The sequence below is a fragment of the Roseateles oligotrophus genome, from assembly GCF_025717515.1.
Lineage (GTDB): Bacteria > Pseudomonadota > Gammaproteobacteria > Burkholderiales > Burkholderiaceae_C > Paucibacter_A > Paucibacter_A oligotrophus.
The window spans coordinates 114234-171255 of the sequence record NZ_JAJIRN010000011.1 but is presented as its reverse complement, the minus strand read 5'-3'; the positions used below and the strand labels follow the sequence as shown (position 1 = coordinate 171255).

The window sequence follows — 57022 nt, the reverse complement described above, 5'->3', positions numbered from 1 at the left end:
TCATGTCGACAAAGCGCTCGCTGCCCTGCTCGCCCACCAGCGGCGAGCGCTGCGGCGCGTTGATGTGATCGCTGATCAGCATCAGGCTGCCGGGGCCCATATTGGCCCGCAAGGAGCCCGAGGCATTGGTTTGCAAGAGCACTTGCACACCCCAGCGCTTCAGGCTGCGGAGGGCGCCGGCCATGCCAGTGCATTCGCCGCTCTCGTAGGTGTGGGCGCGGCCGCGCAGCATCACGACGCGCTGCGCGCCAATCGTGCCGACGACGATTTCGTTGACATGGCCCTCGACCTTGGGCTGAGGAAAGGCCGCCAGTTCGGCGTACGAGAGATGCTTGGCGTCTTGCACCAGGCTGACCGCACCGGCCCAGCCGGAGCCCAAAACCACGGCCACGGCGGGTGACGCTCCGAACAGATCGTTGAGCTTGCTGACGGTCGCGTCGATGGCGATATTGAGTGTCTTGTTATCAATCATTTCTCTTACTCCACGGAAATCGAATGGGCAGCCACTTAGGCTTTTGAGCTCAGGTGCTCGGGCCCAAAACTGAAGGGCAGCAGCTCGCCCAAGGTCCACTGCTGTTTAATGCCGGATGGGTCGCCGGCAATGATGAGCAGATCCTGGCCGGCGAACTCGCGCAGCTTTTGCCGGCAACCGCCGCAAGGCGTGATGACATCGGGGCCGGGGCCCGTCACCAACACGGCGACAGCCTGCTTGCCGCCGGCCATCACCATCGCGGTCAGGGCCGAGGCTTCGGCGCACCAACCTTGCGGATAGGCGGCGTTTTCGATATTCGTGCCGACATGGATGCGGCCCTGCTCGTCCAGCAAGGCGGCGCCGACCGCGTAGCCCGAATAGGGCGAATGGGAATGCTGACGAGCGCCCAAGGACGCCTGCAACATCTTCGCCTGAACTTCCTCGCTGAGGTCCATCTCAACGCTCCTTCACATAGGGCCGGCCCAGCGCCTTGGGCGCCAAGGCCTGGCCGATAAAGCCGGCCAGCAAAACGACGGTCAGCAGATAAGGCAAGGCTTGGATCAGCTGCACCGGAATCTCGCCGCCGCCCAAACCCGCCGGCATCACGGCGCCCTGCATGCGGATCGCGACCGCGTCCAAAAAGCCGAACAGCAAGCAGGCGAATAGGGTCGGCAATGGCTTCCACTTGCCGAAAATCATCGCCGCCAAGGCGATATAACCGCGCCCCGCCGTCATATTGGGCGAGAAGGCCGCGTTCTGCGCCAGCACCAGATAGCTGCCAGCCAAACCGCACAGCAAGCCATTGATTAGCAAGGCTGCATAACGCAATTTAGGCACGGATACGCCGGCGGCATCCACCATCGCCGGGTTCTCGCCGACCGCGCGCAGGCGCAGGCCCGGCTTGGTGCGCTCAAGAAAGAACCAGACGCCCGCCACCAAGGCAAAGGCCAGATAGACAAGGCTGTTGTGGCTCAGCAGGCCATGGCCTATCACCGCACCCAGCCAGGGGCCCAGATCGGCTACCGCCGCGTCCAACTCGCTCCAGGCCGGGATCAAGCCGGTCAGGCGCACGTCGGCGGCCACCGGCGGCGTCTGCCCGCCCTGTTGAAACCAGGCAATGCCCAACACGACCGTCAAGCCGGCCGCCACCATATTGATTGCCACCCCGGACACCACCTGATCACCGCGGTTGCTGACGCAGGCGAAACCATGGATCAAGGACAGCAGGCAGGCCACGCCAATCGCGGCCAACATGCCCCAAGCGGTCGAATGGCTGATGCTGGCGGCGGCCGCTGCGGCGAAGGCGGCAAACAGCATCTTGCCCTCCAGGCCAATGTCCACCACGCCCGAGCGCTCAGCGACCAGGCCGGCCAGCGCGCAGAGCAATAACGGCGTGCTGACGCGCAGCGTCGAGGCCAGCACCGAACCGATCAAGATCTCATCCATGAATCGCCCCCTTGGGCTTGAAGGCCGCATAGATGCGCGCAAACATCGGCGCGCTGACGGTCGCCATCGCGCCGGCAAACAAGACGATCAGGCCCTGCGCCGTCACCACCATCTCGCGGCTGAAGCCGGGCAACTCGAAGGAGACCTCGACCCCGCCCTGATACAGCACGCCGAAGAGCAGCGAGGCCAGGATGATGCCGACCGGGTGGTTGCGCCCCATCAAGGCGACCGCGATGCCGGTGAAGCCGGCACCGGCGACGAAGTCCAGCGTCAACTTGCCCTGCACGCCGGAGATTTCATTGACGGCCACCAAGCCCGCCAAAGCGCCCGACAAACCCATCGCGATCATGATCTGCCAGCGCGGCTTGATGCCGGCGTAATGGGCGGCACGGGGCGAGCTACCGACGGCACGCAGCGCGTAGCCGGCCGCACTTTTCCATAAAAACCAATGCACAAAGACGCAGGCCAGCAGCGCCAGCAGAACGCTCAGGTTCAGCGGTGACGAGGGCAGCTCAAGGCCGAACTTGGCGGCAATCTCGTGCAGCGCAGGCATGCGGGCCGAATCGGCAAAGGCCACGCTCTCCACCGACATGCTGCCCTTGGGCCGCAACCAGTTGACGAGCAAATACACATTCAGGCTGCTGGCCAGAAAATTGAACATGATGGTCGTGATCACCACATGGCTGCCGCGCCAGGCCTGCAAGGCTGCCGGCACCAAGGCCCAGGCCATGCCGAACAAGGCGGCGGCCAAGACCAGCAGCGGCAGCAACAAGGCCGCCGGCAACAGCGGCCCCAGGGCCAGCGCCAGCAGGCCCAGGCCCACGCCGCCCAGCGTCGCCTGACCCTCACCGCCGATATTGAACAGCCCGCCATGAAAAGCCACCGCCACGGCCAGGCCGGTGAAGATGAAGGTGGTCGTGTAATACAGCGTGTAGCCGATGCCGCGCGCATTGCCCAGCGCCCCTTGCAAGAGCACCGTCAAGGCCTGCAGCGGGCTCTGCCCGATCGCCAGCACAACCAGGCCTGCGGCGGCCATCGCAATGGCCAGATTCCACAGCGGCAACAGGCCAACGTCGATCCAGCGCGGCAGCGCGGCGCTTTGGTGGGCACTCATGTCGCCACCTTCCTGTCGCTATCGGATGCGGTCTCGACTTGCGCCGCCATCAGCAGACCCAAGGTTTTTTCGTCACAAGCGTCGATGTCCAACTCTCCGGTGATACGGCCGGCATTCATCACGATCACGCGGTCCGCCAGGGCCAAAATTTCATCCAACTCGCTGCTGACCAGCAGCACGGCACAACCGGCATCGCGCATCGCTCGAAGCTGGTTGTGAATGAACTCGATCGCGCCGATGTCAACGCCACGAGTGGGCTGCCCGACCAGCAGGACACGAGGCGCCTGGCCGATTTCACGCGCCAGCACCAGCTTTTGCTGGTTGCCGCCGGAGAATTTGGACGAGCCCAGATTGACATCGCGCGGCCGCACGTCAAAACGCTCTTGCATCTGCGACGTCTGCTCGCGCATCAGCGCCTCGTTCATGCTCAGCCCGGCCGGCCCGCTGCGATAGCCGGGCAGATTCTGATAGCCCAGCACGGCGGTTTCCCAGGCCGGAAAGTTCATCACCATCGCGCAGGCATGGCGGTCTTCGGGCACATGGGCCAGTTTCAACTCACGCGCCAGCGCCGGCGTCAACCAGGCGCCGCCGGCCGCATCAAAATCGGCGCCGCCGATCTGCAACTGCCCGGCCTCGGGCGCCAGCATGCCGGACAAGACCTCCAGCAATTCGCTTTGCCCATTGCCCGACACCCCGGCCACGCCGACGATTTCACCGGCGCACAGCTTCAGGCTGACGCCGGCCAGCGCCGGCACCCCATTGGCCGAACGCAGGCGCAGCTCACTGGCCTGCAGCCGGACTTGCGTCCGATCGGCCGAAGCCAGCGCGGCCTTGCGGCCCAAGTTGACCTTGCGTCCGACCATCGCCTGCGCCAGATCTTCGGCACTGGTGTCGGCAATTGCGCTGGTCTGCACGATCTGGCCGGCCCGCATCACGGTGACGGTGTCGCACAGCGCCATCACCTCTTTGAGCTTGTGCGTGATCAGCAGAATGGTCACCCCGCCGGCCCGCAAGCGACGCAGCGTCTCGAACAACTGCAGGGTTTCCTGCGGCGTCAGCACCGCCGTCGGCTCATCCAGAATCAGCACCCGCGCGCCGCGGTAAAGCGCCTTCAAAATCTCCAGGCGCTGCAACTCTCCGACCGGCAAATCACCGACCAGCGCGTCCAGCCGCACATGCAGGCCGGTCTCATCCATCAGGGTTTGCAGCTTGGCGCGAACCTTGCGTGCGCCGCTCTGCAAAAAGAAGCCCGGCTCGGCGCCCAGCATCACGTTGTCCAGGCAGCTCAAGGTATCGACCAGCATGAAGTGCTGATGCACCATGCCGATGCCGAGCGCTATCGCTTGCTGCGAATTGCCGATCGCGACACGCTGGCCGGCCACCTCGATATAACCCGAATCGGCCTGGTAATAGCCATAAAGAATCGCCATCAAGGTGCTTTTGCCGGCGCCGTTCTCGCCCACCAGGCCATGCACGGTGCCGGGCGCCACGGTCAGACTGACCTCACGGTTAGCCTGCACCGCGCCGAAGCGCTTGGAGATTTCGCACAGGCGAACGGCGGGCTGCACCGGCTCGCCCCTTGCTTCAATTTTCATTGGCGGATTTCACTGACGAATGCTGTGTCTATTCAATCAATACTTGCAAGCACCGTCCGCCATATAGTCGGCAATCTTGATCTTGCCGGCGACGATGTCGGCCTTGATCGCCTCGACCTTGGCCTTCAACGCGGGTGTCACCAACTTGGCATTGTGCTGATCCATTGCGTATTCGACCCCGCCTTCCTTCAGCCCCAGCATGCTGGTGCCGGGCTTCCAGCCCTTGAGCACGTTATAGACCGCCACATCGACGTTTTTGACCATCGAGGTCAGCATGGTGCCGGGCTGCAAATGATTCTGATTGCTGTCAACGCCAATCGCCAGCCGACCGGCATCCTTGGCGGCTTGATAGACGCCCGAGCCGGTTCCGCCGGCGGCGGCGAAGACCACATCGGAGCCCTTGGCGAATTGCGCCTTGGCGAGTTCGCCGCCACGGGTCGGGTCATTCCAGGCGCTCGAGGTCGTGCCGGTCATATTGGAGAACACCTCGGCCTTGGGATTGGTCGCCTTGGCACCCTGCTCGTAGCCGCATTGGAATTTGCGGATCAAGGGGATGTCCATGCCGCCGACAAAGCCGACCTTGCCGGACTTGCTGGCCAACACGGCCATCGCGCCGACCAGATAGCTGCCTTCATGCTCCTTGAACAGCAGCGACTGCACATTGGGCAACTTGACCTCGGCATCGATGATGGCGAACTGCGTCTTGGGGAATTCCTTGGCGACCTGCTCCAAGGCCGAGGCCTGGGCGAAGCCTACGCTGATGATGGGGCTGGCACCGCGCTCGGCCATGCGGCGGATCGCCTGCACGCGCTGGGTATCGTTACTGATCTCGAACTCGAGATAGGGCTTACCGGCTTCCTGTTTCCAGCGCTCGATGCCTCGGTAGGCCGACTCATTGAAAGACTTGTCGAACTTGCCGCCCATGTCAAAGATCACGGCGGGTTTGGCCTGCGCCTGAACGGCGACCGCGACGCAGGACAAAGCCAGCGCCAAGGCGCCACGAGCGAACTGGGAAGAAGCAAACATCGGGAAAGCAATCATGGCTTTGGAGCTTGGGCTAAAAAACATCTGCACAATAAGCATGCTCGGGCGGACCCGGGCAAGGACGCTGCATTGTAGGAAATTTGCGTGCATCGGCGACTAAAGGTAAACGCTAAACGTTTGCGCGTCCGTTTTTTTGCAAATAATCGCCTTTTTTGACACATCCAGCCGGATAAGGAACCTCGCAGCAAGGAGGCTTGGGGCGTCCTGCCCGGCCGGCTCCGGGCTCATGCGCCAAGTCATCGCAAGGGATTTGCATAGGCTAAAAAGTCATTGCACTCAAGTAAAGTGACGATCATCTGGCGAGGCTAGCTTCCTGCGAGCCCAGTTTGCCAGCTCAAGTACCCAAGCGACCGACATTCCGCCGACCTCATTGCTCGTCCTTTCATGCCTTTCAAGCCCTCGAAAATGACTCACAGCATGCGATCCACTACGGTCCTGTGCATGGCACTCGCCTGCATCGGACATGTCTACGCACAAGAAAACCCGCTAGACCTGACCTCGCTGCCCTTTGAGAAGCTGACCCAGACGGATGTCATCACGGCATCCAAACTGGCCAAGCAAGTCAGCGACTCGCCCTCGGCAGTGTCCATCGTAACCGCCGCCGATATTCGGACCTTTGGTTATCGAACCTTGGCCGACGTCATCAATAGCATGCGCGGCCTTTACACCACCTTTGACCGTCGCTACGAATATTTAGGCGGGCGCGGCTTTGGCGCGCCGGGCGATTACGTTGGTCGCATCATGGTTTTGATTGACGGCAACGCCACTCAAGACAACCTTTACAACCAGGCCTATATCGACAATTCTGGCTTGATCGATCTCGAGTTGATTGACCGGGTCGAATATGTACCCGGCACCGGCTCGGTTACCTATGGCAATAACGCCCTGCTGGGCATCATCAACGTCATCACCAAAAAAGGCAGCGACTTCAATTCCGCGCAACTCGCCGGTGATGTCTTCAGCCATGGCGGCCACAAGCAGCGCATCAGTATCGGCAAGAAGCTCGACAACGGAGTCGACGTCTTGTTCTCGGCCTCTTGGCTCAAAAGTGACGGGCAAGACCTCTACTTCCCCTATTTTGATACGCCGGCACAAAACAATGGCAGGGCCGTCAATCAGGATTTCGAAGAAAACCGCCGACTCTTCGGCAAGCTTGAACTCAATGGTCTGAGCCTGCAGGCCGCCAGCGTGACAAGAACCAAAGCCTCCCCTTTGCCAAAACGGGAAAACGCCTTCAACCGAATTTACCAATTGGTTGATGAAACCAACCATGCAAGCGCCAAGTACGATTTCAATATAAACAAAGATCTGAAGTCGGTCTCGCGTCTTTACTACGGCCACTACGAAGACAAGACATTGCGGGAATATGGTGAAATAAACCCCGCCGAGCAGTTTCGAAAAAATATGAACGTGGGCAAATGGTGGGGCTTGGATCAAAAATTCGCCCTGACTCGGTTTGATGGCCATCTGATTGTGTTTGGCGCCGAGTACCGGGATGACTTCAAGCAAGAATTCTCCCCGGCCGCTTTAAACTCGAAATTCGAAGAACAATCCAGATACCACAAATACCCCTATACCAACAAGACTTACAGCCTTTACGGCACCGATGAATTCATCGTCAGCGACAAAGTCACCGCCAACGTCGGCATTCGTTTCGACAAACCCAATGCGATAGATTGCTCGGTAGAACCCTGCATTCGCTATGCCCGTAAAGCCGCGATCAGCCCACGATTGGCTTTGACCTACCAAGCCGAACCCGAAACAACCGTCAAGGTCGCCTATAGCCAGGCTTTCCGCCTGCCCAATCCTTACGACATCAGCTCCTCCCAGCAGTCCGATACCTTCAAACCGGAACAGGTCACCGCCACGGAGTTGATCTTGCTGCATGACGTCAGCCCGACATTGCGTCTGACCGGCTCGATCTATCGCAATATCTTGGCCGATCAGCATTACTTGTCCTCCTCGACCGGTGCGGACGTCTTCACCGGCAGCAGCAAGACCCATGGTATTGAGCTTCAAATCGACCAAACCTGGCCCGGCGACATGCAATTGCGGGCCAGCGCCGCCTGGCAGAACGCAAACGATTCCGAAGGGCGGCGCCTGGTCAATTCACCGCGCTCATTGGCCAAGGTCAACTTCAGTTTGCCGGCCTTGGATAGCGCAATTCGCGTCGGCGTGGAGGCGCAGTATCAGGGTTCACGCATCACCAAAGAGTTGCGCAATGACGCCGATGTCGTGATTCGCCCGGGTCGACCTTTGGGCGGAATCACCCTCTTCAATCTGACGCTGACATCGGCGCAACGCTGGAACGGTATTGGCGCTTCGTTCAGCATCAAAAATGCCTTGAACCGACAGTTCGAGCTGCCGACTTCCATCACGCGACATGAGCTCGATGGCTTGGTGCTTGACGCCATGCAGATGGACGGACGCACCTACTGGTTGCAATTGAGTTGGGACTTCTGGAGATAAGGATGAAGCGTCCTTATTTTCTGACACCCCTGCTGCTGGCAACATGCTTGAGCGTGTCGGCGCTCGTGCCTGTGTACGCGCAGACACAGGCTCAGGCGGTGCCCGAATACACGATGAAGGCGAGCTATTTGTACAACTTCATGATCTTTGCCGACTGGCCCAATCTTGACCCGCAGAGCCCGCAGGACGGACTGATGCTTTGCGTGCTGGGGCAGGATAATTTCGGTGAGGCCTTGAATAATCTGGAAGGCAAAAGTGTCAACGGCCGTCGTTTGGCCGTGAGTCGCTTGAATGGACTGGCAAGCATCAAGAAATGCCAGTTGCTGTTCATCACCGAACAAGAGGCACCGAATATGCAATCGATACTCAAGGTCTTGGCCGACGCCCCGGTGCTGACCGTGGCCGATACACCGGTGGCTGCGGGCGCAGCGATTCTGTTGTCCCTGGATGGCAAGCGGCTGGTGTTTGATGTCAATATGCAGCGCACTAAAAAGGTCGGGATCACCCTCTCATCCAAGGTATTGCAATTGGCCAGAAGTACAAACTAGTGCCGCGTCGTGGAACCCGCCCCCCATCAGTGAGCAATCTAATCTCAGCCAACGAAGTGAAACAGCCGCGTCAAAACTCCTTGGTAACCCGGCTGGAGCATATCCTTGCCGCCGCGCTGGCCGCTGCCTTGTTGATCGCCTTGCTGTTGATCACCGCCCAAGAGGCGGTGATGCAAAGAGCCGCCGTGATTGAAGGCAGCCAGGCCTGGTTGAACACCTTGGCCGTGCAGGCCGCATCGCCGCTTGTCTTCGATGACGCAAAGGCGGCCGGTGAGATTCTGCGTGCGGCCAGCATCTACCCCGGCTTGCAGTCGGTCTACATCTTGCGTGCCAACGACAGCACGATCGCCAGCCATTTGACCGCTCCGCAAATGGGCTTGAACGCCGCCGAATTGCATTTGCAGCCCAAATCTCGACTGTTTGAAAACCATCTTCTGCTGGCCACGGCTGTGATGCTGTCCGACGCCCGGGTTGGCACCATCGTTGCCAGGGTCGACCTGGCACGCATGTGGCACTCGATTGCTAAATTCGGCCTAGCCTTGGTGCTGACCTTGGGACTGTCAGGTGCAGCCGCCTTGCTGATAGCGCGCCGCTTCTTGCACCGCGCGCTTGAGCCCATTACCGGCCTCAAGCAGGTCATGGACGAGGTATCACAGCGCGACAAGTTCACCGTACGCGCGCGGGTGGTGGCGAATGACGAGGTCGGCGCGCTGAGCACCGTGTTCAACCGCATGCTCGATCAAATCGTCAAGCGCGACAGCCAGCTCGAAGAAAGCAATGCCCGTCTGCTGGCCTTGAAGGATGCGGCCGAGCAGGCCTCGACGCTGAAGAGCTCCTTTCTGGCCATGATGAGCCACGAGTTGCGCACGCCAATGGCCGGCATCCTGGGCATGCTCAAGCTGGGTCTGCGCGGGCAGATGGAGCCACTGGTCCGGGAACGTGTCGAGTTGGCCAGCAAGAATGCTTCTGCGCTGCTGCAGATCGTCAATGACCTGCTTGATGTCTCCAAGATCGAGGCCGGCAAACTCAAGCTGGAGACGGTTGATTTCGCCTTGCGCCCCTTGCTGGACGACGCCATGCAGTTGCTGGTGGAGCGGGCGGGCCAAAAGAGCATTCAGCTTGAGCTGCACCTTGACCCGCAAATCCCGACCTACCTTCAAGGCGACCCGACCCGACTCAGACAGGTGCTGCTGAACTTGGTCGGCAATGCCATCAAGTTCACCGAGCGCGGCGGCGTGACCGTGGCGGCCAGTTTGGGCAGCGCCAATTCAGCCCCCGGCTTGGTCTCGATTTACTTCGCGGTGCAAGACTCCGGGCTCGGCATCAGTGAAGAAGCCCAAACCCGGTTGTTTCAGAAGTTCGAGCAGGCCGATATGTCGACCACACGCAATTTCGGCGGCACCGGCTTGGGGTTGTCGATCTGCAAGCAACTGGTTGAGATGATGGGCGGCCGGATCGGCCTGCAAAGCAGCCTGGGCATCGGCAGCACCTTCTACTTTGAAGTCCCCCTTGCTGTAGGCCAACAACCGCAGCAAGAATTACTCGAAGCCCTGCCGCCGCACGAGCATCAATTGCATGTGCTGGTGGCCGAAGATGCCGAGACCAATCAGCTGATCGTCAAAGCCCTGCTGAGCGATATGGGCCACACCATGAGCCTGGTCAAAAACGGCGAACAGGCGCTGCTGGCCCTGACGCAAGAGCGCTTTGACTTGATCTTGATGGATGGCCGCATGCCGGTGATGGATGGACTGGAAGCGACCGGCCATATTCGTGCCGGCCGCTGGCGTGACCATGTCTTTTCAGAGCCCAATATTCCCATCATTGCCTTGACGGCCAATGCCTCGGAACAAGACCGGGCGCGCTTCTTGAGCAGCGGCATGGTGGCTTTTTTGAGCAAGCCCATAGATGAGCATGCGCTGCATCAGGTGCTAGGCCAAGTCATCAAGGAGCGCCAGCGTTTGGGCCAGATGCTCAAGCCGCAGGACGCTCATCAACAGACGATTCCGCAAACCGAGTCGAACGATGCGATGGCCGAATCGGGCGCTGACCAGGCATCACCCCGACCCATCAGCAAGCAGGAGATTCGCGCGCAGCGCGTGCTCGAGCTCAAGAGTCAGATGTTGAGCGCATTTCGAGAGCAACTGCCGATGCGGCTGCAAGAAATTGATGCGGCCATTCAGGACGAGGACTGGCATGTGGCGGCCGTTACCGTGCATGGCATCAAGGGCTGCCTGGCCTTTATCGAGCCCAACGGCAGCAGCTATGAGTGGTGCGACGCGGTCGAGCGTTACGCCGACCTATGCCAAGCCGAACCCTTCATCGAGGGTTTTGAGCAACTCAAACTCGCGCTTGCGCAAACCTTAGATCAACAATAAGTGAGCAAATTTGGGTGTTTTGTTGGCTACAATGCGAATAATTCTTAATTGCGTCGCAGCCGAGCCCCCAATACCCATGACAAGCGCTTCTCCAGACAGTCTGGCCATGGCCGCCATCGGCGCGCCGATGAATGTCGTCGGCGTGAGTTCGCCCAATTACGCGCCCGAGTGGGCCGAATGGCTGGAAGAACTTGGTTTTTTGCCCGGCGAGGCGGTGCGCGTGATGGCCCGCGGCCAACCGGGTGCGGACCCCTTGGTGGTGCGGATTGGCCAGTCGACGTTTGCACTGCGCCGCGCCGAAGCGGCCTGCATTTGCGTCAAAGCCGCCGCGCCCGATCAAGGTGCGATCGATGCGTGAAGCCATCATCCATCTGCACCCGGCCGGGCCACTTTTGGCGCTGGTGGGCAACCCGAACTGCGGCAAAACCGCGCTGTTCAACCGTCTGACCGGCAGCCAGCAAAAGGTCGCCAACTACGCCGGTGTGACGGTCGAGCGCAAAGAGGGGCGCCTCAGCAGCGCTGCCGGGAAAAACCTGCGTCTGCTTGACCTGCCCGGCACCTACAGCCTGCACCCACGCTCTCCCGACGAGCGGGTGACCTGCGATGTGCTGGCCGGACGAGCGCGCGGCGAGAAGCGGCCCGATCTGGTAATTTGCGTGCTCGACGCCACCAATCTGCGGCGGACATTGAGGCTGGTGCTGGCGGTCAAACGAATGGGGCTGCCCTGCGTGGTGGCACTCAATATGACCGACCTAGCAGACCGCCGCGGCATCCATATTGATGCCGACAAGCTGTCTGCGGCGATCGGCGTGCCTGTGATTCGCACCGTCGCCACGCAAGGGGTCGGTGTCGATGAATTGAAGTTGCTGCTCGATCAACGTGAAGTCTGGTCGGCTGCTGTCGACGCACTGCCCGAGTTGAGCTCGCCCAGCAAACAAGAAACCGACCACGCCGCAGTGCGGCAGATTTTGCAGGCGCTGGATCTGGACCAACAACTGCCCCATTTGCCCAGCGACCGGATCGACCGGGTCTTGCTGCATCCGGTGCTGGGCCCGCTGATTCTGCTGGTCGTTCTATTTTTGTTGTTCCAGGCCGTATTCAGCTGGGCGGAAGGCCCCAAAGACTTGATCGAATCGGCGATCGGCTGGCTCGGTCAACAGGCCGGATCCCTGTTGGCGGAGGGTTGGCTGCACAGCCTGATCGTCGACGGCTTGATCGCAGGCGTCGGCGGCGTGCTGGTTTTTTTGCCGCAAATCTTGATTCTTTTTTTCTTCATTTTGGTGCTGGAGGAATCGGGCTATCTGCCCCGCGCCGCCTTTTTGCTTGACCGCCTGATGGGCAGCGTCGGCCTATCGGGGCGCAGCTTCATTCCCTTGTTGTCCAGCTTTGCCTGCGCCATTCCCGGCATCATGGCGACACGCAGCATCGCCAACCCACGTGATCGCCTGGTCACCATCATGATTGCCCCGCTGATGACCTGCTCGGCCCGTCTGCCGGTCTACGCCTTGCTGATCGGCGCCTTCATCCCGCAACGAGTCGTTTGGGGCGGTTTCGAGTTGCAGGGGCTGGTCTTGCTCGGCCTCTATATCGCCGGAATTTTGGGCGCCTTGGCCGTCGCCTGGGTGCTCAAGCGCTTCGGCAGCGGCGCCCAAGTGCGGCCGCTGATGATGGAGTTGCCCAATTACCATTGGCCGAACCCACGCAATGTGCTGATCGGCTTGCGCCAGCGGGCGGCAATCTTCATCAAGCGGGTGGGCGGCATCATCCTGTGCTTGACCTTGTTGCTATGGGCCTTGTCCAGCTTTCCCGGCAAGCCCGAAGGTGCCTCCGGGGCGCCGATCGAGTACAGCGTCGCCGGCATGCTGGGGCGCGGTCTCGCGCAGGTATTCGAGCCCATCGGCTTCAACTGGCAAATCAGCCTGGCCTTGGTGCCGGGACTGGCCGCACGCGAAATCGCCATCAGTGCGCTGGGCACCGTCTATGCCTTGTCGGCCAGAGCAGAAGACGCGGCTCAAGCCCTGACGCCGCTGATCGCTCAAAGCTGGAGCCTGCCGACCGCGCTGTCCTTGCTGGCCTGGTTTGTGTTCGCCCCGCAATGCCTGGCGACCTTGGCGGCGGTGCGGCGTGAAACCGGCGGCCTGCGCATGCCGCTGATCATGACCGGCTACTTGTTCGGCTTGGCCTATCTGGCGTCCTTCATCACCTTCAGGATCAGCACCTGGCTGCTGGCTTAGGCGTGCAGCGGCGCCATCAAAGCATCATCGAACGGATCGAGCCGCAGACGCTCAGCAAAGCGGGCCGCTCCATGCGTCCGATGATGTTGCGAATCACCCCGCCCATCAACTGCTGCACCCCCACCATACCCAGATTGGCCGACTGCTGAATCACGAAGCCGGCCTTGGCTTGTTTAAGCGGGGCAAGAAAATAGAAATCCATGCCGGCGGACATCAAGGTTACGACGATATCCGCCAAATCTGCCCGGTGCTCGTCGGGCGCATCGGATTGCTCCAAGGCAAGCAGCACCTTCAGCGTCTGCTTGCGTAGCGCCTGGCTATGCGTGAAGCGCAAAAAAGGTTGATCACTCGGCTGATCGCCCGGCTGCTCTTTTGGCTGTGCTTTCGGTTGCTTGCTCGGCTTTTCTGCCGCTGCCGCCGTCACTCGCCGCTTGACGGTTGGAGCCTCGACCGAGGCAACAGATTTACGTTTGATTGAACTTACCATGCTGCCGATGATAGCCAGCAGCCTCGCTAAACAGCGGCCATGGGCGGCAAAGCGACAAGAATAGCCATCAAGCTTGATTTGGCCCCGAAGCGCGGGTTTACGCCTATAGCCGCCTGCATCAGAAAACAATTTCTCCCTGAAAACACTCCCTACAATCCGCGCAGTCGGCCGCAAACCGGTCGAGTTCATCTGCACACTGACAATTCGAAAGAAGCCCATGAAAATCTCCAAGCTCCTAGCCGCCCTGTTGCTGCCTTGCGCCTCGCTGTCCTTCGCTGCGCCTGTCAAGTACATCATCATCGATCACTCGACGGCCCCTTGGATGGATCAAGCCCAAGCCGAAACCATTTGGCTGAAAACTCAATCGGCCAAACTCATCAAACTCTATCCGGCCAACAAATGGGGTTTTCTGAGCCAGGTTGAAGGCGGCATTGATGCGTCCAAAACCTGCGTTATCACCGCTCGCACCTTGATGCTGCCGGTCAAGGGCAAAGACCTGCTGTTCAAGCCAGCCAAGAGCGCCACCACTTTTGGCTCACAAGCCAATTCGACAATCGAGCAGTGCAAGGCGCTGGCAACAGCCAAGCTGGACGAGGCCGTGCAGGCCCTCGGCTCGGCCCTGGTGCCCAACTAAATTCTTCGCCAACCTCAAGGTTGGCAAGACCTGACCCGCATGCGCCGCCCGGCGCTTTGCCAGCACCCGCTGTTTCTACCGAGACAGTGGGTGAGTTTGTTTTTGGGCCTCGTTTTTTAGGCGCCCTTGTTCGACGCCTCAAGCTAGACTGCAGCCATGGAGCCCTCCCCTAGCAGCCATGCCCGCGTGATCGACGTCTTGCGGTCGAGTTCGGTATTCGGTTCGCTGAGCAAAGATATTCTCACGGCGCTGGCAGACGCGATGACGCTGAGCAGCGCACACGGCGGTGAGACCATCATCCACGAGGGCCAGGAATCCGACAGCATTGTGTTCGTCATCAGTGGCGGACTGCGGGTTTCGCGCCGGGCCTCCGACGGGCAACTGCTGCTTTACAACCAAATTCAACCCGGCCAAAGCATCGGTGAGTTGGGGATGATTCTTGGGCAAAAGCGCGCCCAGGATGTCACTGCGGTGCGCGACTCACGCTTGGCCATATTGAGCCGCAAGGCTTACGAGAGCTTGTTGCGGGTCTTCCCGCTCGACTTGTCGCAGGTCTTCTTGAAGGCCGTCTATGACCGCATGCGCAATGCGCCCGACCCGGCCGATCAAGGCATGGCGCAGACCTTTGCCTTGCTGCCCTTGCAGCCCCTGGGTGGCGAGACGCTTGGGCAAGACCTGCGGCCGGCCTTCGCCAAGCATGGCCGGGTCGCGCACCTGATGCCATCGGCACAAGACACGCACCTTCTTTTGAATGGCGAGTCCGTGCCGCGTGATGCCTTGGCGCAGATCGAAGACGAGCACGAATTCATCATCTACGAGACCTCGGGCCAGGACTGTGCCTGGACCCGTTTTGCCTTTCGCCAAGCCGATCAAGTCATCCTCGTCGCCGAGGCCGGTGCCGACCCTCGCCTCAAGGAGATTGAACTGATGCTGGGCCAAGAACCCGGTTATCAACTGAAACGCCGCCACTTGGTGCTGAGACATGCGCAGGACTGCGTGACACCGGTGCTGCCCGCACCATGGATGCAGGGCCGCGATCTTGAACGCATCTACCCGCTGCGCCAAGGTCGGCCGGATGATGCCGCGCGCCTGGCTCGCTTTCTGACCGGCAGCGCCGTCGGTGTGGTGCTGGGCGGGGGAGGTGCTCGCGGCTTCGCTCATCTCGGGGTCTTGCGGGCGCTGGAGGAATCCGCCATCCCGGTCGATCTGATAGGCGGCAACAGCATGGGTGCCCTGATCGGTGCGCAATACGCCTTGGGCCATGATTTAGCCGAAATCCTCGTACAAACTCAACGCTTTGCTGCCGGCGGTGAACGACCGACCCTGCCACTGGTGTCGCTGGTCGGAGGGCGGCGAGTCGAGCGGGACTTGAAGCGCATGTTTGGCGAACGCCTGATCGAGCAACTCTGGCGCCCCTACTTTGCCGCCGCCTGCAACTTGAGCACAGGCAACACGCAGGTTCTGGACAGCGGCCCATTGTGGAAAGCCGTGCTCGCCAGCAACTCCCCGGCCGGTTTGTTCCCGCCGGTCTTGCACGAGGGCGCGCTATTGGTGGACGGCGCGATTCTTGAAAACGTGCCGGTTCAGCCTATGCGTATGCGTCTGGGCACCAAGCTGGAGCGCCGGCGCGGTAACGGCCTGATCATTGCGATCGATGTGGATGTGCGGGCCAATCTGCGCGCCGACCCGGCCCTGCTTCGTCTTAGCGCTCGGAGCACGCTCAAGTCCATGCTGGTCAAGCACGCGCCGGTCTCGCCTGGTATCGCTGACATTCTCTACAGTGCCGGCCATGTCGGCGGCATGAATCAACGTCTTCGCGCCATTTCACAGGCCGATCACTACCTCGAGCCGCCGGTGGGTGAATTTGCCCTCATGGCCTATGGGCGTGGTGCCGATATTGCCGAAGTCGGCTATCAACATGCGATGGAGAAAATTGGCGAATGGGATTTCCACAAGCGACAGGCGATGAAACAGCCTTGAAGCTCGATCTGTCTCTCAGCCAACGAGAGGTCTGGTTGGACCAGCGCGCCTGGCCCGGCAGTGCGCATTTGAATATCGGCGGCATTGGTTTTTTTGTGGGCGCTATCGACCTGGGCCGACTCAAGTTGGCGCTGAATATCCTGGTCGAACGCTCGGAGGCCTTGCGCCTAGTGCCCAGCGCCGACGGTACGCAACAATTGCTCAATCATTTCGAGCCGCAGTTGGAGGTGGTGGAATTGGGGGCAACACCTGACCCTCGGCAAGCCATGTGCGATTGGTGGCAGCAACGCATCCGAAGGAAATTTGAGCTCGGCGGCGGCCCGCCATGGCGCTTCGCACTCCTGCGTGCCAGCGATCAATTGCACGGGCTGGCGCTTCAATTCCACCATCTAGTGATGGATGGTTGGGGCACAACTCAGGTGATGCGTGCCTGGAGCGAGATCTACAAGGAGCTTGCAGAGCCCCAAGGAAGCCAAGCGGGGGCAGCGCCTAGCTACCAAGACTTCATCGCCGAATCTTTGGTCTACCGCAACTCACCTGCGTTCGAGCGGGACGGTGAATATTGGAAGCGCCAATTGCAGCAACTCGGAAGCCCCCTGATCGAGTCGCGCCGGGGCTATATTGCATCGAATGAATTGCCTGAGGCAGAGGTCTTCAAACTAGCCTTACCGAGGCCCGCGTACGAAGCTTTGGCCTCCTCCGCCGAGGCCTTGGGCAATAGCGTCTTTGCTTGCTTCCTGGCCGCGCTGGCCTTGTATTTTTCACGTCTGAAGGGACGATCATCGGTGTTGATCGGGGTCCCCAGCCTGAACCGCTCGGGCCGGCGTTTTCGCGCCACTCCAGGCATGTTTGTTGGGGTCCTGTCGGTACGAATTCAGCTTGTACCAGGCGCTACCGCAGCCGACTTGCTGCAGCACATAGGGCAACAGATGCAAGGCGCGCTGCGCCATCCACGTTATCCGCTGAGTGAGCTGAGCCAGTCCCTGCATTTGCTGCGCGAGGGGCGCGACAGCCTGCTCGATGTACTGCTGTCTTTCGAGCGCCAGGATTACGCCTTGAACTTCGGTGACGCTCAGTTTATGGATTCGCGCCAGTTGTTTTCCGGCGTGGCTCGCTACCCGCTGGCCGTGACGGTTTGTGAATTCGATGCACAGGCCAATCCCGAGATGATCCTGGAGGCCAGCCGGGCCTGCTTTGGGTCGGGTGAGCCTGAACTTCTGGCCAGGCGGCTTTGGCATCTGGCGCAGGCCTTGGCCGAGCAGCCAGCGTTTCCTCTGGAGCAATTTGACATCGTGCCGATCGAGGAGCGCTGGGCCTTGCTGGAGGGCCTGCACAAAGATGTCGCCCAACTGGATGCGCCGCAACCCTATATCGATCTGTTCGAGCATCAAGCGGCGCTTTGGCCGCAGCGCTGCGCCTTGATTTGGGACACGGGCAGCCTCAACTACGGCGAGTTGGCAAGGCGGGTCGAACTGCTGGCGCGGCGCTTACGGCCATTGGGGGCCGGGCGCAACAAGGTGGTCGCGATGGCCATCGAGCGCTCGGCCGATATGATCATCGCCTTGCTGGCGATTGCTCGTTCCGGCGCCGCGTTTGTGCCACTCGACCCGCAAGCCCCCATTGCACGTTTGGCCGGAATTTTGGCCGACAGCGGTGCGGTTGCCTTATTGCTCGACAAGTCCACCGCGCCAGATTTGGCGGCGCTGCACAGCCGCTGCCTGCATATGGACGAGCTTGCAGATCATGCAAGGCCCCAAGCGCAAGAGCTTTGGTCCTGGGCAAGGGCATCGGCCGATGATTTGGCCTATGTGTTGTTCACCTCCGGCTCGAGCGGCCGGCCCAAAGGCGTGATGGTCCAACATTGCGCCTTGTCTCGGCGTTTGGCCTGGGCTTCGCGTGTCTGGGCTATCGATGCAAACGACCGTTCTGCCCAGGGCACCCAACTCGGTTTCGACCCTTCTTTGATCGAAATTATGCTGCCCTTGACCCAGGGCGCCAGCATTGCGCTGCCGCCGCCCGGCCGCCTGCATCCGCAGCGCTTGGCCGAGTTCATCCTCAAACATGGCGCCACCTTCAGCGCCTTTGTACCGTCCACCCTGCCCGGCCTGCTGGCAGGATGGCGCGGCAAGCAGGGCCTGAAGCTGCGCGTGGCTTGCTGCGGCGGCGAAGTCCTGACACCGGCATTGGCGGCCCGCTTTATGCGCGAAACCGGCGCGCAGTTGTACAACGTCTATGGCCCGACCGAGGCGACCATTTTCGCCACCGCCTGGGACTGCTCGGCCGATGTTCAAGACAGCAAGCAATCGCAATCCAGTCAGGATCAATGTCAAGATTTGCCCCTCGGTCGCCCCATCGACGACTGCCGTATCTATGTGCTGGGGCCGGACCTGCAAGTACTGCCTTTTGGTGTTACTGGGGACATCCATATCGGCGGAGGCGCGCTCGCGCGTGGCTATCTGGGACGCCCCGATCTCGATCAACTGGCCTTCTTTTCCGACCCATTTTTGCCCGGCCAGCGCATTTATCGCACGGGGGACAGTGGTTGGCTGGATGGCCTCGGGCGCTTGCATTTCAAGGGCCGCATAGACCGCCAAATCAAGCTGCGCGGCTACCGGATCGAACCCGGTGATGTCGAGGCGGCTTGTCGCTCCTTACCAGGCGTCGTGCAAGCGGTCGTGCAAAAAATTGAACTCGGCGGCCAAGCGCTGCTGCATGCCTGGTTGCTTGGCAGCCCCATAGATTCACTCGAGCTGCAAGCAGGGCTGCGTCTGTGTTTGCCCGACTATATGAGGCCCAGCGGCTTCACCTGGTTGGCCGAGCTGCCTTTGACGCGCAGCGGCAAAATCGATCTGGCCGCCTTGCCCTTGCCGTCGAGTCAACCGGCCCGAAGCAACAGCCGCCGCCCACCGGCAACGGCGATGGAGCAGGCCCTGTTGACACTCTGGCAGCAGGCACTGGGCCCACGCGCTGCCAGCATCGGCATAGACGATGACTTTTTCGAGTTGGGTGGTGACTCACTGGCTGCGCTGAGCATCCTGGGCGCGATGGAAGACCAATTGGGTCGGCCGCTGCCGCTGCAACTGATCAGCGAGCATCCCAATATCGCTGACTTGGCCCGCGCCTTGAGCCTTCCTTTGGCCCGACCCGGCATTCTCCGAGCGCTCAGCGACCCGACCTGTGGCGTGGCCAGCAAAGGCCCCGTCATTTATCTGGCTGCATCGGGCCATGGCGACGTGATGCGGCTGCAAAATTTGGCCCAATCGCTGCAAGGAGACGCTCGTCTATACATGCTGCAAGCCCCGCAGGCTCCTGCACCCACAACGATGCGGGAGTTTGCCTCGCTTTATGCCGACTGCATCGAGGCGCAAAGCGGGCAAGAAAATCAGCAGGTCTGGTTGGCGGGTTTTTCGGTCGGCGGCGTGACCGCGCTGGAGACGGCACTGGAATTGCAAAGGCGCGGCCGCGCGCCCTTGGGTCTGATTCTGCTCGACACTATTCACCCGGACGCGGTGTTTGGCGGCACCGCCTCATGGCGCACCCTGGGCTGGTTGGTGCGCAAGCTGCATGTGCAGGATCTGAGCATGAATGGGCGCAGACTCAGCGCCATGTTCAGCGACCCCGGTTTGATCAGCCAAGTGTTGGCACTGCGCGGTCATCGCTGTCGCGCCTTCGACGGCCCGGTGCTGCTGGTCAAATCAACCGGCCTGGCGAGTTGGAACCGTCTGTTATTCCAAGGCTGGCATCGCCTGATGCCCAAAAAAATTGAGACTCAACTCGTCAGCGGCCTGCATGGTTCGATGTTTGAGGCCCAGCATGCGAGCGAATTGGCCGAGGTCTTGCGTCAATTCTTGGCCTCTGCCTCTAGCAGCGAGGCGATGCCATGAAGAGCGAGGCTCAACTGCCCGCAGCTGCGCCCCCGCAACGCCGACTGAGGCTGCGTGTATTGCTGCTGGCGTTGGCGATCACGAGTCTGCTTGGTCTGGCAATGTTTTGGAGCGTCGGAAAATTTGAGCTCGCCCCCTTGCTCGCGCAACTGCAAAACCGAGGCAGGGCGCTCGGCCCCGGCCTGGCCACGCTAACCGCCGCCGTCGGGCTGACGCTGGCGGTGCCGCTGTCGGTGCTGAGCCTTTTGTTGATCGCCGCTCTTGGCCCCTGGCTGGGCTTCGCCTGCAGCATGGGCGCCGCACTCATGGCGGCGGCCATCAGCCACATGATAGGCCGCAGCCTGGGCCATCAGGCGCTGCTGCGTTTGGCAGGGCCAAGGGTGCGCCAAGTCAGCGAGCGGCTCGGGGGGCGCGGCGTCTGGTCCGTGATCACGCTGCGGCTGCTGCCTTTGGCGCCGTTTGCGGTGGTCAATATGGTCGCCGGCGCCACCCATATCCGGCTGCGCGACATGCTCTTGGGCACGGCCATAGGCATGAGCCCGAGCACGCTGGCGATGGCTTTCTTCATGGACACCCTGCTGCTCGCCTTGAAAGACCCCGGCCGCTATGTCTGGCACTGGCTGAGCCTGCCCCTGGCCCTGCTGGCGCTGGCCTTGGCGATCTGGGGCTGGCGCAGAACAATCGGTCGTCAACAGGAGCAATAACGATGAAACAAATCCAAGTCGACGTGGCCATCATCGGCGCCGGCACCGCCGGCATGTCGGCCTACCGCGCCGCGCTCGCCCACACCCCAAGCGTGCTGGTGATTGAGGACGGCCCCTACGGCACCACCTGCGCCCGCGTCGGCTGCATGCCCAGCAAGCTGTTGATTGCCGCCGCCGAAGCCGCCCATTCGGTGAATCGTTTGGCCGGCCATGCCAAGGGTTTCGGGGTACGGGCCGGGCCGGCCCAAATCGACGGCGTGGCCGTGATGCAGCGGGTGCGCGAGGAACGAGACCGCTTTGTCGGCTTTGTGACCGACGCCGTCGAGCATTGGCCGGCCGAACACCGGCTGCGCGGCCGGGCCAAGTTCCTGGACGATCAGCGCCTGCAAATTGACGCTCACAGCGTCGTGACGGCCAAACGCATCGTCATCGCGACCGGCTCCAGGCCGAACGTGCCGACCGAATGGATTCAAACCGCCGGCGACCGCCTGATCGTCAATGATGATGTGTTCGCTTGGGCCGACTTGCCCAAGTCTGTGGCCGTGCTGGGAGCCGGCGTGATCGCACTGGAGTTGGCGCAGGCGCTGCACCGGCTTGGCGTGCGCGTACGCCTGTATGGCCGCAGCGAGCGGATCGGGCCGCTCACCGACCCCGCCTTGCAAGCGCTGACAAGGCAAATCATCGTTGCAGAGCTGCCGGTGCAGATGAGCGCCAAAGACATAACTTTAGAACGAGACGATAACGAAGTCATCGTGCGAGCGGCGGGTCGCGAGGCGCGCTTTGACTGGGTGCTGGCGGCCAGCGGGCGCCAGCCCAATCTGCAAGGCCTGGGACTGGAGAACACCGGCCTGCCGCTCGACCCCCGGGGTGTGCCGGTGTTCGATCGCCGCAGCGGACAGATCGGCGTCAGCCCGGTTTTCATCGCCGGCGACGTCAACGCGGAATTAGAAATCTTGCACGAGGCTGCCGATGAAGGCCGCATCGCCGGCGACAACGCGGGCCGCTTTCCCGATGTGCGGGTGCGCCCGCGCCGCGCCCCGCTGGCCATCGTGTTCAGCGACCCGCAAATCATGATTGCCGGCCTCAGCCATGCCCAGTTGCTGCGCTCGGGCGTGGGCTTCGAGAGCGGTACGGTGTCCTTCGAAGATCAGGGCCGCAGCCGCGTGATGTTGAAGAACCAAGGCGCGCTGCATCTGTACGCCGAGCGCGGCAATGGCCGCCTGCTGGGGGCCGAGATGATAGGCCCGGCGGCCGAGCATATCGGCCATTTGCTGGCCTGGTCGATTCAACGCGGCGACACCGTGCAGGACATGCTGGACAGCCCTTTCTATCACCCGGTGATCGAAGAGGGCCTGCGCACCGCATTGCGGCTCTTGCAGCGCGCCTTGCACATGGGGCCGCCGCCGGTGGAGCGCTGCCTGGACTGCGGGCCCGGCGCCTAGGGCCAAGGTCGCCGACTGACTTGAGTGCCATCCCTTGACATCAAAGTTGATCGAAAATAGCCGCATGCCATTTCGTTCCCTGACCCTGCCCCCCAAACTGAGCGGCCGCTTGTGGCTCAACTCAATGCCCGGGCGCCTCGAATCCTGGGGCGCCTTCCTCGATGAAGCGCGGCTGCGTGACCTCAATCTGGTGGTCTGCCTGAATCCTCTGGAGGAGGTGGCCGGCTTGTCGCCCAGCTATCACAAGGCGATTGCCGAGGGCCGGCTGCCGTTTCGCTGGCAGCATTTGCCGATGCGTGACTTCGGCCTCGGTGCCGACCCGGCAGCCTTTCGCCTCGGCGTCGAGCAATTGACCCACAGCCTCTTGCTCGGCGAGCAAGTGCTGCTGCACTGCGCGGCCGGCCTGGGCCGCACCGGCACCGTTGCCGCTTGCGTATTGAAGCAAGCCGGACTAAGCCGCGAGGCCGCTGTCGCCCATGTTCGGGCAGCGGGTTCCAGACCTGAATCTGCCCTGCAATCGGGCTGGATCGATCAATTTTGAAGCAGGATTCAGCGGGGTTCGACCTGCTTTTCGCCAACGAGGAGTTGCTGCTCATCAACAAGCCCAGCGGCTTGCTGTCGGTGCCGGGCCGTGGGCCGGACAAGCATGACTGCGTGATTCAGCGCGTGCAGCAACAATATCCCGAGGCCCTGATCGCGCACCGCCTGGACATGGCGACCTCGGGCCTGCTGCTGCTGGCGCGCGGAGCCGCAGCGCAACGCGCCTTGAGCATGGCGTTTGAGGCCAGACGCGTGCACAAACGATATATCGCGATATTGGAAGGCGAGCTGGCCGGCCCGGATGAGGGATTGGTCGACCTGCCCTTGATCACCGACTGGCCGAACCGGCCGCGTCAAAAAGTTGACCATCACATCGGCAAGGCCTCGCTGACACGCTACCGCGTGTTGTCGCGCGGCGAAGGCAAGACAAGGGTCGAGCTGGAACCCGTGACCGGCCGCACCCATCAGTTACGCGTGCATATGCTGGCGCTGGGCCACCCCATCATTGGCGACGCGCTGTATGGTGCGCAGCCCGTGGAGCGCATGTACTTGCACGCCTGCTCGCTCAAACTGCCCGATTGGGGCCTGAGCTTTGAATCCCCACCGGAGTTTTGACATGCCCTCCAGCAACTCTGCCGCCCTGCACTCGCCCGCCGCCGAACGCAACAAAGAAGTCATTCTGGAGGCCTTGTTGCAACTGCTGCCCGAACAAGGCATTGCGCTGGAAATAGCCAGCGGCAGCGGCCAGCATATTGCGCATTTTTCGGCGCAGATGCCGGGCTGGGATTGGTTGGCCTCGGACCCTTCGCCCGAGGCCTTGGCGTCCATTGCGGCTTGGCGACCACTTGGGGTGCCACCTATTCAGCTCGATGTGTTGCAAGCCGACTGGGCCTTGCCAGCCGGCCATCAAAAACTGGATGCCCTGTACTGCGCCAATATGCTGCACATCTCGCCCTGGCAGACTTGCGCCGCCTTGATGCGCGGTGCGGCGCGGCACCTGGCGCCATCGGGGCAATTGCTCGTCTACGGGCCTTTTCTGGAGACTGGTGTCGACACTGCGGCCAGCAATTTGGCCTTTGACGCCGACCTGCGAAGGCGCAATCCGGCTTGGGGCCTGCGCCAACTGGACGAGGTCAGCGCCGAGGCTCAAGCCTGCAATTTACATTTGTGCCAAGTCATCAAAATGCCGGCCAATAATCTGCTGCTGGTCTTCCGCCAAGCCTCAAACACCGGTTCCTCAACACTTCTGAAAGACCCCGCATGAAACAGCAAGAGCTCTACATCGTTAGCGGCGCCTCACGCGGCATGGGCGAGGCCATTGCCCGCCAATTGCTCGGCCTCGACCATATCGTCATCGGTATTTCGCGCGGGCAAAGCGCGGCCCTGACTGCGGCGGCTGCAGAGTTGGGCGTTCATTTGGAGCAGTGGCAGCATGATTTGAGCCAACCACTGACGGCCGCGCGCGCGCTGCAAAGCTGGTTGGAGGCGCAGCCAACTGGTCGCTTTAGCCGCGCGACCTTGATCAATAACGCCGGCGTCGTGCCCACGCCCGGTCCGGTCGAAAGCGTGTCGCTGGAGGAACTGTCGATGGCCATTCGGGTCGGTCTGGAAGCAACCCTGCTCTTGAGCAGCGCGTTCCTGCGCGCGACGACGGCGCTGGGCCGTCAGCGGCGGATATTGAATATCTCCTCCGGCCTGGGGCGCCGCGCGATGGCCGGCAGCGCCGCTTACTGCGCAGCCAAGGCCGGCATGGACAATTTGTCGCGTGCGATGGCGCTGGACGAGGCCGCCAAGGCCGATGAGGGTGCGGCCATCGTGTCGCTGGCGCCCGGCATCATCGACACCGAGATGCAAGCCCAATTGCGCGGCGGCGACCCGAGCAAGTTCCCTGACCAGGCGGTGTTTGCGAACTTCAAAACCAGCGGGCAGTTATTAAGCCCTACAGAAGCTGCGGCAAAGGTTTTGAGCTATCTTGGCGGCGCCAATTTTGGCACCACGGTATTGGCCGATGTGCGTGAATTGAGCGCCGGTTGATGGCCTTGAAGGCCACCAAACCATCCCCAAATGAACGCGACGGCCAATGTAGGCTCGGAGGAATTTTGTGAAGCGAATTTTGATTTCAGCAATGGTGGCTGTGCTGGCCTTGGGCGTGACCTCGTTTGACGCAGAGGCCAAGCGATTGGGCGGCGGCGGTTCGTCCGGCATGAAGCGCACGGCGCCTCCCGCTGATGCCAGCAAGAGCACACCCGCCCAGCAGGCCAGCCCGGCACCTCAGCAAGCGGCTCCTGCGGCCGCTGCTGCCCCGGCAGCGGCCGCAGCACCCAAGCGCAACTGGATGGGTCCGCTTGCCGGCCTCGCCGCAGGCTTGGGTATTGCCGCCTTGGCCAGCCATTTCGGCATGGGCGGGGCTTTGGCCAATATGATGACCATGCTCTTGATCGGCGTGGCGGTGATGTTCGTCATCGGCTTCATCATGCGCCGCATGCGTGCGGGCAAGCCGGCAGCCCAAGGCATGCAGTTCGCCGGTGCCGGCGCGCCATTTCAGCCTCAGCCTCAGGCCATCCCGCCAGCCGGCAGCAAGCCAAGTGATTTTGCTGCCGCGCCAACGGCGAGCGCCACCCCCGTCGCAGCGGCCCCAGTGGCTGTTGCGGCCGACGGTTTTGACAGTGCTGGTTTTGAGCAATTGGCGAAGCGCGTTTTCATCCGCTTGCAAGCGGCCAATGATGCCGGCGATCAAGCCGACCTGCGCCGCTTCACCACGCCTGAAATGTATGGCGTGGTGCAGCAGGACTTGCTGGATCGCAAGGGCGCGCTTCAGCGCACCGAGGTCTTGCAACTGGACGCCCGCGTGATCGAGCGCGCTCAAGATCAGGGCCAGCAAATCGTCAGCGTGCGTTTTTGGGGTCTGATCCGCGAACAAAGCGAAGCGGCCGCCGAAAACTTCGATGAAGTTTGGCATTTGGTGCGTCCCGTCGACGAAAGCCAGGAATGGGCGATCGCCGGCATTCAAGCCAACGCTTGAGTTCAATTCCTTTGAAAGTCAAAAGGCCCGTGAGAACGGGCCTTTTTTATTGCGGCGCAGACCTAGCGGGCATTAGAGCTCTCGCCCGCTTCGCGCCACCGCCTCATAAGCCTTCAGTTCAGCGGCGATCGTGCGCTGCGAGGGCTCATCATTGGCGCCGGGGTAGCGCGCCAAGGTCGGGTGCATAAAGTCGAATGCGCGCTTTTCCAGCACATTGACGGTGCCGTCCTGATTCGCATCGGCTTCATCAAACTCGCTCGCAGCACCAACTTGCGCTTCGCGAGCGTTCACCTGCTCTTGAGTTGGCTCAGATTGGAGCAAAGTCGATGCCACCCCAACCGCGCTTTCAGCTTGTGGCGGAGGGTCTGCGGGCTCGGCTGAGGCCACCGCCGGGAGGGCTGTTGGCACTTGCTGGCTAGGCGTGCTGCTGCTGGCACTCGAGCTTTGCTGAGCCGGCAAGGCAAAATCATCCGCCTGGACTTGAGAGCGCCTAGCTCCCTCACTGGAAATCTCGACAACTGCCGAATCCCTCTCGGCCGAGATCAAATTGGCAGGCCTAGGCGTTTCACGCCGCTTCAACGTTTCTTCGCCAGTAAGGCGGGTCGGAGCCGGAATTTTCTCGGCGGCACCGTTCAAGGCATTAATCATGGCAAACCTCCACAAGAGAGACTTTGCGGGGCTGAATCGACGCTTCGCTTGCAGACGAGCTGGGCGGATCGACGCAGATCATGTGCACTATTTCGACATCCATAGCGCAGACTTTAATCCTGGATCGACTTGCCAGCCACTTTTTACAGCAAAAACCGACGGCATCGCCCCGGCAATCAAGCAAATTCCACTTCAACCTACCAAATTGGCCAAGGTCAACAAGGCCAGCAGCAGCATCCACAGCACGACCGAACGCCAGATCAGTCCCACCACGCTCTGCAAATGCCCCAATTGTGGCAACTGCCCAGGCGTCGACCCATCGGCCAGGGTCGCATCAGAATCGACGCCGGCATCAAAGGTCTTGCTGCGATCCGGCGTAATGCCAGGAGCCGCCACGCCGCCCAACTGCAAACCCAAGGCTCCGGCGGCAGACGCCAAAATAATTCCCTCATTGGGATGCAGCCAGAGCCCGGCGTCACGGCGCCAGCCATTCACCGCCTCTTCAAAATTGCCGACGATGGTGAAACCGACGGCGGTAAAACGGGCCGGCAAATAGTCGATAAAACCGAACAATTTTCGCGACAACTGCATCAAACGCATATTTGTCGGGGCATCCAGCGTCCGGCTTTTGAAGGCCCAGTAACGACTGACAAATTCGGCCATTCGGTACAGCACGGCGCCGGCGGGCCCCAAGCCCAACGTGGACAGCACGACGAACCAAAAAAACACACCGAACACATGGCGATGGGCGGCTAGCAAGGAATGCTCGACCACATGACGGACCAACTCAGTACGCGGCAATTCGCTGGCGTCAAGATGACGCCATTCGGACAGCAGGCGGCGCGCCTCCAAATCATCACCTCGCTCCAGCGCATCGCGAATGTCGGTGAAGTAATGGCTGAACTGCCTGAAGCCCAGGGTTAGATACAGCACCAGCACATCCAAGCCCAAGGCCAGGAGCAAACTGAAGTGGCCAACCAGCAAGTAGACCAGCGCCATCAGCAAGGCCGGCCCAATGACCGTAATACACCAGACCACGCTCGCATGATGCTCGCGCCCGGCGTCAAAATTTCGGCCGGTCCAGCGTACCCAGCCAATCACGCCTTGATGGACGCCATTGCCATGGCGCAGAGGTTTCAGCTGTTCACACAGCAAAGCAAGCAGGACCGCAAAGAAGTTCATGGGCGGGGATGATAGCGGGCGCGAAGGCTCAAGCGGCGAGGAAGCGGTAGAAGTTGCGCAGCATCGCCGCTGTCGCACCCCAAATAAAGTACTCGGGCGCCTCGGCGCCAAGTTCGGTGTTGCGCCAAGGCATCGATAAGAATTGCCGCTGACCGCCGGCGAACTCAAACCTGTGCTGTCGGTGATGAGCCGGTGTCATCAAAAACTGCAAAGGCACCTCGAAAACCTCAGCCACCTCGCCCGTGTCTAGGCTCAACTCAAAACCGGGTGTCACAAGAGCCACGACCGGCGTCACCTGAAAAGCGGTGACGGTGGTGTAAACGGGCAAGCGCCCAAGGATTTCAACGAAGGATCTGGATAGGCCGATTTCCTCCTCGGTCTCGCGCAGCGCGGTCGCCTCTGCCGATACATCAAAATCCTCCACGCGGCCGCCGGGCAGGCTGATTTGGCCGGCATGTTCACGTAGGTGATCGGTGCGTCGCGTCAGCAACAAATGCAAACCATCGGCACGCGCCACCAAGGGCAGCAGCACAGCGGCTGCGGCCGGTGCGCGCCCGGAGAATAGGCCGCCATCACCGGCCAACTCGGCGTGCCAATTGGGTGGATTTGCAAAGCGATTTCGCAACGCCAACGGAGTCAGCTCCGACGAAGCTACGGCCGCCAAATGCGCATCGACCGAGGTCACTGGCACGGCATGGGGGTTCAAAATCGGAGCGCGCGTCATGAGCAAAGCATAGAGGGAAAGTGAGCTGTATTTTTTCAGTCCAACACGTTTGTGAAGCGCCAACGACAAAGCCGCCCGAAGGCGGCTTTGTCGTTGGGCAGGGCCGGCAATAACTTGCTTGCCCTGGTTTCCGAATCTCGGCCTGAACCGAGATTCGATCAGCCCAATTTTTCCTTGATTCGAGCCGACTTGCCCGAACGATCGCGCAAATAGTACAGCTTGGCGCGACGCACAGCGCCACGACGCTTGACCACGATCGAAGCGATCAGGGGGCTGTACAGCTGGAACGTACGCTCAACGCCTTCGCCGTTCGAAATTTTACGAACGATGAAACTGGAGTTCAGACCGCGATTGCGTTTGGCAATCACGACGCCTTCGAAAGCCTGCACACGCTTGCGTGTACCTTCAACGACGTTCACGCTGACAATCACTGTATCGCCGGGGCAATAGTCAGGGAAAGCCTTGTTCAGACGAGCAACTTCTTCGTGCTCAAGGGTTTGGATCAAGTCCACAGAGTTCTCCTAATGATCATGGTGGCATCAAATTGGACAGGCCAACATGGCCGCCAAAGTCACTGAGTTGAACCCGTTGCGCTGCTTAAGTTCACTAGGCATCCAAAATGCCTGGCACACGAATTTACGCAAAATCAAGCTCAAATCGACCCACCAGAGGATCGAACAGCCGATGATTATAGCGCAAATTTCATGAAGGATCAGCTATTTGAGTTTGATGCCGCGAGTTCCCGTAAGAATCGCTCATCACTCTTGCTCAGCCTCCCCAGCGCGCGCGCCGCAAGAATCAAGTCCGGCCGCCGCCGACTGGTAATTTCGAGCGACCGTTCGCGCCGCCATTTGGCGATATTCGCATGGTGACCCGACATCAAAACCGCCGGCACCGCCAAAGCACTCTCATCCTCACCGACAACAGTCAACACCTCCGGGCGACTGTAATGAGGGCAGTCGAGCAAGCCATCCGAGAAACTGTCTTGTTGGTGCGACTTGGCGTCGTTCAACACGCCGTCTTGCAAACGAGCAATCGCGTCCAGCAAGGCCAGGGCAGGCAACTCACCACCCGACAAAACGAAATCCCCCAAACTCAACTCCATCGTCACATGCCGATCGAGAAAGCGCTGATCCATGCCCTCATAACGCCCACACAAGAGCACAGCACCCGGCCCTTTGGCCAAGTCCTGAACCAAGTCTTGCGTGATGGGCCTACCGGTCGGGCTGAAATGAATAATGGCCGAGCCAGCGGCATCTTGAGCAGCGGCAAGGCGCTCAAGCTTGATCGCCGCCATGGCCCGCTCGAGCGGCTCAGCCAACATCACCATACCGGGGCCGCCACCGAAAGGCCGATCATCGACACGGCGGTAGTTGTCTTCGGCAAAATCGCGCAACTGCCACAGCCGCACATCAACCTGACCACTCTCGAAGGCACGCCGCGTTACGCCGTGACTTAGGTGCGGCCCGAAAAGTTCAGGGAATAGGGTTATGACGTCAAAGCGCATGCTGCGCTGACCCGGACTCAGTAGTCCAAGCCCCAGTCGACGGTGATCTGGCGCTGCTCAAGATCGACATCATCGACAAAAGCCGCCACAAAAGGCACCAGCCGCTCTTGATCCGGCTTGACGGGTGCCACCATGCCCGGCGGCATGATGCGCAAGACACTATGCGGTCCGGCATCTATCAAACCGATCACTTCACCCAAAGTTTCGCCCTGACGATTGAGTACCGTCAGGCCGATCAGGTCGACCCAGTAGTATTCATCCGGACTTGGGCTTGGAAAGGCCGAGCGAGAGATGAAAATGCGCGCTCCGCGCAGTCCCTCCGCAGCCGTGCGATCCGCGATGTCCTGGACGCTGGCAACAATGCCCTCGCCATGTTCGCGAATCGCGAGAATTTTCAACAGTCGTGGCAAGGGCTTGGTGCGCACCACGACTGGACCTTCGCCCTTGTTCACCTCGGCCGGCCGCAAAAACCAGCGCCGCGAGGAAAACAGCGCCTGGGCATCGCTGGAATAGGCTTGCACCTTGATCCAGCCCTTGACACCCCAGGCATCAAGAATGCACCCAACCTCAATTGCGTCCTCTGGCCAAGCCTGCTCCTCGGAGCCGTTTGCAGAAGAGTGAAGTTCGGTAGGTGCTCTTGTCATTTGGAGGACAGCTTAGACCGCAGCCTTCTTGGACTGGGTGACCAGCCGCTCAACGGTAGGCGACAACTGGGCGCCAACACCGATCCAGTAGTTGACGCGGTCGAGAGCGACGCGCAATGGTTCGGCTGCACCGGAAGCCACGGGGTTGTAAAAACCCACGCGCTCGATGAAACGGCCGTCACGACGCTGCTGGCTGTTTGCCACAACGATGTTATAGAAAGGGCGCTTCTTGGAGCCGCCGCGAGCCAATCGAATTACAACCATGATGTTTCCTATGAATCTATTGCATCCATCGCACCAGGAGACACTCAGGGCGAGTAGATCGGAGTGATAGCACGCAAGCCGGGTTAGCGAAAAAGCAACACCCATCAAACGCAACTACCGTGGTTGGCCCTGTAGATACGCCAAACCCTAGCGAACTCACCAATGAAGGCTTGCCCTACGAAGATTCAACCAGCGCCAAAACCCAGCATTATAAACTCGCACAATCAACCCGGACACATATGAAACCAGAAAAGCCCAAATTCATCGAATCTTTGACGATCCGCCCCAGCGAGGAGCGCGATCTCAGCGCCATCCAAGCCATCTACGAAATAGCCGTCCAGCAAGGCACCGGCACCTTTGAAACCGAAGCGCCGACACTCGATGAGATGGCCCGCAGACGCACCGAAGTACTGAGCCGCAAGCTGCCCTGGTTGGTGGCGGAAGCAGATGGGCAGATCCTGGGTTACGCCTATGCCAACTACTTTCGCCCTCGCCTCGCCTACCGATTTTGCCTAGAAGACTCGATCTATCTGCACCCCGCAGCACAAGGCAAGGGCTTGGGCAAGCTGATGCTGGCCGAACTGATTGCCCGCTGCGAACAACTGGGCGCACGGCAAATGCTGGCCGTCATCGGCGATGCCGACAACCTTGGCTCGATCGGCATCCATCGTTCGCTTGGCTTCAGCCACAGCGGTGTGCTCAAGAACGCAGGCTGGAAATTCGGCCGCTGGCTTGATGTGGTGATGATGCAACGCCAGCTTGGGCAAGGCGCGCAATGCAGTCCGGAATGAGCATGGAAAGGGCATCGAACTACAAGTCAAAAACAGTCGCCGCCTGGCTGGCCCTGCTGCTCGGCAGCCTTGGCGTTCATAGACTGTATTTGTACGGCTGGCGCGATCGTTTGGCATGGCTGCACCCCCTGCCTACCCTGGCCGGAATTTACGGCGTTCAGCGCATGGACTTGCTGGGCCAAGATGACCGACTCAGTTGGCTGCTGATCCCCTTGCTGGGCATGATGCTGGTGAGCGCCATGCTCTGCGGAATCATCTATGGACTCAAGTCCGATGAAAAATGGGATGCACGGCACAACCCAGGGCAGCCGGCACGCCAAAACGGCTGGGGCGCCATCATTGCTGTAATCGCAAGTTTATTGATTGGCGGCACCTGCTTGATGGCCACGATCGCCTTCAGCGCACAACGCTACTTCGAAAGCCAGGTTGAGGCGGAGGCGCAAAGCCCATCCGCAAAAGAATAAAGGGCCCAGGGGCCCTTTATTCTTTTCTTCGCTTCGCCCTTTGGGCTCGACTCAAAACAAGGTGAAGCTGAGCCAGTAAAACACCCCCGCCACCAAGGCAGAGGCCGGGATCGTGAAAATCCAAGCCCAGATGATGGAACCGGCGACGCCCCAACGCACGGCCGAAGCGCGCTGAACCGAACCGACACCGACGATCGCCCCAGTGATCGTGTGCGTGGTGGAGACGGGAATGCCCAGCGTTGTTGCCAAAAACAAGGTGATGGCACCGCCGGTCTCGGCACAAAATCCTCCGACCGGCTTGAGCTTGGTGATCTTCTGCCCCATGGTGCGAACAATGCGCCAGCCGCCGAACATGGTGCCCAGGCCGATGGCGATATAGCAACTCGAAATTACCCAAGTCGGCGGACTTTGATCTTGCGCCGACATATAGCCCGAGGCCACCAAGAGCAACCAAATCAGCCCGATGGTTTTTTGCGCATCATTGCCGCCATGCCCCAAGCTGTAGAGGCCGGCGGAGACCAATTGCAAACGCCTGAACCAGCCATCCGCCCGCAGGGGCGAGCTGCGCCTGAACAACCAAGCCACGATCACCATCATGATGGAGCCGAGTAAAAAGCCCAGCAGCGGCGACACAAAAATAAATAAAACCGTCTTCGTCAAACCGGCGGCGATCAAGGCGCCCGGCCCGGCCTTGGCGATCACGGCACCCACTATGCCACCGATCAAAGCATGGGAGGAGCTCGACGGGATGCCGTACCACCAGGTGATGACGTTCCAGGCAATCGCACCAATCAAGGCGCCGAAAATGACATGGTGATCCACGACGCCGGGGTCAACGATGCCTCGACCTATGGTGCTGGCCACCTTCAGCTGAAAAATCGCGATTGCCAAGACATTGAAAAAGGCCGCGAACAAAACGGCTTGCTGGGGCTTCAGAACGCCGGTCGAAACCACCGTGGCGATCGAGTTTGCGGCGTCATGAAAACCATTCATGAAATCAAACAACAGGGCCAAAGCCACCAGCATGGCGACGACCCAAAACGCTAGCTGTACCGATTGCATTGCGCGCGACTCAGGAGTTCTCGAGGACGATGCCCTCGATCAAGTTCGCCACATCCTCGCAGCGGTCGGAAATTGATTCGAGCTGCTCGTAGATCGCCTTCAGCTTGATCAACTCACGCACATCTGGCTCCTCACGGAACAGCTTTGACATCGCCGAGCGCATCACCCGATCGGCATCCGACTCGAGTCTGTCAATTTCTTCGCAGGTCTTGATCGCCGCCTCGGCCGTCTTCGGCTCACTCAGTTTGGGCAGCAAGGAAACCGCATGTTGAACCCGCTCACAGCATTTGGCACTCAAGTCACCCAAGCGCAACACATCCTCCGGGATCCTGCGCACGTCATACAAAGACAAGGTCTCGGTGGAGTCCTGCAGCAGATCTAGCACATCGTCCATCGCGTTGATCAAGCCGTGAATTTGCTCGCGATCAATCGGGGTGATAAAGGTGCGGTGCAAGGCTCGATTCACCTCGGCGGTGATGCGATCTGCCTCATGTTCGGCCACATCAACCTCGGCCGCATATTTCTCGCGCAGACCCACATCGTCATAGTTCTGCAGCATCGACATAAAGGAGCGAGCCCCCTCAGCGATCTTGTTGCCATGCTCATTGAAAAGCTCGAAAAAATTGCCCTCTCGGGGCAGCAACTTACCAAAAAACATGGAATCTCCTGTAGCGTCGGGCCGCGAAATTTCGCCAGACCGCGCAATATTCACCAAACCGACATCACTGTGTCATTTCAGGCACGGGCGAGAGTGTAAATGCGCGGCGAGCGTCACGGTCACAGCAAATTTCAATCTGTCGCAAAAGCGGATCAGGGGTAAAGGGCTAAGTCCGTGCGCGCCAGGGTCTGCCCGGCAACGCTGGGCAAGAAACTCGCCAAGCCACCCAAGCCGGGGGCGACCAGAGTCGGATCCAACTCAAGCAAGGGCAGCAACACAAAGGCACGCAAGTGCAAACGCGGATGCGGCAGCGTCAGACGTGGCGCAGAAATTTGCTCGCCGCCATAGAGCAGCAAGTCAAGATCGAGTGTGCGCGGCGCATTGACGAAAGGCCGCAGCCGACCATGCTCCAACTCGATGGCCAGCAATCGATCCAATAAGGCCTCGGCTGCAAGCGTCGACTGCAGGCATGCCACCGCATTCAAATAGTCAGGGCCGCCCGACTCGATCGGTGCACTGCGGTAAGCGCCTGACACCGCCAAGAGCCGGATCTGCGGCGTGGCCGCCAAGGCTTTCAGGGCGAGGCGCAAGGTCTGAGCCATATCGCCCAGGTTTGCACCCAGGCCTATATAGGCCAGCCCAGGTTCCGTCAGCATTCAGCCCGAGATCGGAGCCGCATCGGCGGGTTTGCTGCCCGGCTTGCGGCGCCGACGGCGTTTTTTGGCAGGCCCCGCTTCCGACTCGTCCGCAGCGGCGTCACTGCTCGGCGGTTTCGCCTCTTCGGCATTCGCACCGGGCTTACGCGGCAACTGATGCACCTTTCCACTGCTGCGACGCTGCTGTTTGTCGGCCTCGCGGGCCTCTTCGAGCAAGGCTTCACGCTCATCGTCGGTGCCCAGCGCAAAATCTTCCCACCAGTCGGCCAGCGCGGCGTCGATTTCGCCCGCATCCGCGCGCAGCCGCAAGAAGTCAAAGCCCGCCCGGTAGCGCGGCTGATCGATCAAGGTGTAGACACCGCTGCCGGTCCGCCGCTCAAACCGCGGCTGCATCATCCAGATTTCGCGCATCTCGGTCGCCAACTTGCCGCGCCCGGAGATGTCACCGATGCGAGCATCAAAGACCGTATCGATCGCCTGCTGCAGCGCCGGAATCACCGGCTCGCCGGCCTCGCGGTTGGCCGTCCAACGGCCCAGCACATCAAACCAGAGCATGCAAGCGAGCATGAAGTTAGCCGACACGCCGCGCCCTTCGGCCACCCGCAGGTCGGTATCTTCAAATGCCATGCGCAGGAACTTTCCGCGCACGCCGTCGGCCTCGGCCATTTCGCCATGCTCGTTGAGCATCGCGTCAAGCACCGGAAAGACGCCGCGCCCCAGACCTTGCTTGCGCAGCTCTTCCAGGCTGGCCAAGGAATGACCGGTCTGCAAAAGCTTGATCATCTCGTCAAACAAACGCGAGGCCGGCACATTGGCCAGCAACTCCGACATCGCCTTGACCGGTGCCCGCGTCTTGGGCTCCAACTCGAACCCCAGTTTGGCGGCGAAGCGCACAGCCCGCACGATACGCACCGGGTCTTCACGGTAGCGGGCCTCGGGGTCGCCAATCATGCGCAACACGCGCTTCTTCGCGTCGGCCAAACCGCCGTGGTAATCGACCACCAGTTGGCGCTGCGGGTCGTAATACAGCGCATTGACGGTGAAGTCGCGCCGCGCGGCGTCTTCGATCTGCGGGCCCCAGACGTTGTCACGCAAGACCCGGCCGGCTGCATCCACCACATGCGATTTGCCCGCGAGTTCTTCCTTGGACGTCTTCTCGTTACCGGCTACCTGCTCGGCGCCCTCATTGACCAGCAAGGCACGGAAGGTCGAAACCTCGATCACCTCATGCTCACGCCCGCGACCATAAACGACATGAACGATACGGAATCGGCGGCCGATGATGAAGGCACGGCGGAACAAGCCCTTGACCTGCTCGGGCGTGGCGTCGGTGGCGACGTCAAAGTCCTTGGGCCGCATGCCCAACAGCAAATCGCGCACCGCACCGCCGACGATATAGGCCTCGAAGCCCGCCTCGGTCAGCGTCTGCACGACACGCACGGCGCGCTCATCGAGCAAGCTGGGGTCGATACCATGCTCGGCGACGGAAACTTCGACCCGCTTGCCCAGCGGACTTTGGCCATGCTTGGTCGATTTAGCAGGCGCCGCAGCTTTGGCGGCCTTGGCCACTTTAGCCAGCGAAGGCTTGCCCAACAGCTTGTCTATGAATTTTTTGATCATGCGAACAGATTCAGAATGGGCCATGCGCGCGCGGATGCAATTTTCGCCAGCGCCGGGGTCGGATTGGTGGCCACCGGGTGGCTCACTAAATCCAGAAGGGGCAAATCATTGACCGAATCACTATAGAAGGTGATTCGCTCGAAATCCTGCCATTGTCGCCCCAAGCCTGACAACCAAGTTTGAACACGATTGATCTTGCCGGTTTGATAAGAAGGAATGCCTTCTATCGCCCCGGTATAGGCGCCGCTCGCGTCGCGCTGCAACTGCACGGCAATCAGGTGCTCGATCCCAAAAGCCTCGGCGATGGGCGCGGTCACGAACTCATTCGTGGCCGTGACGATCGCCATCAAATCCCCTGCCTGAGCATGCTTGCGAACCAAGGCATGAGCTTGCTCCTGCAACATCGGCGCCATCACCTCGGCCATGAAGCGAGCGCGCGCCGCATGCGCCTCGGCCAAAGGGCGACTGCGCCAGACCGAAGTGGCGAAGTCTATGTACTCCGCCAAATCAAGCCGCCCGGCCTGGTACTGGTGATAGAACTCGTCATTGCGCTCACGCCATTGCGCCCCTTCAGCCCAGCCTATGTCCACCATAAAGGCGCCAAAAGCATGATCGGAGTCACTCGGTATCAGCGTGCCATCGAGATCAAAAAGCGTCAAATTCATCCAACAAGTCCTTCGTCAGCCAGCATCTGGCGCAATAGCGGCACCGTCACCGCACGTTTGGCAGCGAGTGCGAATTGGTCCAGCCGATCCAGCAAACGCATCAAATTCTTAAGATCTCGAGCGAAACGGGTGAGCAAATAGTCGAGCACTTCCTCACCCAGCAAAATACCGCGCCGATCGGCCTCGCGGCGCAAAGCCGCCCTTGTCTCGGCCTCGGACAAGGGCTGCAAGCCAAAGGTTGGCCCCCAACCCAGACGCGTGCGCAGATCCTCACGCAGATGCAAGTCAACCGGCGGCGCGTTGCCACTGGCGACCACCGTCAAGCCATGCGTGGCGGCCTCCACAAAAAGCGCGAAGGCCGCATGCTGCTGACCCGCATCGAAACGATCGCAATCATCCAAGAGCAAAAGACTGGGTTGGCTGGGCAACTCCCAGGGCAGGCAAGTTTCGGCGTCATACCAGGCCACTTGGGCACCGGCGGCTTGCCAATCCTGCGCCAAGGCCCGCAGCACATGGGTCTTGCCGCTCCCGCCGCTACCCCACAGGAACACCGGCGGCGCACCTGCGCCCGCATACCTCAAGGCCTGAAGATGCGCCAAGGCAGCGCTATTGGCGCCCGGCAAAAAATTCTCAAAGGTGAAGATCGGCGGTGCGCCGATCGCGAGCGGTATTTGCTTCAAAATCTAAAATTCCAGGGCCCTGACAGGCCGGCATGAGTGAGGCCCCAAGCTCTCGAGGGCCGGCGGCATTCTAGTGGGCGGCTGCCTACGGCTATCAATGCAAAGGTGGAGCGCCGCGTTGGCGCATTTTTGACAAGCGATGCTGCAACTCCTGCCCGTCGGCAGCCTGCGGCAACTGCTCGACATAAAAAGCCAGATCTTCCACTGCGGCCCGCCATTGCCCCAAGGCTTCAAGCACCAAACCACGGTCGCGTCGCTCGGAGGCGTCCAGCGGCAACAAAATCACCAAACGCTGTTGCACCGCCAACAGCCTCGACCAATCTTCACCGGCCCGGTAAATCTCCTTCAAGTTGCGCAGCATCCGCACCAGGATGTCACGCGGCGGCGCCGCTTGCATGAACAACTCGATCGGCAACTCTACTTCGCCGGCCAAACCCGCCCCCTTGCGAAATACCTGCAAATATTCGTCCAGGCGCTCACGCGACATCGATTCGCCGGAGAACGGGTCCAGCACCACCTCGCCATTGCCCATGCTCACCTTGATCAAAAAATGGCCCGGAAACGCCAAGCCCTGAGCACGCAGGCCGAGTTGCGTCGCCAGCTCCAGAAATATCACCGCCAGCGTGATGGGGATGCCGCGCCGCGTCGCCAACACATGATGAATAAAGCTGTTGCCGCATTCATAGTAATTATTGACGTTGCCGGCAAAGCCGAGCTCATGGTGAAAATAGCGCGTCAATGCTTGCAGCTTGTGTTTGGCGCTGGCATCGGCGGGCAAGCGCTGGCGCAGACGCAGGGTCATGGCATCGACCTCGGCCAAGACCGCCTCAACGTCGAGCGCCGGGAACTCATCTTGAGCGATCGAGGCGGCCGCTTCAAGCAGGTTCATGCCGCTGTCTTCGGCCACCAAGCTCGTGAAATACTCCAAGGGAGTCGGCACATTCAATCGCAAATATTCGCTCATGACTTGAGTTTACGAGGCCTGGGTCTGCTGCGAATCAGACCCGCCGGACAAACTGTCGCAAGTTCACACCCAGGGCCAGCAAAACAGCGAAGTAAAGCAGGGCCGAGGCGCCCAAGCTTGCCGCCATGGCCAGCGCACGCATGAACTCGTTGACCCCCAACGCGATCCAGTCAAGCCGCTGCGCCAGCCAAAATTGCAGCCCCCCCATGGCCGCGCTGGCGATGGCCACTCGCAGTGCAAAGCCAAGCCAGCCAGGTGCAGGCAGATAACTGCCCTTGCGGCGTAAGCCGACAAAGAGCCAAGTGGCATTGATCATGGCCCCCAAACCTATCGAGAGCGCCAAGCCCGCCACCCCCAACCAGGGCACAAACAAGAGATTCAAGAGCTGCGTCAACGCCAGCACGGTCACGGCGATGCGCACCGGCGTGCGGGTATCTTGCTGCGCATAAAAGCCCGGCGCCAAGACCTTGATGGCCACCAAGCCGATCAGGCCAACGCCATAACCCATCACGGCCATGGTGGTGTGCAGCACATCGCTGGCCTGAAATGCGCCTCGGTGATAGAGCACCGCCACCATCGGCTGGGCAAACACCATCAAGGCCACCGAACAAGGCAAGGCCAACAAGACCACCAAGCGCAAGCCCCAATCCAATAGCGAAGAATAGGCCTTGGGTTCACCCTTGCCGAGAGCGGCCGACAACTGCGGCGTCAAAATCGCGCTCAGCGCCACACCCAGCAAGGCCGTAGGGAACTCCATCAAGCGGTCGGCATAGGTCAGCCAAGAAGCGGCCCCGGCGCCGACCAGCAAGGCAATCTGTAAATTGATCACCAAGGACAACTGCGCAACGCCGACGCCCACCAAGGCGGGCGCCATCTGACTCAGCACGCGCTTGACCCCCGCATGCTGCCAAGACTGGCGCAAAGCCCCGAGGCTCAAGCCCATCCGGGGCAAAGCGCCAATGCGCGCCAAGGCTGGGACCTGAACCAATAACTGCAATATTCCGCCCAACATGACGCCAACGGCCAAGCCGTAGATCGGCTGCCAGCCCCAGGACTCGAGCCTGGGCACCAACAAGAAGCCGGCGGCGATCACCGACAAGTTCAACAGCACCGGCGTGGCCGCCGGCACCAAAAATCGCTTCCAGGTATTCAGGATGCCGGCCGACAAGGCCACCAAGGACATGCAGCCAATGTAGGGGAACATCCAGCGCGTCATCACCACGGCCACGTCATGCGCGGAAGACGGTAGACCGGAGCCCAAGACCCAGACCAGCAGCGGCGCGCCAATCACCCCGCCCAGACAGGTCAGCATCAGCGCCCATAAAAGAACGGTTGCCACGGCATTGATCAAGGCCTGCGTGGCTTCGTCCCCTTCGCGCGCCCGCGTTCCCGCCAAAACCGGCACAAACGCCTGCGAAAAAGCGCCCTCGGCAAATAGGCGGCGCAAAAGATTGGGGATCCGAAATGCCACCTGAAAGGCGTCTGTCAGGCTGCTTGCGCCAAACAAGGCGGCCACCATTTGCTCACGCACAAGCCCGGTAATTCGAGACACCAGCGTCAGAGCCGAGATAAAAGAAGCCGAGCGAAGCAGATTCATTGGAGATATGGAAATCATGAGTGGCCATAGCCGAACGAGCCCGGCGCAGCGGCGCATTATCATCCGCTGCCACCCCGGCTTTCAGCAGCATTTGACGTCAAGGCTTTGTCATATTGCCATTTCAGTGCTACACTCGCGGTCTTTGCACCAACTGGGTAGAATCACAGCATGGCAACCTCTTCCAAAGCTAAGAAGAAAACAGTCCGTTTGGCGTCGGGCCTCAAGCGCGTTCGCCAGGACTCTAAGCTCAACGCCGCCAACACGGCGCTGCGTTCCAAATTCCGTACGGTCATCAAGAACGTACAAAAAGCTGTTCTGACCGGTGATAAGGTCAAATCAGCAGAGCTGTTCAAGATTGCTGAAACTGTCATCGACTCCGTCGCTGATAAGGGCATCTTTCATAAGAACAAGGCAGCTCGTCACAAGAGCCGTCTGTCGGCAAAAATCAAGGCCTTGGCCGCCTAAAAACCGGTTCTGGTGCAAAGATTGAAGGCCCGCTGAAAAGCGGGCCTTTTCTATTTTGTGACGTGCAGCCCTATTTGCTTCATTGCAGATAGGCTTGAACGAACTTAAATGCCCGCTCGGACGCAAGTCTTGGTGGGCATTTCTCGTTCCGTGGCTCAATGCCATTTTCCGGCCTGCAACCCCTGCATGCTGCGCAGCTTCAGCCACTCGCCGACCGCCTGCGCGACCCAGAGGGGATCATCCAAGGGCAAATCATGGCCGGCTTGCACATGCATGCGCAAGGGCGCACCCCAAGCACGGCTGATGGCCTGCGAGCAACGCCAGTCAACCAAGCGATCGACCTTGCTGCACAGCAGCAGCATCGGCACGGCCGGTCGATGCTGACTAGCCCGGTAGCGGCTCGCGGCCAGCAGTTGGCGCAAGCCATTGCGCAGCCCAACCGGATGCAGGCGCAGCAACTCGACCCACCGATCCAAGACCTCGTCGGGTTTGGACTGCATATTCGACGTCATTTTGAGCACCTTGGCCTCGCGCCGGCGATAACCCAAACTGGATAGACTCAAAAGCAGAAAACTCAGGTAATTGAGCGGGCGCAGCCGATGATAAAAAGGGCTGAAGGGCTGCAGGCTGGTATTGATCAAAACGCCGGCACTCAGCTCCTGCGGATAGCGAGCCGCCCAGTCGGTCGCCACCATGGCACCCAAGGACATCGCCAGCAAGTGCACCGGCCCCTGCACACCGAGTTGCCGCAGTTGCGCCCGGCAACTCTCCACCATTCCCGCCACCCGGGTCGGACTTGACTCACCGTTCAGGGCGCCATTGCCGGGCAAATCCAGCATCAGCAGTCGCCCACCAGGCTGTTGAAGCTGGATTTGCTGGAGCAAGATTGCGGGAAAGTCACCCCAATGCCCACTCTCCCGCGCCAGTCCACGCAGCAAAACCCAAACCGCGGGACCACTCATGCGCGAGCTCCGGTTTGAACTGATTGCCGATACCAACGATCCAAAGCCATCTCCTCATGCCATGCACGCAGTTCAGGGCGAGGTAGCCAACGCTGCATGCCGGCGGCCGCTCGCAACACAAAATCCAACCAAGCAATATGCCGGCGCAACACCCGCTGCTGCCTATGCTCAATCAAGGGATTGAACATACCGCTGCGCGAGAACAACTGCCGCGGATTTTTCTTGACCCACAACCAAGACCCCATCTCCAGCGTCAAGGGCAGCAGCATGCAATTAGGCCGCTCGCAGGCGCGCATATAGAGATGGTCCCACAGATCGCCATGGGTCAAATACTGGCGACTTTGTGGCTCGAACACATAGCGATGCTGCGCATGGGTTTGATCAAGAATTTCGCACAGCGCATGCATTTCTGCCAAGTGCTGAATCGGCTTGGCGGTATGCGCGAACGGAAACCAGATGCGGTCGGCCAGGCCAAAACCCGAGTGGCAATCGACCGAAATTGAACTCACATGGCCGAGCATTTCTCGCTCGACCAAATCGCAAAGCGCCCGACTTTCCGTCTCCATAGGTTCGCCAATTTCACCCATAAACCAGGGCAGCTTTGCGCTGATGCGCTGCCCGCCCACCATCCAAGGCACCGGCCCGCCGGCCTGCACAGGTGCATTGCGCATCAGATCAACCCCTTTTGGATTGGCACGGGTGGCCCGCCACAGTCCGCCCGGATTGACCAAGGGCATGAACACGAGCCGCACCGACTCCAGGCTGCGATGCAGACTGCTGTCCCAGCGCAAACGCGACACCAGACTGGCCAAAAAGGCCATCACCACCTCGGCGCCGATGCGCTCCAAGCCATGAACACCACCAAAAAAACCTACCGCCGGCACCGCAGGATCAGGGTTACCCAAGGTCACCGCCAACAAGGGCAAGCCGCCCTCACCCATCGTCACTCGACCCAGATGATGCCGCTCAAGATAGGGTCGGCCCGCCTCGATCAAGCATTCCAAGGCATTTAGTTCTGGCAAGACAGGCAGAGCGAGAGTTTGTTGCACGCGCAGTCAGCGGTTTGTCGCGCCGCTCATCAATAACACCGGGCGCGAGCATAGCCGCTGCAAGGTTTTGTAACCACCGTCTACTCAAGGGGTCAGACACAGTATTGTCATCAAATCGTTTTAGCCTTGCGGCCAAACGATTCAAAGGAACAAGTCATGCCGGAGCGAACACAGACTCGAACGCCAGCACTCCGAACCCAAATGCAGACGAAACTTGCTCTCGGACGCAGTCTGCTTTGGGGCCTGGTGGAATTGCTGGCCCTGCTGCGGGCACGCAGTCGCGCCTCGGTGAAATAGTCGGAACCAACCGATGGGCTGGGCTGGACCGCAGCAGCGCAAGCGCTCGCCTAGCCTTCGCCCTTGCTCCGAACCGATGCATCGGGCAAGAGGCAAGCCTCGGCGACTTGCAACTCATTGTCGCGGGCGAAATTCATCACAAAGTCCCAGGCCATGGGCTCGAGCTTCTTCAACTCTTCATTGACGATCACGCACTTGATGCCGTTGATGACGCGAGGCACGCACAAGGGCGAATAGCCGATATAGGCACCGATACCGCCGCGTGCGCCACCGGGCCGGAAGCAAGACATCGCTCCCGCCAAACGTTCGGCCCAGTCGCTGGGCCTGAAAGTCTGCCCCGCCAAGGTGACACCTTGGATGAATACTTCGCGCGGTTTGGGGGCTTGACTCATGAATTAGCGATTTGAATTCCAGGCCCGACTACGGCCAAAAAGGCTGGGTCAATGGTTTACGACAAACGCTATTGTGCCTTGGATGACCGAGCCGACTTTCAACTTGAGCGTCAAAGTCAGGACAATCGCACAGCATTCGCCCTGCGGATTCGACCCGCTCAAGTCGCCCTTTAGAATCGACAGGCTGACGAGTCCAGCCAAGAGGCAAGACCCGACCCCCATCCCTATTGATTCTCATGGAGAGCCGATGAACGCGCCCCAAGTCCGCCCCGAGGCACCGTCCGAACCGCATGTGATGCAAACCTATGGCCGACTGCCTATCGCCTTGTCGCACGGCCAGGGCTGCTGGGTTTGGGACACCAACGGCAAGCGCTATCTCGACGGCCTCGGCGGCATCGCCGTCAACACCCTCGGCCACGCCCACCCGCGCTTGGTACCGGCCTTGCAAGAGCAGATTGCCAGGCTGATCCACACCAGCAACTACTACCATGTGCCGCTGCAAGAAAAGCTCGCCGCCAAGCTCTGCGAGTTGTCGGGCCTGAGCACGGCCTTCTTTTGCAATAGCGGACTCGAAGCCAACGAGGCCGCGCTGAAAATCGCCCGCAAATACGGCCATGACCGGGGCAACCACATGCCCGAAGTGATGGTATTCGAAGGCGCTTTTCACGGCCGCTCGATCGCCACCTTGTCGGCCACAGCCAACCCGAAAATTCACGCCGGCTTCGGCCCCTTGGTGGGCGGTTTTGTGCGCGTGCCGCTGAATGACATCGCGGCGGTTCGCAAGGCCCTGGCCGAACACCCGAACATCACCGCCGTCTTCTTGGAGACCATCCAGGGCGAAGGCGGCGTCAACCCGGCCAGCATTGCTTTCCTGCAAGAGCTGCGCCGCGTTTGCGATGAGCACGACATCCTCTTGATGCTGGACGAGGTGCAATGCGGCATCGGCCGCACCGGCAAATGGTTTGCGCACCAATGGGCCGGTATTCAACCCGATGTGATGCCCTTGGCCAAGGGCCTGGGCTCGGGCGTGCCGATTGGTGCGGTGGTCTGCGGCCCACGCGCCGCCAAGGTGATGCAGCCGGGCAACCACGGCACCACCTTCGGGGGCAACCCATTGGCCATGCGGGCCGGTGTTGAGACCCTCAACATCATGCAAGAAGATGGTTTGTTGGCCAACGCGGCCCGCGTCGGCGCCGAGTTGAAGGCGGCGCTGCAAGCCGGCTTGGCTGATGTAGAAGGCGTCGTCGAGATACGGGGTCAGGGCTTGATGCTGGGCATCGAGTTGGACCGCCCCTGCGGCGCCCTGCTCTTGCAGGCGGCCGAGGCCGGCTTGATGATCAGCGTCACCGCAGACCGGGTCGTGCGCCTGGTGCCGGCGCTGATTTTGAGCAGTGAAGAAGCCGCCCAGATTGCCGCCATCCTCTGCCCCTTGATCAAGGCCTTTGTCGCTTCGGAAGCCGTTAAGCCATGAAGCCGGGCACCGCTTTGATGCGTCATTACTTGCAGTTCAAGGATTTCCGCGCCGAAGAATATGCGCATCTGTTCGAGCGCGCCGCCATCATCAAACGGCGTTTCAAGAACTATGAGCGCTACCAGCCGCTGGCCGACCGCAGCCTGGCGATGATCTTCGAAAAAGCCAGCACGCGCACGCGGGTCAGCTTCGAAGCCGGCATGTACCAGATGGGCGGCTCGGTCGTGCACCTGACCACCGGCGACAGCCAGTTAGGCCGCGCCGAGCCGATCGAAGACAGCGCGCGCGTGATCAGCCGCATGGTCGATCTGGTGATGATTCGCACCTTCGAGCAGACCAAGATCGAGCGCTTCGCCGCGCACTCGCGGGTGCCTGTGATCAATGGTCTGACCAACGAATATCACCCCTGCCAGATCCTGGCCGATCTGTTCACCTTCATCGAAGCGCGCGGCATGAACCAGCGCGGTATTGTCGATGTCGATTGCCTCAAAGGTCGCATAGTGGCCTGGGTCGGTGACGGCAACAATATGGCCAACACCTGGCTGCAGGCGGCCGAGATCCTGGGCTTCACCGTGCATGTCAGCACGCCGAGTGGTTATGAGGTCGACCCGGTGGTCGCCGGCATTCAGAACAGCGATTGCTACAAGGTTTTCAAAAACCCTTTGGAGGCCTGCCGCGGCGCCGATCTGGTCACCACCGATGTATGGACCAGCATGGGTTATGAAGCCGAGAACGAAAAGCGCCGAGAGGCCTTTGCCGACTGGTGTGTTGACGCCGAGATGATGGGCGTGGCCAAGCCGGACGCCTTGTTCATGCATTGCCTGCCCGCGCACCGGGGCGAAGAAGTCACCGCCGACGTCATCGACGGCCCCCAATCCGTCGTCTGGGACGAGGCAGAAAATCGCATGCATGTGCAGAAGGCACTCATGGAGTACCTTCTGCTGGGGCGCATCGGCTGACAAGCCGAGGTGCCCCTGGCCCGCCAGGGCCGCATGCGATTTGGAGTGCACTCACTTTGCTGCCAAGCAAAGTGAAGCCGCGTGAGCGGCGGGTGCACACCAGAACAGAATGCCCGTTAGGGCATGCGTTCTGTTCGGTGATCGCTCATTTTGCGCAGCAAAGTGAGCGATCACCAGAATCGCATGCACTGCCTGGGCGGGCTAGACCTTCAACCCCGCCAGCACCTGCCCCGTAATCAGCTTCTCCGCCGCCTCAAAGTCCGCTGACTCCAAAGCCGGCTTGCCTAAAAGAATCGCGAACTGAGCGGCCTGATCGGCATAGGCTTGGGTGCTGGCCCAGATGGTGAACATCAGGTGCCGGTAGTCGAGCCGGGCCACCAGGCCGGCGTCGGCCCAGCGCTCAAAGGTCTGCACATCGGCCCGCAAGGCAGGCAAGACCCGACCCTCGATCGCGTCCCGAAAACGCGGCGCTCCGGCCATCACCTCACGCGCAAACACCTGCGAGCCGGCCGGCCTCTCGCGTGAAAAACGCAGCTTGGCCGCAATATAGTCGCGCATCGCGGCGGCCGGGTCATGGCCGGAAACCAGCCCGTCCATGCGGGCCAGCCATTCATTCAAGACCTCGTCCAGCACGCGCCGATAGAGCGCTTCTTTGCTGGGGAAGTAATAGAGCAGATTGTGCCGACTCAGCTTCAAGCCGGCAGCAATCGTCTCCAGCGACACCCCCTCGAAGCCGAATTGCGCAAACTGCCGTTCGGCCTCGGCGCAGATCGCCGCCTCCTTGGTCCGGCGACTGGGGCTGAGCAATGTTTTGGTTTCTGACATCAAAAAATCGCCTGTATGCGGGAATTCACCGACTGGCAAATTTTTACCAGTTGGTAAATTATGCCATCGACTTTCGCTCAACACCACACACGCAGGGAGCAAGGCATGGATCAAAACACTGCCGGCCGCCAAGCCGGCCGGCTCAAGCAAGAGCAATACCTGAGCAACTTCAGCGATGCCCGCCCGCCTCTCAGCCGTGCCCAGGCCTTGGTCGAGGCCGAGCGCTGCTACTACTGCTTCGACGCGCCCTGCATCACGGCCTGCCCGACCGGCATCGATGTGCCCAGCTTCATTCAGCGCATCGCGCAAGACAATGTTCGCGGCGCGGCCGAGGCGATTCTGAGCGCCAATCCGCTCGGCGGCATGTGCGCGCGGGTTTGCCCGACCGAAGTCTTGTGCGAGCAAAGCTGTGTGCGCAATGGCTGCGAAGAGAAGCCGGTCGAGATCGGCCTGCTGCAACGCTACGCGACCGATGCTTTCTTCGCCAACGCCGATGCCAAGCCCTTATTCAGCCGGGCAGCCGGCAGCGGCAAGACCGTCGCGGTGGTCGGCGCCGGCCCGGCCGGCCTGGCCGCCGCCCATGGCCTGGCGCGACTGGGCCACGCCGTGACAATGTTCGACGCTAACGCCAAACTCGGCGGCCTGAACGAATATGGCCTAGCCACCTACAAGACGCCGGGCGGCTTCGCCCAGCAAGAGGTGGACTGGTTGTTGGCTATCGGCGGCATCACGGTCAAGGCCGAGCAAAAGCTTGGTCGCGACTTCGATCTGGCCCAGCTAACGGCCGAATTCGACGCCGTGTTTCTGGGCCTGGGCCTGGCCGGTGTGAATGCCTTGCAAGTGGCAACACCGGCCTGCGAGGGCTTGCGCCCCGCGGTCGACTTCATCAAAGAGCTGCGCCAGTCCGACCCGATGGATGTGAAGGTCGGCCGCCAGGTCGTGGTGATAGGCGGCGGTATGACGGCGGTGGACGCCGCCGTGCAATGCAAGCTGCTCGGTGCACGCGAGGTGACGATGGTCTACCGCCGCGGCGCCGACGCGCTCAGCGCCTCGCCTTATGAGCAGGACTGGGCGCAAAAGCATGGCGTGCTTTTGCGCTGCTGGGCCGCGCCGCTGGAGGTCTTGAGCGAGGGCGGCCAAGTCAGCGGCGTGCGCTTTGCCGTCACCGCGCAGCAAGGCGATCAAGTGGGAGAAACCGGCGAGCAATTCAGTTTGAACGCCGACATGGTGTTGATGGCGATTGGCCAGCGGTTTGAGGCCGACTTGCCCGCTATCGACCTCCAGGGCGGCCGTATCGCCACCGAGGCGGACGGCCGCATCCCCGGCCACCCCAAGCTCTGGGCCGGTGGAGATTGCCGTTACGGCGGGCGTGACCTGACCGTCGAAGCGGTCGAGCATGGCAAGCAAGCCGCGCTGTCCATTGACGCATTTTTGAGGAGCTGAGAGCCATGGCCAATATCGCAAGCAACTTTCTCGGCATCCGCAGCCCGAATCCTTTTTGGCTCGCCTCGGCGCCGCCGACCGACAAAGAAGTTAATGTCAATCGCGCCTTCGAGGCCGGCTGGGGCGGCGTGGTCTGGAAGACCTTGGGCGAAGACCCGCCGGTCGTCAACGTCAATGGGCCGCGCTACACAACACTGCTGGGCGCCGACCGCCGCGTCATCGGCCTCAACAATATCGAGCTGATCACCGACCGGCCGCTGGCCACCAATCTGGCCGAGATCCGCCGCGTCAAACGCAACTGGCCCGACCGGGCGATGATCGTCTCGCTGATGGTGCCTTGCGAGGAGCAGGCCTGGCGCAGCATCCTGGCGCAGGTGGAAGACAGCGGCGCCGACGGCGTCGAGCTGAACTTCGGCTGCCCACACGGCATGAGCGAGCGCGGCATGGGCGCGGCCGTCGGGCAGGTGCCCGAGTACATCCAGATGGTGACGGCCTGGTGCAAGCTGCACAGCAAGCTGCCGGTGATCGTCAAGCTGACACCTAACATCACCGATGTACGGATGCCGGCGCGTGCGGCCAAGGCCGGCGGGGCCGATGCGGTGTCCTTGATCAACACCATCAACTCGGTGATGGGGGTTGACCTGGACTCCATGCGGATGAGTCCGAGCACCGACGGCTGGGGTTCGCATGGCGGCTACTGCGGGCCGGCGGTGAAGCCGATTGCGCTGAATATGGTGGCCGAGATCGCCCGCGATCCGCTCACCGCTGGCATCCCTATCTCCGGCATCGGTGGCATCAGCAACTGGCGCGACGCGGCCGAGTTCATCGCGATGGGCTGCGGGACGGTGCAGGTCTGCACCGCGGCGATGGTCTATGGCTTCAGAATAGTGCAGGACATGTGCTCGGGCCTGAGCAACTTCATGGACGTGAAAGGCTATGCAACGCTGGACGAGATGCGCGGCCTGGCCGTGCCTTCGGTGAAGAACTGGAACCAGCTCAACCTCAACCATGTGGAGAAGGCCGTCATCAAGCAAGACAGTTGCATCCAATGCGGGCGCTGCCATGTGGTCTGCGAGGACACCTCGCACCAGGCCATCACCGCCACCAAGGACGGCCGTCGCCATTTCGAGGTCAAGGACGCAGACTGCGTCGGTTGCAATTTGTGCGTGTCGATCTGCCCGGTGCCCGACACCATCTCGATGCGGGCCTTGCAGCCCGGCGAGATCGATCAACGCACGGGCCAAGTCGTCAGCGGCGACTATGCGAACTGGACCACGCATGCCAACAACCCCATGAGAGTCTCACCCTAGCGGTTTATCCCCATGGCGTATTGAACGCCCAGGCACAAAGATTGCACATTCCCAAAAAAGGAGTCCTGCGCATGACCGAATCCTCGCTCTCCAATGCCGACCTATTGCCGACCACGGCCGCCCAGCGCCATTGGGGCTGGAAGGACTTTGCGTCCCTCTGGGTCGGCATGGTCATCTGCGTGCCCACCTACACCATGGCCAGCTCGATGCTGGACCAGGGCTTCAGCTGGCAATCGGCGATCTGGCTCGTGTTCGTGGCCAATCTGATCGTGCTGTTGCCCATGGTCTTGATCGGCCGCGCCGGCACCAAGCATGGCATCCCCTTCCCGATCCTGGCGCGCGCGCCGTTCGGCGTCATCGGCGCCAACTTGCCGGCCGTCTTGCGCGGTCTGGTTGCGGTCGGTTGGTTCTCGATCAACTGCTACTTCGGCGCTTTGGCCATGCATGGACTGGCCAACGCGTTCGGAATGGGTTTGGCCGGACCGGCGGCCGGGGAGACCATCAGCAGCTCCCAGTTCGTCTGCTTTCTTTTGTTCTGGGCTGTGCACATTGCCTTCATCTGGAAAGGGCTGGAATCGGTACGCTTGCTGGAGGTGGTGGCCGCGCCGCTGATGATCACCGCCTCGGTCGCCCTGGTGATCTGGGCCTTTATGACGGTGTCGCCAAGCCAGATTTTCAGTCTGCCGGCCAAGGTCGTCGAGGGCGGGCCCAAGACTTGGGCCGCCTTGACCGGGCTGGTCGGTTTCTGGGCCACCTTGGCGCTGAACATCCCCGACTTCACCCGTTTCGCCAAGTCACAGCGCGATCAGGTGATCGGCCAGGCGATTGGCCTGCCCTTGCCGATGGCGCTGTTCTCGCTGGTCGGCGTGATCGGCTTTTCGGTCTCGCAAATTCTCTACGGCAAGGCGCAACTATTCCCCGACGGCCTGTTGACACAGATGGGGCCGGTCGCGGCCAGTATTGGTTTGGTGGTGATTTTGCTGGCCAATCTGACTACCAATGTGGCGGCCAATCTGGTCTCGCCGTCCTATGACTTCTCGCAACTGGCCCCGAGCAAGATCAGCTTTCGCATGGGCGGCTTGACCGCCGCGCTGCTGGGCCTGCTGTTCCAGCCCTGGAAGTTGCTCGCTACTTCCGGCGGCTATCTGTTCACCTGGTTGGGCGGTTATGGCACCTTGCTCGGCGCCGTCGCCGGCATCTTGCTGGTCGACTATTACCTTGTGAGACGGACCGAGCTGAAGATCGCCGATCTCTACAAGCGCGGCGGCGACTACGAGTACAGCGGCGGCTGGAATATCCAGGCCTTGATCGCGTTTGCGCTGGGTGTGCTGCCCTGCCTGCCCGGCTATCTGGCGGTCTCGGGCGTGATCCCCAAGGACTCGGTCCCGCCCCTGCTCTTGAGCCTGTATGACTTTGGCTGGTTCTTCAGCCTGGCCGTCGCCGGGCTATACCATTACTTCAGCGCAAGGAGGCCGGTATGAACGATCAAGCAGCGCCCGCATTGTTGATTCGCGGCGGCACCGTGGTCAACGCCGACCGCGAGTTTGCGGCCGATGTACTCTGCGTGGGCGGCAAGGTCGCGGCGATTGGGGCGCGCGCCTTGAGCGAAGCGCCGGCTGCTTGCCTGACGCTGGATGCCAGCGGCCAATATCTGCTGCCCGGCGGCATCGATCCGCACACCCATATGCAGCTGCCCTTTATGGGCACGGTGACGAGGGATGACTTCTTCAGCGGCACGGCGGCGGCCTTGGCCGGCGGCACCACCTCCATCATCGACTTCGTCATCCCCAACCCGCAGCAGCCGCTGCTGGAGGCCTATCAGACCTGGCGCGGCTGGGCCGAGAAGTCGGCCGCCGACTACGGCTTTCATGTCGCCATCACCTGGTGGGGCGACAGCGTTCACGCCGATATGGCGACGCTGGTGAGCCAAGAAGGCGTCAACAGCTTCAAGCATTTCATGGCTTACAAGAACGCCATCATGTGCGATGACGAGACGCTGGTGAACAGCTTCAAACGTGCGCTTGAACTCGGCGCCATGCCGACCGTGCATGCCGAGAACGGCGAGCTGGTCTATCTGCTGCAGCAAGAGGTGGCGAAGCTGGGTATCACCGGCCCCGAGGGCCACCCGCTGTCGCGCCCACCCATGGTCGAGGCCGAGGCGGCCAACCGCGCTATTGCGATCGCCGAGGTCTTGGGCACGCCGATCTATATTGTCCATGTCTCTTGCCAGGAGACCGTCGACGCGATCGCGCGCGCCCGCTCGCGCGGGCAGCGCGTCTACGGCGAGGTGCTGGCCGGCCATTTGCTGATCGATGACAGCGTCTACCGCCACCCCGATTTCGCTTTTGCCGCCGCCCATGTGATGAGCCCGCCGTTTCGCCCCAAGGTCCATCAGGAGATGCTCTGGCGCGGCCTGCAGGCCGGCAATCTGCACACCACCGCCACCGACCATTGCACCTTTTGCGCGACGCAAAAAGCGGCCGGGCTTGAGCATTTCGCCAAGATCCCGAACGGCTGCGGCGGCGTCGAGGAGCGCATGGCGGTGATCTGGGATGCCGGCGTCAACAGCGGGCGCCTCACGCCGTCCGAGTTCGTCGCCATCACCTCGGCCAATACCGCCAAGTTGTTCAATATCTACCCGCAAAAAGGCTGCATCAGCGAAGGCGCCGACGCCGACCTGGTGCTCTGGGACCCGCAAGCGACGAAGACGATTTCGGTCGCAAGCCAGCGGTCCTTGGGCGACTTCAATATCTTCGAGGGCCGTTCGGTACGCGGCCTGCCCAGCCACACCATCAGCCAAGGCCGTATCGTCTTTGCGCTGGGCGACCTGCGCGCGGAGGCCGGCGCCGGCCGCTACATCAAACGGCCCGCCTTCGGGCCGAACGTCAAAGCGGCAATGCTGCGCAAGCAAGACCTGACCCCAAGCGCCGTACAGCGTTGAAAGAGCCGAGCATGAATTCCCAAGACCTGCGTATCAATGGCGATCGGCTCTGGAGCTCCTTGATGGAGTTGGCGCAAATCGGCGCCACGCCCAAGGGCGGCGTTTGCCGACTGGCGCTGACCGAGTTGGACCGCCAGGGGCGCGATCTGGTGCTGGGCTGGGCGCGCGAAGCCGGCATGACGGTGACGGTCGACAAGATCGGCAACGCCTTCATGCGCCGCGCTGGCCGTAACAACGCACTGCCCCCGGTGATGACCGGCAGCCATATCGACACCCAGCCGACCGGCGGCAAGTTCGACGGCAATTACGGTGTGCTGGCCGGCTTGGAGGTGGTGCGTACGCTCAATGACCACAGCATTCAAACCGAGGCGCCAATCGAAGTCGCTTTCTGGACCAATGAAGAGGGCTCGCGCTTTGTGCCGGTGATGATGGGCTCGGGCGTGTTTGCCAAGGCCTTCACGCTGGAACATGCTTACGCCGCCACCGACACCGAGGGCCTGACGGTCCGGGCTGAGTTGGAGAAGATTGGCTATATCGGCACCGAGGAACCGGGCGCCCATGCGCTAGGCACATACTTCGAGACCCATATCGAACAAGGCCCGGTGCTGGAGGATCACGACATCACGATCGGTGTCGTCACCGGCGTCTTGGGCATCAAATGGTATGACTGCACGGTGACCGGCATGGAGGCGCATGCGGGCCCGACGCCGATGGCGCTGCGCAAAGACGCGCTGCAAGTTGCTGCCCAATTGATGCAGGAGGTGGTGGCGGTGGCGCATCGCCATCCTCCCGATGGGAAAGGTAATGGGCGCGGCACGGTCGGCATGGTGCAGGTGCACCCGAACAGCCGTAACGTCATCCCCGGTCGGGTCAAATTCAGCATCGATTTGCGCAACAGCTCGGACGAACTGGTTGAGGCGATGGACGCCGACATCAAGGCCTGCGCCGCCCGCATCAGCGCCGCCAGCGGCTTGCCCATCCAGATTGAGTTGGTATCGCATTACCCGGCCCAGCCCTTCCATGCCGACTGCATCAACGCGGTGGCCAAGGCTGCCAGCGACTTGGGCTATTCGAGCATGCCCGTCGTCTCGGGCGCCGGCCACGACGCCGTCTATATGGCGCGGCTGGCACCGACCGGCATGATCTTCATCCCCTGCAAGGACGGCATCAGCCACAACGAGATCGAGGATGCAAAACCCGCGCACCTGGAGGCCGGCTGCAATGTGCTGCTGCTGGCGATGCTGACGCGGGCGAGTTAGCGCGGTCTGATAGAGCCCTATCGACGAAGCGTCTGCGCGGGGCCGTCAGTCATGGCCCTTGCCCTTCCCTTTGCCATGGCCTTTGCCATGACCATTACCGTTACCGTTGCCATGCTCTTCACGGTCACGCTCCCCTCGGCCCGACTCCCCGCGGCTCTGGTAGTGAGGCACATATTCATTCTGATACCAGTCATCACGCACAAAGTAGACGTTTTGACCACAAGCGTTGTAGTGCTTGCAATGCTTGCGCCAGTCTTTTTCGTGGCCGGGCGACACCCGCAAATAGACCGGGGCAACATACTGGCGGCTATGTTCGATCATGATCGGCTTTGCATAAATCAGCCGTGGCTGCGGTGCATTGCCGATGTCGATATGGCCATAGAAACCCGGTTGCCCGATATTGATAGACACCCCGATATCCGCCGCTTTTGCCGAGGCAGCGATCAAAAGGCCAACAACACAGGTCAAGGCAAAAGCCAGTCGTTTCATATCGCACTCCAGGGGTTGAAAACTCAATACTAAACGCGGCGTCCCTACGCGGCGTGCACAGACTTTACGACTTGATACAAGCGGCCAGTCGACGAAGAAAAGGCCTTGATTGAAGACAATCAAGGCCTTGTGCAAACTCGAACCGGAGCCTTCTCCGGTAAAGGCGCCGGATTTAGGCCGCCGCTACGACCTTGCGGGCGCGCCGCTTGACCGCAGCGACCTTGACGGGTGCCGCATCAATTTGAGCTTCGACTTGGGCAAGAACCTGGCGCTTGGCGCGCACTGCCGTCTTCTTGACGGTTTCGACCGCCGCTGTTGCCGAGACCGCAGGCTTGGCCTTGACGGCCGCGCGCTTTACCTTGGTTGGCGGCACACCGGCCAACAGCGACAGGCGGCCGACGCCTTCGACCAAACCGGCCGACAGCGCACGGGCGGCGCGAGCACCCGGCATGCTCAGACGAGCCGCCGTTGTCAGGCCGCGAGCCAGCAAGGGATTCTGAGCCGCGGCGGCAAAGCCGGCCATCCGGGCAACGCCGACGCGGGCCTTGCTGGAACCGACCTTGATCACGCGCTCGCTGCCGGTCGTCAATTTGCCAACGCCGCCATCGATGATCTCGCTCAGGCTGTCACGCAACTGCGTCAAAGCACCGGTCAGATTTGGCGCTAGCTTGACGCTGCGGCTATAGACTTGCGCTTGCAGGCCGTCGTTGACGCCGTTGAGCAAGCGGCTGCTGCCGGCACGGTAGGCCTTGACGGTCAAGCTGGCGGCACGGGCGTAGTTATCGATGGCCTCAAGGGTAACGGTGCTCAGGGTCTGATGGTTCATGCTGTGCTTTCTCAAGTGGGTCAATAGAATTCGCCAGCTTGGATTGCTGCCCCGAATATTAAATCTCGGCAAAGCCCTGGCGATGTCGTCAGTTTCCCGGCAAAGCCCTAGAGAGCGATACCCAAATCAGCCCTATTGAGGCGATATTCCTAGAGCTTGCTCCCCAATTTCATGCCGCTTTGCCGCTACGTTAGGGCTGCAATTTTTACAAAACATCCATCGGTGCAAGCACCTAAGGGTGACTACTTCCCTCTTTTGTAGGCTTCCTGCGCCGTCGATAGCGAGGGAGACTGAGCTTAGGCCAGTTTGAGCAAAACCCTTGCCCGGCCCCGGAACCAAAGCTCCGATCGATCCCCTTTAAAAAAGGAAATGCTGTGCGTCTCTCTAAAGCTCTCTTCACCCCTATCGCCTTGGCAGCCATGCTCTCTACGGCACAGGCCCAGGTCATCACGGTTGGCCAGAACATCAACGTGACCAAGCAATCGGGCTCGCAGTCCGAAACCGCCATCGCCATCAGCCGCATCAACTCGAACCTGGTGACTATTTCGTCCAATGGCGGCGGCAATATGATCAACAAGTTCAGCGCCAACGGCGGCGCCAGCTGGGCCAATAGCGCCTATGCCGTACCCGGTGGCTACGACAGCGGCATGGCCGCCGACAGCTTCGGCAATATCTTCTTGTCTTACCAAGTGAACCAGCAAACCCATGTCGCCCGCAGCACCGATGGGGGCGCCACCTATGGCTTTCACGCGGCAATTGCCGGTGGCGGCGCCGACCACCCCGAGATGGCGGTCGGCCCGGGCCGCGTCGCCGGCACCACCGACTTGATGTTCCGTGATTCGGTGAATGGTCAGTCGCGCATTGTCAACGCCAGCTCCAGCGGCTTCGGCAGCACCGGTGCTTTCACGACTCAGACCAATCAAGGCGCCGGCAATTTCGGCTCAACAGCGATTGGCAATAACGGCCGCGCCGCTTTCACGGTGATGACCTCGGCCGGCACTGCCGGTCCGGACAATTTGACGGTGCGCTATGACGCCGACGGCCTGGGTGCGGGCGCAAGTTTCGTCAACGGCGCCACCATCGTCACTCAAGTGGGAGGCTGGCGCCCAATCCCGGCGCAGCCCAGCCGCACCATTGACACGCAAGTCTCATTGCAGTTCGACTCCTCCGGTGGCGTGCACAACAATGACCTCTATATGCTGTACACGCAGGCCGCCAACCCGACGACCAACGACACCAATATCGTCATTCGCCGCTCCAGCGACAACGGCGCGACCTTCAGCAGCGAAGTGCGTTTGAATGACGACCTGGGCAGTAATTCGCAATTTTTTGGCCGCCTTGCAGTTGACCAAACCACCGGCTACCTGGCCTCGGTCTGGTACGACGCACGCAACTCTGTCGGCAACAATATGGTCGAAGTCTGGGGCACGGTCAGCATGGACGGTGGCACGACCTGGGCCAAGAACTTCAAGATCAGCCAAGGCATGTCGGACGGCCGCACCAGCAATATCAACAACGGCAACGAGTTCGGCGACTACATCGCGCTCGACTTCTATGCCGGCAATCTGGTCACCGCCTGGGCCGACTCCTCCAACTCGACCGGCGACAACCCGGACCTGACCAAGGGCCTGGACATCTATTACGCCCGCGCCACCGTCGCGGTGCCCGAGCCATCCACGCTGCTGCTGACCTCGCTCGGCTTGCTGTTCTTCTTCGCTCGCCGCGTCAAACGCAGCTGAGCCACCGCTTGCTAATCAAAGCCTCCTTGAACGGAGGCTTTTTTATTGGTGAATGCACCCAGCCAAGACCACGCAGGAAAACCACAGGCCATAGAATCACGCCCCGCCTCCCCTTGCTTGCCTCGCTCAAACTAAGCCCCATGAATATCACCGTCCTCGAAGAACTGCGCATCTATATCGACCCCTTGACGCCCGAGGAACACCAGGCGCTGGAGCGCAGCATCCTGAGCGAAGGTTGCCGCGACGCGCTGGTGCTGTGGGGCGATATTTTGGTTGACGGCCACAACCGTTACGGCATCTGCCAGCAGCATGGCTTGCCCTTCAACACGGTGCAGAACACGCGTTTCAAGTCGATGGAAGACGTGCATCTGTGGATGATTGACCAGCACCTGGGGCGGCGCAGCCTGTCGGACTTCCAGCGCGGTGTGCTGGCGCTGCGCAAGAAAGAAATCGACTCCGCGCGCGCGCAGGCGGCCGTC

General features: G+C 61.0%; 55 protein-coding genes (2 of these 55 only partly in view). 27 read left to right on the top strand and 28 right to left on the bottom strand.

Annotated elements, in window-relative coordinates:
- The 6 genes in view from LNV07_RS22890 to LNV07_RS22865 are tightly spaced (at most 36 nt apart) and all read right to left on the bottom strand, a layout consistent with a single transcriptional unit that may run on beyond the window.
- Positions 1-472, bottom strand: partial view of a purine-nucleoside phosphorylase gene (locus tag LNV07_RS22890; RefSeq protein WP_263573513.1) — the 5' portion only. It extends 383 nt beyond the left edge of the window; the window shows 472 of its 855 coding nt (coding positions 1-472); it begins with the start codon at positions 470-472; its stop codon lies beyond the left edge, outside the window.
- 35 nt (positions 473-507) lie between these two features.
- Positions 508-927 (bottom strand): cytidine deaminase, encoded by a 420-nt coding sequence (gene cdd, locus LNV07_RS22885; protein WP_263573512.1) that lies wholly within the window; start codon positions 925-927, stop codon positions 508-510.
- A gap of 1 nt (position 928) precedes the next feature.
- Positions 929-1918 (bottom strand): ABC transporter permease, encoded by a 990-nt coding sequence (locus LNV07_RS22880; RefSeq protein WP_263573511.1) that lies wholly within the window; start codon positions 1916-1918, stop codon positions 929-931.
- Entirely contained in the window at positions 1911-3032 is a 1122-nt protein-coding gene (locus tag LNV07_RS22875) for an ABC transporter permease (RefSeq protein WP_263573510.1), read from the bottom strand. The genes LNV07_RS22880 and LNV07_RS22875 overlap by 8 nt, the downstream gene beginning before the upstream one ends.
- Entirely contained in the window at positions 3029-4627 is a 1599-nt protein-coding gene (locus LNV07_RS22870) for an ABC transporter ATP-binding protein (RefSeq protein WP_263573509.1), read from the bottom strand. The genes LNV07_RS22875 and LNV07_RS22870 overlap by 4 nt, the downstream gene beginning before the upstream one ends.
- A 36-nt stretch (positions 4628-4663) precedes the next feature.
- Entirely contained in the window at positions 4664-5668 is a 1005-nt protein-coding gene (locus LNV07_RS22865; protein WP_263573508.1) for a BMP family lipoprotein, read from the bottom strand.
- Between the two features lie 420 nt (positions 5669-6088).
- Between LNV07_RS22865 and LNV07_RS22860 the strand changes: the two genes are divergently transcribed.
- The 5 genes from LNV07_RS22860 to feoB all read left to right on the top strand — a co-directional run bounded on the left by LNV07_RS22860 (position 6089) and on the right by feoB (position 13297).
- Entirely contained in the window at positions 6089-8140 is a 2052-nt protein-coding gene (locus tag LNV07_RS22860; protein WP_263573507.1) for a TonB-dependent receptor plug domain-containing protein, read from the top strand.
- Positions 8141-8142: 2 nt separating this feature from the next.
- Complete coding sequence (locus LNV07_RS22855; RefSeq protein WP_263573506.1) at positions 8143-8688, top strand: YfiR family protein; 546 nt, start codon at positions 8143-8145, stop codon at positions 8686-8688.
- A 56-nt stretch (positions 8689-8744) separates the two neighbouring features.
- Positions 8745-11063 (top strand): ATP-binding protein, encoded by a 2319-nt coding sequence (locus LNV07_RS22850; RefSeq protein ID WP_263573505.1) that lies wholly within the window; start codon positions 8745-8747, stop codon positions 11061-11063.
- Between the two features lie 76 nt (positions 11064-11139).
- Entirely contained in the window at positions 11140-11421 is a 282-nt protein-coding gene (locus tag LNV07_RS22845) for a FeoA family protein (protein WP_263573504.1), read from the top strand.
- Entirely contained in the window at positions 11414-13297 is a 1884-nt protein-coding gene (gene feoB / locus LNV07_RS22840) for a ferrous iron transporter B (RefSeq protein WP_263573503.1), read from the top strand. Before LNV07_RS22845 ends, feoB begins: the two co-directional genes overlap by 8 nt.
- A 16-nt stretch (positions 13298-13313) precedes the next feature.
- On the opposite strand, the gene LNV07_RS22835 is transcribed toward feoB, so the two are convergent.
- Entirely contained in the window at positions 13314-14003 is a 690-nt protein-coding gene (locus tag LNV07_RS22835) for a PT domain-containing protein (RefSeq protein ID WP_263573502.1), read from the bottom strand.
- Between LNV07_RS22835 and LNV07_RS22830 the strand changes: the two genes are divergently transcribed.
- From LNV07_RS22830 to LNV07_RS22785, 10 genes are all read left to right on the top strand, one after another.
- Positions 14002-14418 carry a hypothetical protein gene (locus LNV07_RS22830; RefSeq protein ID WP_263573501.1) on the top strand — a complete coding sequence of 139 codons (417 nt, stop codon included), beginning with the start codon at positions 14002-14004 and terminating at the stop codon, positions 14416-14418. The genes LNV07_RS22835 and LNV07_RS22830 overlap by 2 nt on opposite strands.
- Before the next feature lie 156 nt (positions 14419-14574).
- Positions 14575-16398 carry a patatin-like phospholipase family protein gene (locus LNV07_RS22825; RefSeq protein WP_263573500.1) on the top strand — a complete coding sequence of 608 codons (1824 nt, stop codon included), beginning with the start codon at positions 14575-14577 and terminating at the stop codon, positions 16396-16398.
- Positions 16359-20282, top strand: a complete 3924-nt coding sequence (locus tag LNV07_RS22820) for a non-ribosomal peptide synthetase (protein ID WP_263573499.1) — start codon at positions 16359-16361, stop codon at positions 20280-20282. Before LNV07_RS22825 ends, LNV07_RS22820 begins: the two co-directional genes overlap by 40 nt.
- Entirely contained in the window at positions 20279-20986 is a 708-nt protein-coding gene (locus LNV07_RS22815) for a TVP38/TMEM64 family protein (protein ID WP_263573498.1), read from the top strand. The genes LNV07_RS22820 and LNV07_RS22815 overlap by 4 nt, the downstream gene beginning before the upstream one ends.
- Positions 20987-20988: 2 nt before the next feature.
- The gene (locus LNV07_RS22810; RefSeq protein WP_263573497.1) at positions 20989-22428 is read left to right on the top strand and encodes a dihydrolipoyl dehydrogenase; all 1440 of its coding nucleotides are present in this window, start codon (positions 20989-20991) and stop codon (positions 22426-22428) included.
- A 64-nt stretch (positions 22429-22492) separates the two neighbouring features.
- Positions 22493-22969 carry a protein-tyrosine phosphatase family protein gene (locus LNV07_RS22805; RefSeq protein ID WP_263573496.1) on the top strand — a complete coding sequence of 159 codons (477 nt, stop codon included), beginning with the start codon at positions 22493-22495 and terminating at the stop codon, positions 22967-22969.
- Complete coding sequence (locus tag LNV07_RS22800; protein ID WP_263573495.1) at positions 22966-23583, top strand: pseudouridine synthase; 618 nt, start codon at positions 22966-22968, stop codon at positions 23581-23583. The genes LNV07_RS22805 and LNV07_RS22800 overlap by 4 nt, the downstream gene beginning before the upstream one ends.
- Position 23584: 1 nt before the next feature.
- Positions 23585-24232 carry a class I SAM-dependent methyltransferase gene (locus LNV07_RS22795; RefSeq protein WP_263573494.1) on the top strand — a complete coding sequence of 216 codons (648 nt, stop codon included), beginning with the start codon at positions 23585-23587 and terminating at the stop codon, positions 24230-24232.
- Positions 24229-25002: an SDR family NAD(P)-dependent oxidoreductase gene (locus LNV07_RS22790; protein ID WP_263573493.1), complete on the top strand. Its 774-nt coding sequence runs from the start codon at positions 24229-24231 to the stop codon at positions 25000-25002. Before LNV07_RS22795 ends, LNV07_RS22790 begins: the two co-directional genes overlap by 4 nt.
- 67 nt (positions 25003-25069) lie before the next feature.
- Entirely contained in the window at positions 25070-25990 is a 921-nt protein-coding gene (locus tag LNV07_RS22785) for a Tim44 domain-containing protein (protein WP_263573492.1), read from the top strand.
- 72 nt (positions 25991-26062) lie between these two features.
- On the opposite strand, the gene LNV07_RS22780 is transcribed toward LNV07_RS22785, so the two are convergent.
- The 7 genes from LNV07_RS22780 to rpsP all read right to left on the bottom strand — a co-directional run bounded on the left by LNV07_RS22780 (position 26063) and on the right by rpsP (position 30959).
- Positions 26063-26281, bottom strand: coding sequence for a hypothetical protein (locus LNV07_RS22780; protein ID WP_263573491.1), 219 nt, complete (start codon positions 26279-26281; stop codon positions 26063-26065).
- A gap of 549 nt (positions 26282-26830) precedes the next feature.
- Positions 26831-27820 (bottom strand): CobD/CbiB family protein, encoded by a 990-nt coding sequence (locus tag LNV07_RS22775; RefSeq protein ID WP_263573490.1) that lies wholly within the window; start codon positions 27818-27820, stop codon positions 26831-26833.
- Between the two features lie 28 nt (positions 27821-27848).
- A complete protein-coding gene (locus LNV07_RS22770) occupies positions 27849-28544 on the bottom strand; it encodes a CoA pyrophosphatase (protein ID WP_263573489.1) in 696 nt (231 codons plus the stop codon).
- Between the two features lie 158 nt (positions 28545-28702).
- Positions 28703-29056, bottom strand: a complete 354-nt coding sequence (gene rplS / locus LNV07_RS22765; RefSeq protein WP_263556376.1) for a 50S ribosomal protein L19 — start codon at positions 29054-29056, stop codon at positions 28703-28705.
- A gap of 200 nt (positions 29057-29256) precedes the next feature.
- Positions 29257-30051 carry a tRNA (guanosine(37)-N1)-methyltransferase TrmD gene (gene trmD / locus LNV07_RS22760; protein WP_263573488.1) on the bottom strand — a complete coding sequence of 265 codons (795 nt, stop codon included), beginning with the start codon at positions 30049-30051 and terminating at the stop codon, positions 29257-29259.
- Positions 30052-30068: 17 nt separating this feature from the next.
- Positions 30069-30695, bottom strand: coding sequence for a ribosome maturation factor RimM (gene rimM, locus LNV07_RS22755; protein ID WP_263573487.1), 627 nt, complete (start codon positions 30693-30695; stop codon positions 30069-30071).
- A 12-nt stretch (positions 30696-30707) separates the two neighbouring features.
- The gene (gene rpsP, locus LNV07_RS22750; RefSeq protein ID WP_263533062.1) at positions 30708-30959 is read right to left on the bottom strand and encodes a 30S ribosomal protein S16; all 252 of its coding nucleotides are present in this window, start codon (positions 30957-30959) and stop codon (positions 30708-30710) included.
- Between the two features lie 239 nt (positions 30960-31198).
- Here rpsP and LNV07_RS22745 point away from each other — a divergent pair, with 239 nt between their 5' ends.
- Positions 31199-31750 (top strand): GNAT family N-acetyltransferase, encoded by a 552-nt coding sequence (locus tag LNV07_RS22745; RefSeq protein WP_263573486.1) that lies wholly within the window; start codon positions 31199-31201, stop codon positions 31748-31750.
- The gene (locus LNV07_RS22740; protein WP_263573485.1) at positions 31747-32214 is read left to right on the top strand and encodes a TM2 domain-containing protein; all 468 of its coding nucleotides are present in this window, start codon (positions 31747-31749) and stop codon (positions 32212-32214) included. Before LNV07_RS22745 ends, LNV07_RS22740 begins: the two co-directional genes overlap by 4 nt.
- Before the next feature lie 51 nt (positions 32215-32265).
- Here the strand turns inward: LNV07_RS22740 and LNV07_RS22735 are convergent, their stop codons facing one another.
- The 8 genes from LNV07_RS22735 to murJ form a co-directional block, all read right to left on the bottom strand.
- Positions 32266-33276 (bottom strand): inorganic phosphate transporter, encoded by a 1011-nt coding sequence (locus LNV07_RS22735; protein WP_263573484.1) that lies wholly within the window; start codon positions 33274-33276, stop codon positions 32266-32268.
- Between the two features lie 10 nt (positions 33277-33286).
- Positions 33287-33934 carry a DUF47 domain-containing protein gene (locus tag LNV07_RS22730; protein WP_263573483.1) on the bottom strand — a complete coding sequence of 216 codons (648 nt, stop codon included), beginning with the start codon at positions 33932-33934 and terminating at the stop codon, positions 33287-33289.
- Positions 33935-34086: 152 nt separating this feature from the next.
- Positions 34087-34590: a 2-amino-4-hydroxy-6-hydroxymethyldihydropteridine diphosphokinase gene (gene folK, locus LNV07_RS22725; RefSeq protein ID WP_263573482.1), complete on the bottom strand. Its 504-nt coding sequence runs from the start codon at positions 34588-34590 to the stop codon at positions 34087-34089.
- Positions 34591-36210: a polynucleotide adenylyltransferase PcnB gene (gene pcnB / locus LNV07_RS22720; RefSeq protein ID WP_263573481.1), complete on the bottom strand. Its 1620-nt coding sequence runs from the start codon at positions 36208-36210 to the stop codon at positions 34591-34593.
- Positions 36207-36875 carry a histidinol-phosphatase gene (locus tag LNV07_RS22715; protein ID WP_263573480.1) on the bottom strand — a complete coding sequence of 223 codons (669 nt, stop codon included), beginning with the start codon at positions 36873-36875 and terminating at the stop codon, positions 36207-36209. Before LNV07_RS22715 ends, pcnB begins: the two co-directional genes overlap by 4 nt.
- Entirely contained in the window at positions 36872-37555 is a 684-nt protein-coding gene (gene hda, locus LNV07_RS22710) for a DnaA regulatory inactivator Hda (RefSeq protein ID WP_263573479.1), read from the bottom strand. The genes LNV07_RS22715 and hda overlap by 4 nt, the downstream gene beginning before the upstream one ends.
- A gap of 94 nt (positions 37556-37649) precedes the next feature.
- Positions 37650-38519 carry a SirB1 family protein gene (locus tag LNV07_RS22705; protein WP_263573478.1) on the bottom strand — a complete coding sequence of 290 codons (870 nt, stop codon included), beginning with the start codon at positions 38517-38519 and terminating at the stop codon, positions 37650-37652.
- A 34-nt stretch (positions 38520-38553) separates the two neighbouring features.
- Entirely contained in the window at positions 38554-40116 is a 1563-nt protein-coding gene (murJ, locus tag LNV07_RS22700; RefSeq protein WP_263573477.1) for a murein biosynthesis integral membrane protein MurJ, read from the bottom strand.
- A 168-nt stretch (positions 40117-40284) separates the two neighbouring features.
- Between murJ and rpsT the strand changes: the two genes are divergently transcribed.
- Positions 40285-40581, top strand: a complete 297-nt coding sequence (gene rpsT, locus LNV07_RS22695; RefSeq protein WP_263556389.1) for a 30S ribosomal protein S20 — start codon at positions 40285-40287, stop codon at positions 40579-40581.
- A 155-nt stretch (positions 40582-40736) separates the two neighbouring features.
- On the opposite strand, the gene LNV07_RS22690 is transcribed toward rpsT, so the two are convergent.
- The 3 genes from LNV07_RS22690 to LNV07_RS22680 all read right to left on the bottom strand — a co-directional run bounded on the left by LNV07_RS22690 (position 40737) and on the right by LNV07_RS22680 (position 43281).
- Entirely contained in the window at positions 40737-41543 is an 807-nt protein-coding gene (locus LNV07_RS22690; protein ID WP_263573476.1) for an alpha/beta fold hydrolase, read from the bottom strand.
- A complete protein-coding gene (locus LNV07_RS22685) occupies positions 41540-42565 on the bottom strand; it encodes a M14 family zinc carboxypeptidase (RefSeq protein ID WP_397545592.1) in 1026 nt (341 codons plus the stop codon). The genes LNV07_RS22690 and LNV07_RS22685 overlap by 4 nt, the downstream gene beginning before the upstream one ends.
- A 374-nt stretch (positions 42566-42939) precedes the next feature.
- Positions 42940-43281, bottom strand: coding sequence for a DUF3579 domain-containing protein (locus LNV07_RS22680; protein WP_263573475.1), 342 nt, complete (start codon positions 43279-43281; stop codon positions 42940-42942).
- Positions 43282-43528: 247 nt separating this feature from the next.
- Here LNV07_RS22680 and LNV07_RS22675 point away from each other — a divergent pair, with 247 nt between their 5' ends.
- Together LNV07_RS22675 and argF are read left to right on the top strand one after the other, a co-directional pair.
- On the top strand, positions 43529-44752 hold the full coding sequence (locus LNV07_RS22675; protein WP_263573474.1) for an aspartate aminotransferase family protein: 1224 nt from the start codon (positions 43529-43531) through the stop codon (positions 44750-44752).
- A complete protein-coding gene (gene argF / locus LNV07_RS22670; RefSeq protein ID WP_263573473.1) occupies positions 44749-45711 on the top strand; it encodes an ornithine carbamoyltransferase in 963 nt (320 codons plus the stop codon). Before LNV07_RS22675 ends, argF begins: the two co-directional genes overlap by 4 nt.
- A 201-nt stretch (positions 45712-45912) precedes the next feature.
- Here argF and LNV07_RS22665 read toward each other — a convergent pair whose 3' ends face one another.
- Positions 45913-46536, bottom strand: a complete 624-nt coding sequence (locus LNV07_RS22665; protein ID WP_263573472.1) for a TetR/AcrR family transcriptional regulator — start codon at positions 46534-46536, stop codon at positions 45913-45915.
- Positions 46537-46641: 105 nt separating this feature from the next.
- On the opposite strand from LNV07_RS22665, the gene LNV07_RS22660 reads away from it, so the two are divergent.
- The 5 genes from LNV07_RS22660 to LNV07_RS22640 all read left to right on the top strand — a co-directional run bounded on the left by LNV07_RS22660 (position 46642) and on the right by LNV07_RS22640 (position 53489).
- Positions 46642-47979: an NAD(P)-dependent oxidoreductase gene (locus tag LNV07_RS22660; protein ID WP_263573471.1), complete on the top strand. Its 1338-nt coding sequence runs from the start codon at positions 46642-46644 to the stop codon at positions 47977-47979.
- Between the two features lie 5 nt (positions 47980-47984).
- A complete protein-coding gene (gene preA / locus LNV07_RS22655) occupies positions 47985-49289 on the top strand; it encodes an NAD-dependent dihydropyrimidine dehydrogenase subunit PreA (RefSeq protein WP_263573470.1) in 1305 nt (434 codons plus the stop codon).
- A gap of 71 nt (positions 49290-49360) precedes the next feature.
- Complete coding sequence (locus tag LNV07_RS22650) at positions 49361-50770, top strand: NCS1 family nucleobase:cation symporter-1 (protein WP_263573469.1); 1410 nt, start codon at positions 49361-49363, stop codon at positions 50768-50770.
- Complete coding sequence (gene hydA, locus LNV07_RS22645) at positions 50767-52230, top strand: dihydropyrimidinase (RefSeq protein ID WP_263573468.1); 1464 nt, start codon at positions 50767-50769, stop codon at positions 52228-52230. The genes LNV07_RS22650 and hydA overlap by 4 nt, the downstream gene beginning before the upstream one ends.
- An 11-nt stretch (positions 52231-52241) precedes the next feature.
- Positions 52242-53489: a Zn-dependent hydrolase gene (locus LNV07_RS22640; RefSeq protein WP_263573467.1), complete on the top strand. Its 1248-nt coding sequence runs from the start codon at positions 52242-52244 to the stop codon at positions 53487-53489.
- 45 nt (positions 53490-53534) lie between these two features.
- Here the strand turns inward: LNV07_RS22640 and LNV07_RS22635 are convergent, their stop codons facing one another.
- A complete protein-coding gene (locus tag LNV07_RS22635; protein ID WP_263573466.1) occupies positions 53535-53978 on the bottom strand; it encodes a hypothetical protein in 444 nt (147 codons plus the stop codon).
- Between the two features lie 172 nt (positions 53979-54150).
- Positions 54151-54804 carry a hypothetical protein gene (locus LNV07_RS22630; protein WP_263573465.1) on the bottom strand — a complete coding sequence of 218 codons (654 nt, stop codon included), beginning with the start codon at positions 54802-54804 and terminating at the stop codon, positions 54151-54153.
- 419 nt (positions 54805-55223) lie between these two features.
- Here LNV07_RS22630 and LNV07_RS22625 point away from each other — a divergent pair, with 419 nt between their 5' ends.
- Together LNV07_RS22625 and LNV07_RS22620 are read left to right on the top strand one after the other, a co-directional pair.
- On the top strand, positions 55224-56543 hold the full coding sequence (locus LNV07_RS22625; RefSeq protein ID WP_263573464.1) for a PEP-CTERM sorting domain-containing protein: 1320 nt from the start codon (positions 55224-55226) through the stop codon (positions 56541-56543).
- Between the two features lie 140 nt (positions 56544-56683).
- Positions 56684-57022: the start of a ParB N-terminal domain-containing protein gene (locus LNV07_RS22620; protein ID WP_263573463.1), read on the top strand. Its footprint extends 531 nt past the window's final position; 339 of the gene's 870 nt are visible here — the first part of the coding sequence; it begins with the start codon at positions 56684-56686; its stop codon lies off the right edge, out of view.

Coding starts and splice junctions, on each gene's coding strand:
- cdd (WP_263573512.1), bottom strand. CDS start 927: ATGGACCTCAGCGAGGAAGTTCAGGCGAAGATGTTGCAGGCGTCCTTG.
- LNV07_RS22880 (WP_263573511.1), bottom strand. CDS start 1,918: ATGGATGAGATCTTGATCGGTTCGGTGCTGGCCTCGACGCTGCGCGTC.
- LNV07_RS22875 (WP_263573510.1), bottom strand. CDS start 3,032: ATGAGTGCCCACCAAAGCGCCGCGCTGCCGCGCTGGATCGACGTTGGC.
- LNV07_RS22870 (WP_263573509.1), bottom strand. CDS start 4,627: ATGAAAATTGAAGCAAGGGGCGAGCCGGTGCAGCCCGCCGTTCGCCTG.
- LNV07_RS22865 (WP_263573508.1), bottom strand. CDS start 5,668: ATGATTGCTTTCCCGATGTTTGCTTCTTCCCAGTTCGCTCGTGGCGCC.
- LNV07_RS22860 (WP_263573507.1), top strand. CDS start 6,089: ATGCGATCCACTACGGTCCTGTGCATGGCACTCGCCTGCATCGGACAT.
- LNV07_RS22855 (WP_263573506.1), top strand. CDS start 8,143: ATGAAGCGTCCTTATTTTCTGACACCCCTGCTGCTGGCAACATGCTTG.
- LNV07_RS22845 (WP_263573504.1), top strand. CDS start 11,140: ATGACAAGCGCTTCTCCAGACAGTCTGGCCATGGCCGCCATCGGCGCG.
- feoB (WP_263573503.1), top strand. CDS start 11,414: ATGCGTGAAGCCATCATCCATCTGCACCCGGCCGGGCCACTTTTGGCG.
- LNV07_RS22830 (WP_263573501.1), top strand. CDS start 14,002: ATGAAAATCTCCAAGCTCCTAGCCGCCCTGTTGCTGCCTTGCGCCTCG.
- LNV07_RS22835 (WP_263573502.1), bottom strand. CDS start 14,003: ATGGGCTTCTTTCGAATTGTCAGTGTGCAGATGAACTCGACCGGTTTG.
- LNV07_RS22825 (WP_263573500.1), top strand. CDS start 14,575: ATGGAGCCCTCCCCTAGCAGCCATGCCCGCGTGATCGACGTCTTGCGG.
- LNV07_RS22820 (WP_263573499.1), top strand. CDS start 16,359: ATGGGATTTCCACAAGCGACAGGCGATGAAACAGCCTTGAAGCTCGAT.
- LNV07_RS22815 (WP_263573498.1), top strand. CDS start 20,279: ATGAAGAGCGAGGCTCAACTGCCCGCAGCTGCGCCCCCGCAACGCCGA.
- LNV07_RS22810 (WP_263573497.1), top strand. CDS start 20,989: ATGAAACAAATCCAAGTCGACGTGGCCATCATCGGCGCCGGCACCGCC.
- LNV07_RS22805 (WP_263573496.1), top strand. CDS start 22,493: ATGCCATTTCGTTCCCTGACCCTGCCCCCCAAACTGAGCGGCCGCTTG.
- LNV07_RS22795 (WP_263573494.1), top strand. CDS start 23,585: ATGCCCTCCAGCAACTCTGCCGCCCTGCACTCGCCCGCCGCCGAACGC.
- LNV07_RS22790 (WP_263573493.1), top strand. CDS start 24,229: ATGAAACAGCAAGAGCTCTACATCGTTAGCGGCGCCTCACGCGGCATG.
- LNV07_RS22775 (WP_263573490.1), bottom strand. CDS start 27,820: ATGAACTTCTTTGCGGTCCTGCTTGCTTTGCTGTGTGAACAGCTGAAA.
- LNV07_RS22770 (WP_263573489.1), bottom strand. CDS start 28,544: ATGACGCGCGCTCCGATTTTGAACCCCCATGCCGTGCCAGTGACCTCG.
- trmD (WP_263573488.1), bottom strand. CDS start 30,051: ATGCGCTTTGACGTCATAACCCTATTCCCTGAACTTTTCGGGCCGCAC.
- rimM (WP_263573487.1), bottom strand. CDS start 30,695: ATGACAAGAGCACCTACCGAACTTCACTCTTCTGCAAACGGCTCCGAG.
- rpsP (WP_263533062.1), bottom strand. CDS start 30,959: ATGGTTGTAATTCGATTGGCTCGCGGCGGCTCCAAGAAGCGCCCTTTC.
- LNV07_RS22745 (WP_263573486.1), top strand. CDS start 31,199: ATGAAACCAGAAAAGCCCAAATTCATCGAATCTTTGACGATCCGCCCC.
- LNV07_RS22740 (WP_263573485.1), top strand. CDS start 31,747: ATGAGCATGGAAAGGGCATCGAACTACAAGTCAAAAACAGTCGCCGCC.
- LNV07_RS22735 (WP_263573484.1), bottom strand. CDS start 33,276: ATGCAATCGGTACAGCTAGCGTTTTGGGTCGTCGCCATGCTGGTGGCT.
- LNV07_RS22730 (WP_263573483.1), bottom strand. CDS start 33,934: ATGTTTTTTGGTAAGTTGCTGCCCCGAGAGGGCAATTTTTTCGAGCTT.
- folK (WP_263573482.1), bottom strand. CDS start 34,590: ATGCTGACGGAACCTGGGCTGGCCTATATAGGCCTGGGTGCAAACCTG.
- pcnB (WP_263573481.1), bottom strand. CDS start 36,210: ATGATCAAAAAATTCATAGACAAGCTGTTGGGCAAGCCTTCGCTGGCT.
- LNV07_RS22715 (WP_263573480.1), bottom strand. CDS start 36,875: ATGAATTTGACGCTTTTTGATCTCGATGGCACGCTGATACCGAGTGAC.
- LNV07_RS22705 (WP_263573478.1), bottom strand. CDS start 38,519: ATGAGCGAATATTTGCGATTGAATGTGCCGACTCCCTTGGAGTATTTC.
- murJ (WP_263573477.1), bottom strand. CDS start 40,116: ATGAATCTGCTTCGCTCGGCTTCTTTTATCTCGGCTCTGACGCTGGTG.
- rpsT (WP_263556389.1), top strand. CDS start 40,285: ATGGCAACCTCTTCCAAAGCTAAGAAGAAAACAGTCCGTTTGGCGTCG.
- LNV07_RS22690 (WP_263573476.1), bottom strand. CDS start 41,543: ATGAGTGGTCCCGCGGTTTGGGTTTTGCTGCGTGGACTGGCGCGGGAG.
- LNV07_RS22680 (WP_263573475.1), bottom strand. CDS start 43,281: ATGAGTCAAGCCCCCAAACCGCGCGAAGTATTCATCCAAGGTGTCACC.
- LNV07_RS22675 (WP_263573474.1), top strand. CDS start 43,529: ATGAACGCGCCCCAAGTCCGCCCCGAGGCACCGTCCGAACCGCATGTG.
- argF (WP_263573473.1), top strand. CDS start 44,749: ATGAAGCCGGGCACCGCTTTGATGCGTCATTACTTGCAGTTCAAGGAT.
- LNV07_RS22665 (WP_263573472.1), bottom strand. CDS start 46,536: ATGTCAGAAACCAAAACATTGCTCAGCCCCAGTCGCCGGACCAAGGAG.
- LNV07_RS22660 (WP_263573471.1), top strand. CDS start 46,642: ATGGATCAAAACACTGCCGGCCGCCAAGCCGGCCGGCTCAAGCAAGAG.
- preA (WP_263573470.1), top strand. CDS start 47,985: ATGGCCAATATCGCAAGCAACTTTCTCGGCATCCGCAGCCCGAATCCT.
- LNV07_RS22650 (WP_263573469.1), top strand. CDS start 49,361: ATGACCGAATCCTCGCTCTCCAATGCCGACCTATTGCCGACCACGGCC.
- hydA (WP_263573468.1), top strand. CDS start 50,767: ATGAACGATCAAGCAGCGCCCGCATTGTTGATTCGCGGCGGCACCGTG.
- LNV07_RS22640 (WP_263573467.1), top strand. CDS start 52,242: ATGAATTCCCAAGACCTGCGTATCAATGGCGATCGGCTCTGGAGCTCC.
- LNV07_RS22635 (WP_263573466.1), bottom strand. CDS start 53,978: ATGAAACGACTGGCTTTTGCCTTGACCTGTGTTGTTGGCCTTTTGATC.
- LNV07_RS22630 (WP_263573465.1), bottom strand. CDS start 54,804: ATGAACCATCAGACCCTGAGCACCGTTACCCTTGAGGCCATCGATAAC.
- LNV07_RS22625 (WP_263573464.1), top strand. CDS start 55,224: ATGCTCTCTACGGCACAGGCCCAGGTCATCACGGTTGGCCAGAACATC.